The organism is Novosphingobium sp. SG720 (assembly GCF_012275365.1).
Lineage (GTDB): Bacteria > Pseudomonadota > Alphaproteobacteria > Sphingomonadales > Sphingomonadaceae > Novosphingobium > Novosphingobium rhizosphaerae.
Genome location: NZ_JAAZQN010000001.1, coordinates 1302737 through 1359826 on the forward strand (window position 1 = coordinate 1302737; position 57090 = coordinate 1359826).

Genomic DNA, 57090 nt, shown 5'->3' on the forward strand with positions numbered 1-57090 from the left:
AAATGATCGGAAAATCGCCGATCAAGAATGGCATGTAGAAAAGTTGTGCTTTAGCTTCCTGAGTAACGCCGTCATTTAACAAGATTATTGAAAATAAAATGGCATGAACAACAGCAAATATCATGCCGATCTTGCGACATATATATGAATGGCTCGTGCTCGTCATTCGCCACCGTATACCTATTTATGCCTGCCCTTAGCGCATCGGCTATTGCGTCGCCCATTCGCCATGGACATTAGAGAACGTAATGTCGCACTGTTTGCAGGTATCCCCTTCCCAGGTGCGAAAAATCCCGCATTTGGCGAGCCGCAATGCGCTCTCGATCATGCTCGCGACTCGGTATTGGCCGATAGCCGCTCCCGAAACCAATCCGCCAATTCCGCTTCATCCAGAGTCCCCGCCGCCAACGCCAGCATGGCACGGATAGCGTCTTCCGGCGCAAACACGATCCGCACATCATTCAGCGCGAGAAACAGGCGCGCCAGCACCCAAGCCGTGCGTTTGTTGCCATCGGTAAACGGGTGGTTGCGCGCCAGACCATAAGCATAGGCGGCTGCCAACTGGCAAAGGTCGGTTTCGCCATAGCTCCACTGGTTGCGCGCGCGGGCGAGGGCGGACTCCAAACCTGCTGCATCGCGCAGGCCCATGGGGCCACCATGTTCGGCCAGTTGGCGGTCATGGATCGCCAGGGCCAGTTCGGTTTCGATCCACACCGGCTCGGCGCTTTGGGCCATGTTATTTGGCCAGCACGCGCAGGATGTCCCTGTCCTCGCGCATGATCTGTTCGGCCAGCGCCATCTTGGCCTCGAACGAGGGATCGGTGGCGGTGATGCGGATGCCGTCCGGCGTTTCGGACACGTAGAGCGTGTCGCCCACCCCAGCGCGCAGCTTGGCCAGCAGTTCCTTGGGCAGGACGACACCGGCGGAATTGCCGATCTTGGTGATTTTCAGACTGGCGTTCATACGGACGTTATAACGCATAGGGGCGGCCCGTTCAAGTGGCCAGCGTCACCGCTCCCTGATCGCCCCCTTAAGCCCCAGATGCGCTGCGAGCGCCTTCAAATCCCGGCCCACGCTGTCGTTGATCAGCACGGCGTGGCGGTCTTCCACTTCCATCACCAGAGCGTCGCCTTCGCGGCGCAGGGTGCTGCCGTTGAGGGCGGAGGCAGCGCCGACGGTGAAGCGGCGGCACAGGCGGGCGGCAAGGCCCCAGGCCTGGGCCTGGCGCAGGGCGGCGGAGGAGGCGAGGAGGGGCAGGTCGGGCGGCAGGGTCAGCTTGCCGGTGTTGGCGATCATCGCGGCGGCGAGCATCGCGCGGTCGCGCGCGGTGGCGCCGATCCAGCGTTTGCGCAGGCCCCATTCGTGTGCCAGGTCGCCGCGCAAGTTGGGCTCCACCGTGGCCGAGGCCATGCACAGCATCGTGGCGGCCAGGCGCAGGCGCTCGCGCCGGTCCGGCCCGTCGGTGGGGGCAATGCCGGCGGTCCAGCCGGCCACCATGCTGGCGGAATTGGCGGCAATGCCGTGTTCCTGTGCAAAGGCAGAGGCGCCGGCCACCAGCGGGTCTTGCCCGCGCACCGATTGCGGCATGGCTTCCCACAGCACGCCTTCGCGCAGGCCCCAGGCGGAAAACACCAGCCGTTCGGGCTGAAGCCGGGTGATCAGCACGGCGAGCAGCGCGGCGGTATCGGGCAGGCTGGCGAGGCGCCCGCCGGAAACCCCGGCGATCGGCGCCACGGCGTCACCCTTGCGCCGTGCCATGGCCTTGGCCAGCTTGAGCGCCACCGCCGGATCGGCAACGTAGCCGTGCGGATCGTCGATCGGGAAGCGGGTTTCCACCATCACATGGCGGGCAAAGGCGCGCAGCGAGCCGCCCACCAGATAGAGCGTCTGCCCTGGCGTGGCTTTCCATTCCGCCTTGGCCAGCGCCTTGCGGATTTTCTGCCCGAACGCGCGCTGTCCTTCGGCGCGCAGGCCCGGCAGGCGCAGCGTGCCCAGCGGCAGGCTCACCCCATGGGTGCAGCGCTCGCCGTCCACGTCCACCAGTTCCAGGCTGCCGCCGCCCAGATCGCCCACCACGCCCTTGGCGCCGGGAAACGCGCCCATCACGCCATGCGCGCTGGTGATCGCTTCTTCCTCGCCGGTCAGCAGGCGCGGGGTCAGCCCCAGCTTGGCTATGGCATCGAGAAACGCCGCGCCATTGCCCGCGTCGCGGCTGGCGGCGGTGGCCACCACGTCAACCTGCGTCACGCCCTGCAGCGCCAGGATCGCCTTGAACCGGGCGAGCGAGGCGAGGGCGAGGGCCATGGCCTTGGGCGAAAGATTGCCGCTGTCGGCCACGCCCTTGCCCAGGCGTGCGGTCACTTTCTCGTTGTGCAGCACTTTGGGCGCGCGCAGCGGCTGGCCATAGATGACCAGGCGCACGGTGTTGGAGCCAATATCGATAATCGCGCGGGCTTGCGCGTCCTTGCCCCGGGACAGTCCGAATGCCATCGAACGTGTCAATCCACCGTCGCGCCGCCGCGCCGCAGCGCCAGCTTGGGCACGCGGCGCCCCTTGGTCAGGGCCGCGCCACGGCCCGAAAGCGAAGGGTTCGTCATGAAATAGCGGTGCACATTGAACGGTTTCTCGCCAGCGTCTGATCGGCACGAAACCCGCTGATAGTCGCCATCGGCGCTCAAAGTCCAGCTTTGCTCGGTATCGATCAGGTTCGCCAGCATCACCTGGTCCAGGATCTGGTCGTGCACGGTCTTGTTGCGGATCGGCACCAGCACTTCCACGCGCCGGTCCAGGTTGCGGCTCATCCCGTCGGCGGAGGAGATGAACACCCGCGCCCGCCGGTTGGGCAGGGCCGCGCCATTGCCGAAGGCCCAGATGCGGCTGTGTTCCAGGAACCGGCCGATGATCGATTTCACCGTGATCCGGTCAGACAGCCCCGGCACGCCCGGCCGCAGGCAGCAGATGCCGCGCACCACGAGGGCAATGTCCACGCCTTCCTGCGCGGCGGCATAGAGCCGGTCGATCAGGCGGCTGTCGGTCAGCGAATTGAGCTTGGCCCAGATGGCTGCCGGCCTGCCTGCGCGGGCAAAGCCGATCTCGCGTTCGATGCACTCATACAGCGTGCGGCGAAGGCCAATGGGCGAGATCGAAAGGAACTCGGTGTTCTTGGGCTCCACATAGCCGGTGATGAAATTGAACAACTGCCCGGCATCGCGCCCCGCCTTGGGATCGGCGGTGAAGAACGACAAGTCGGTATAGATGCGCGCCGTCACCGGGTGGTAATTGCCCGTGCCGAAGTGGCAATAGGTGCGATAGCCATCGCCCTCGCGCCGCACCACCATGGAAACCTTGGCGTGGGTTTTCCAATCGACGAAGCCATAGATCACCTGGACGCCGGCGCGTTCCAGCTGGCTGGCCCAGTGCAGGTTCTGCTCTTCGTCGAACCGCGCTTTCAGTTCCACCACGGCGGTGACGGACTTGCCCTCTTCGGCCGCGGCGATCAGCGCGGCGATTACTGCCGATTGCTTGCCGGCGCGATAGAGCGTCTGCTTGATCGCCACCACGTCAGGGTCGCTCGCCGCCTGGCGCAGGAAATCGACCACCACGTCGAAGCTCTCGAACGGGTGGTGGATTACCAGGTCCTTTTCGCGGATCGCGGCAAAGCAATCGCCGTCGTGCTCCAGCACGCGTTCGGGATAGCGCGGGTTATACGGCTCGAATTTCAATTCCGGGCGCGGCATGTCGACGATCTGCGAAAGGCCGTTCATCGCCAGCAGACCCGGCGATTTGACCACCAGGGCATAGTCGAGCCGCAGCTTGTCGCGCAGCAATTGCTCGGCCGCAGGATCAAAGTCCTCCTGCAGTTGCAGCATGATCACTTTGCCACGCCGGCGCCGCTGGATGGCGGTGCGGAAATAGCGGACCAGGTCTTCGGCGTCTTCCTCGATTTCCATGTCGCTGTCGCGCAGCACGCGGAACGTGCCCGAACCCTGGATGCGGAAGCCGGGAAACACCGTGGCGGCGTTGCGGCGCACCAGTTCCTCGATGCTGATCCAGCCGCCGTCATCGGGCAGCCGCACGAAGCGCGGCAGGGCCGGCGGGATCAGGATCATCTCGGTCACGGGGTCGTTGTCGGCCACCCGCACCATCGAGAACAGGATGCCCGTGCCCTGGTTGGCAATGAACGGGAAGGGGTGCGCCGGGTCGATCGCCTGGGGGGTGAGCACCGGCATCACATGTTCGCGGAAATAGCGTGCCAGCCATTCCGCCTCGCCGCGCGGCAGGGGCTTGTCGCCCACCAGGTGAATGCCGTTTTCGGCGAGCAGGCTCGACAACTCGCCCAGCACCACGTGCTGCGCGCTCACCAGGTCTTCCACCGCGCCGTGGATGTTCTGCAACTGCTGCGCGGGCGTGAACCCGTCGATCGAAACCTCGTCGATGCCGCGCCGCACCTGGCCGGCCAGGCCCGCCACGCGCACCATCATGAATTCGTCCAGGTTGCTGCCCGAAATCGACAGGAACCGCATCCGCTCCAACAGCGGATAGTTGGTGTTCTGCGCTTCGGCCAGGACCCGGCGGTTGAACATCAGCCAACTGAGTTCGCGGTTGAAATAGCGCATGGGCGGGGGGCCTTCGGCCAGTGGCGAGAGCGCCTGCATCGGCAGTGCGCCGATCGGCACTGCGCTTGATTCTGCCACGATTGCTGTCCTGCTTGCTGGTGTTGCGGTGCCGCGCGCCATCGTTCCGCTTTGCTACTCTTGTATGACTATCCGCACCCTAGCACCGGGCGGGGGCGCCATGGCAAGCCCAAAGCGCCGCTGTCAGGAAAGGTTCGCGGCCGGCTGAATGCCCCGCGTTAATCTCTACTCGTTTTGTCGAGAATCGCGCGCGTTTCAGCGCCTGGGTTCTCGCCAGCGGGCACAGTGACGCTAGATTGCAGCCTGGCCCTGGTGAGTCGTGTTCCACGTCGCGCATTCCCGGCCGATCCGCAGCGGGCTGGCCGCGCATGCCCAAGCCCGCTGCGGACTCTTTCCAATATCGTTTTTCGGCAATGGCTTGGCCTCTGTGGTGGGATTCCGGCGGGCGCGCGCGGCGCCGTTCATCGCAGGGAAAGTTTCGCTTTCTGGCCCGCAACAACTCGTTTAATGTCTATCTGAAAAGTTGAGTATAAGAAGGGCTCGTCCGGGACACAGACGCCCGGTCATCCACGAGTTTTGAAGAGAGAGCCGATGTCCACCACGCCCGCCCACGATCCGGCCAGCCACGATCCGGAAAGCGCGCGCCTGATCGAGCAGTCGCTCGACAGCGTGCGCGAGGCGCTGGCCGGGCTGCGCTATGGCCATGTCGGCCTCACCGTTCACGAAGGCCGCGTCGTGCAGATCGACGTGACCGAAAAGCGTCGCTTCAAGAACAACTGACCATACCGCTTCACGCCTGATCCATGGCGGCACCACGGCTCTGGGGAGGGCCGCCGGCCATGGCAATACCACAAAAAACCATGCCGGCCGCCGCCACGGAACCCCTCCGCGCGCGTGGCAAGGCATGTCGAAAGGGACTGACCATGCTTGTTCGCGCCAATCTCGCCGCGTCGGTGGCCTCTGCCGGCCTCGCGCTCGCCCTGGCCGCTCCGGCCCACGCCGCTGCCGATGCACCGGCTGCCGAAGCCGCCTCCACCGCTGACGCAGCGACGCAGCCGGTTGATGACAGCATCGTCGTCACCGCCCGCCGTCGCGCCGAAACGGTGCAGACCGTGCCGCTGGCCGTCACCGTGGTGGGCGGCGCGCATATCGAGAACACCGGCGCGTTCAACGTGGGGCGCCTCACGCAACTCACGCCCACGCTGCAGTTCTATTCGTCCAACCCGCGCAACACCTCGGTCAACATCCGTGGCCTGGGCGCCCCGCTCGGCCTCACCAACGACGGCATCGAGCAGGGCGTGGGCATCTACATCGACGACGTGTTCTATGCCCGCGCGGCATCGTCCACGTTCGACTTCCTCGATGTCAGCCGCATCGAAGTGCTGCGTGGGCCGCAGGGCACCCTGTTCGGCAAGAACACCACCGCCGGCGCGCTCAACATCACCACCCGCGCGCCCACGTTCGATCCCGAAGCCCGGCTTGAAGCATCGGCCGGCAACCTCGGCTTCGTGCAGTTGAAGGGCGCGGTCTCGGGCCCGCTGTCCGATACCCTGGCCGTGCGCCTGGCCGGTTCGTTCACCCAGCGCGACGGTACGGTCTACAACGTCGCCCAGCGCCAGTGGATCAATTCGCAAGACAACAAGGGCGCGCGCCTGCAATTCCTGTGGCGTCCCACCGGCGGCGTGGAAGTCACGCTGTCGGGTGACTACAACAAGCAGAACCCCAATTGCTGCGCCTTGATCTATGTGCGCACCGGCGCGACGCAGCGTCCGCTGACCCGGCAATACGCGGCCCTGGCCGCCGCGCAGAACTATGCCGTGCCCAGCACCAACCCGTTCGACCGGGTGACCGACGAAGACGTGCTGCTGCGCGCCAAGAACGAAGTTGGCGGCGTGTCGCTGCGCGCCAAGATCGATACCGGCATCGGCACGGTCACTTCGATCACCGCGTGGCGCTATTGGGATTGGGACCCGTCGAACGACCGCGACTATCTCGGCCTGCCGATCACCACCAAGTCCAACAACCCCTCGCACCAGGACCAGTACACCCAGGAACTGCGCCTGACCGGCGAAACTGGCCGCTTCAACTACACGGTGGGCGCGTTCGGCTTCTATCAGAAGATCCACACCAGCGGCGTGCAGCAGCAAGGTCCGGCGGCCAGCAAGTTCCTGATCAACCCCACCAGCACCGCGCTCTATAACGATCCCAGCGTGCTCAACGGCCTGACTGCCACCAACGACATCACGCTCAAGAACACCAGCGCTGCGATTTACGGCAAGTTCGGCTACAAGTTGAGCGATACGTTCTCGATCCAGCCGGGCGTGCGCCTGAACTACGACAAGAAGGATGGCGTCTATTCCTCCGTCGTCACCGACGGCAACGGCAACCTCGTGGTCTTCGAAACCAACGCCGATGGCACCAGCGCCAACAGCAGCCGCGAACGCGCGCAGCTTGCCGTGCTCGCCCCGCAGTATTTCAAGGCCAATTTCAGCAACTGGAACGTTTCGGGCGACGTCACTCTGGCCTGGGACCCGACGCGCGACGTCCACGTCTACGGCACCTATGCGCGCAGCTTCAAGTCGGGCGGCATCAACCTCAACGGCGTGCCGGCCAACACCGACGGCACCCCGCTGCTGCAGTTCGCCACGATCAAGCCCGAGCGCGTCAACCACTTCGAACTGGGTGTGAAGACCCAGTTCTGGGGCCGCAAGGGCACGTTCAACGTGGCCGCCTTCCGCACCGATATCAACGACTACCAGGCCCAGGTATCGAACTACACGGTGGGCGCGCTGCGCGGCTATCTCGCCAACGCCGAAAAGGTCCGCACCCAGGGCGTCGAAGTCGATTTCGCGCTGCGTCCCAGCGAACGCTTCAGCGTCTATTCCAACGCGGCCTATACCGATGCCAAGTACGTGCGCTTCAAGAACGCGCCGTGCCCGCCCGAGCTTTCGGGCGGCACGCAGACGGTCGATGCCAACGGCAACTTGGTCGGCACGCCCGCGCCCGCCGGCACGCCCGGCATCAGCCCGCTCTCGTGCGACATTTCCGGCCAGGTCCTGCCCGGCGTTTCGAAGTGGTCTTTCTCCTACGGCGGTGAAGTCAACCTGCCGGTCCAGGCGTTCGGCGGGGAAGGGCAGGTCTACCTCGGCGTCGATGGCAACTACCGCTCGCGCTTCTCGTCCAACCCCACGCCCTCGGCCTATACCTGGGTCGAAGGGTACGCGCTCACCAATTTCCGCCTCGGCGTGCGCCGCGATGCGCGCTTCGATATCTATGGTTGGGTGCGCAACGCGTTCGACACGCACTATTTCGACCAGCTGGCGGTTGCCTCGGGCAACACCGGCCTGATCGTGGGCCAGGTGGGCGATCCGCGCACTTATGGCCTGACGGTGCGGACGCAGTTCTGAAACTGCGCTGGGCCCAGGGCTTCGACAAGCTCAGCCCGAACGGATGTTTTCTGGAATTTCCCAGCCAACGTCCGTTCGACCTGAGCGTGTCGAAGGGCCTGTCCTGAGCGTGTCGAAGGGGCCGCAAGCGCAACGCTGCGATCAGCGATTGCCGTCGATGAAATCGCCCAGCGGTCCCAGGATCGAACCTTCGCCCCGGTTGTTGCCGCCGCCCGGAATGGCTGCGGCCACCACCCGGCCGGCCAGGCGGGCAAAGGGCAGCGACTGGATCCAGACTTTGCCAGGGCCGGTCAGCCGCGCAAAGAACAGCCCTTCGCCGCCGAACAGCACGCTGCGCACGCCGCCCGCGCTCACCAGGTTGAATTCCACCGAAGGGGTATAGGCGGCCAGGCACCCGGTATCGACATGCAGTTGTTCGCCCGGTGCCAGCTCGCGTTCCACCAGCGTGCCACCCATCTGGACGAAAACCCAGCCATCGCCGTCCAGCCGCTGCATCACGAAGCCTTCGCCGCCAAACAGCCCGGTCATGATCCGCCGCTGAAACGCGATGCCGATCGAAACCCCGCGCGCCGCGGCCAGGAAGCTGTCCTTCTGGCAGATCAGCGTGCCGCCCAGTTCCGATAGCTTGAGCGGCAGGATCGTGCCCGGCACCGGCGCGGCAAAGGCCACCCGCGCCTTGCCCACGCCGCGGTGGGTGAACACGGTGGTAAACAGGCTGGCGCCGGTCACCAGGCGCTTTCCCGCACCCAGCAGCTTGCCCATGAAGCCGCCGCCGTCGTTTTCGCTGCCATCACCGAACACGGTGGTCATCTCGATCGAGGCGTCCTTCCAGACAAAGGCGCCGGCTTCCGCCACGGCGCTTTCGCCCGGATCGAGTTCGATCTCTACAAACTGCAAATCATTGCCGCGAATGGCAAAGTCCACGTCGTCGGCGATGCCGGTGCGGCGGCTGTGGCTCCAGGGGTTGCTGCTCATGAAAAATGCACTCTCCTTTCCGCGCCGGCAATCTGCCACGCCGCACGGGACGCGACCAGCCGGGTTCGGCGCAGCGACGATGGCCATCGATCGATGACATGCGATCGTTGCCGTGCTGCCAACGGCCCGTGCAGCGGCCCGCATCGGCACAGTAGGAAAAGCCCACCGTGCCTGATAAGAACCACGCTGGGTCACCCAAGGACGCAGGAGAATTCGGCCGCATGAACCAGACCTTTGCCACAGGCCTTTCGCCACGGCGCTATGCGCTCAGTGCGATCGTGCTTCATTGGACCATCGCGGCGCTGCTCCTGTTCCAGGTCTCGCTCGGCTGGCGGCTGGAAGACCTGCCCAAGGGCACCGCGCAATTCGCCGGTTATCAGTTCCACAAGTCGGTCGGCTTCCTGATCCTGGCGCTCAGCCTGGCCCGCCTTGGCGTGCGCCTGTTCGCGCGGCGGCCGGCCCCGGCCGAAGGCACCCCCGCGGTCAAGCTGCTGGTCAAGGTGGTGCACGTGTTGCTCTACGCGATCATGATCGTCGGGCCGCTGTCGGGCTGGATCATGGTGTCCACGTCCAAGATTCGCATGCAGACCATGGTGTTCGGCACGCTGCCGGTGCCAAATCTGCCGGTGGGGCAGGGCTGGCACGAAGGGGCGGAAACGATCCATGGTGCGCTTGGGCTGGTCACGATCACGCTGTTCCTGCTGCACGTGGCCGGTGCGCTGCGCCATCATTTCATGGGCGATGACCTGCTGGCGCGGATGATCCCGGCGGCCACGCGGCGGGGCTTGACCATTGGCGCCGTGGTCGCGCTGGCGGGGTCGGTCGGGGCCATGGCCCTGGCCAAGGTCTGGCCATTCGGCGCAAGCGCGCCGGCGCCAGCCGCGCCGGCTTCGGCCGAGCCGAGCGATGATCCTTCCGCCGAGGCGGCCGATCTGGCCAGTGCCGCCCCGCAAGAAGCCGCCAGCGCGGCCCCGGCGGCCGATGCCTCCGGTGCTGCCGCGGCGGCGCAGGGGGCCGTCGCCTGGCAACTGGCACCAGGCGGGCGGCTGGGTTTCCACGCGACGTATTCGGGTGACGCCATCAACGGCAGCTTTGGCCGCTGGGACGCGCGCATCCGCTTCTCGCCCGATGACCTTGCGCATTCCAGCCTGCGCGCCACGATCGACCTTGCCTCGGTCGCTTCGGGCGATGCCCAGCGCGACGATATGCTCAAGGGCGACAACTTCTTTGGTGCCGCCGCCCATCCGCAGGCGATCTACACCGCCTCGCGCTTCCGCGCTCAATCGCCGGGCCACTATGTGGCTGAAGGCACGCTGTCGCTGGGTGGCAAGATCCGTCCCGTGCCGCTTGCCTTCGTGCTCACCATCGATGGCGATCGTGCCAATGCGCGCGGCACGGCCACGCTGTCGCGCACGGCGTTTGGCGTGGGGACCGGTGAATGGGGTAGCACTGATACGCTGCTCGACAACGTGACGGTCGATTTCGCGCTCAAGGCCACGCGCCAGCCTTGAAATGCAGAACGGCACGCCCGGCGGGCGTGCCGTCAGCGAACCCGGCAATAGCGGGGCGCACTCAGCCTAGCGGGCCGCCCGGCGAGCCCTGCTGGCGCACCCCGGCAAAGAAATACCCGACATAGCGATCGGCCCAGCGCATGTGCTGGGCGCGGTCCTGCCCATTTTCCGAACTGGCCATCTTGAAGTGGCCCAGGATGCCTTCCAGCCAGAACCGGGCGGCGCTTTCGCAATCGCCGATCACGATGTCGCCGCGCTGCTGGGCCGCTTCAAAGTTGCTGCGGATGGTGTCCACGGCCGTGCGATAGACCATGGCGCGATAGCCGCCCTGGGGGCTGCCGGCGTCGGTATCGAGCCAGTCGATCAGCCGTTCCATCAGCTTGCCATCGGGCGAATGGAGCAATTCGAGCGTTTCCACCGCCCGCAGGCGAAAGGCATCGGCCAGGGGGGCGTTGCTGCCCATCGCGCTGATCGCCGCGCGCCGCTTGGCCATGCCATGGTGCACCAGCGCTTCCATCAGTTCGCGCTTGCCGGCAAAGCGGGCATAGATCGTGGCCTTGCCGATGTGCGCCCGGCGCGCCACGCGATCGAAGGTGAATGTGTCCAGCCCGGTGTCGAGCAGCACTTGCCAGCTGGCTTCCAGGATCTTGCCGTAAAGCTGCTCGGCTTCGGCCACCGAGGGGCGGCCACGTCGCACCGCCTGGCTGGCCGAGGTCCCGCTGCCGCCGCGCGTATCGGTGGCGGGGGCTTCAGTGCCGGGCGCTGGATCCGTCGTGGAACGTGATGCCGTCATCGTTCGGCCCCCCGTTCCCCGGCCCCATCGGCGTTTCGATCCGCGCACCGAACGTGAAGGATGCGCTGAATTCCGTTGGGCGCTGCTGGGGCAGGGCGGAAGCGCTGTCGCGCGCCGCGATCTGGCCAAACCGCGTGCCACATTCGCGATGGGCCGGACACGTCATCTCCAGCCCTTCCTGATAGGCCAGCCAGACGCGGCGGCCGATGCCCGAAAACCAATCCATCCTTCCCGACCCTCGATCCGAGTGGTTCGCGCCTTTGCGGCGCCTTGTCGAGAAAGACTGACATAAATTCGATTCGCCGCAAAGCGCTATAAACGGAACGCGAACGGTTCATTTCAGTGGTCCTACGCGGGAGCCTGCCAGCCAAGGCCGAGAGCCTTTTCCACCGCGATGAAATCGGTGGTCAATTCGGCGGCAGCGGCGGCGGCGGCCTGCTGCGCCTGAAGCTGCTGGCGTCGCGCGGTCAGCGCATCGGATTGGCCGACGGTGCCGGCATCGGCCCGCTGCTGTTGCAGGGCCTGCGCGCGCGTGGTCTGCACCTGCGTGTCCAGCGCCTTGCCATAGACCTGGCGCTGACTGCCAAAGCGCGTCAGCGCGCCTTCGGCATCCTGCAACGCGGTCAAGACCGTGTTGCGATACTTGGCTTCCGCTTCGGCATAGGCTTCGCGCTTGTTGGTCACCTGGGCCTTGTTGCGGCCGCCATCGAACAGGTTCCAGCGGATCTGCGGCAAGGCTAGGCCGATGATCTTGCCCGGATCAACCACGTCGCCGATGCTCGTGCCACCCAGGCCCAACAGGCCCATGAAGCTGATCTTGGGCAGGCCAGCGGCAATCTGCGCGCCGATATCGGCATTGGCGGCGGCCAGTTGGCGTTCGGCCATGCGGATGTCGGGCCGGTTGCGCAGCAGGCTTGCGGGATCGCCCACGGCAACGCTCGCCGGGGGCAGGGGCAGGGGCAGGGGGGCGGGCGAGGCCAGCGTGGCGTCGAGCGCGCCGGGTTCCTGGCCCGTCAACACCGCCAGCTGGTCGATCAGCACGGTGATGTCGGCGCGCGTCTTGGCGCGGTCGCCTTCGGTTTGGGCGGCCTGGCCGCGTGCCTGGGCCAGCGGCTGTTCGGGCGCGGTGCCGCGTTGCAGGCGCTGCTGTGCCAGATCGACCAGCTGGGCGTCGACGGCCGCCTGCTGGTCTTGCAGGGCAAGCACGGCCTGGCGGGCGCGCAACGAGACATAGGCACGCGCGATTTCCGCCGAAAGCGTGACGCGGGCATCGTCGGCGCTGGCCTGGGCGGCTTCGGCGCGGGCGCCGGCCGCAGTGATCTTGCTGCGGGTGCCGCCGAACAGGTCCAGTTCCCAGCTCGAATCGAAGCCCACGTTGTAGATCGTGGTGTCGGTCCGCCCGGTGTTGTCGCCGCCCAGGATATCGGCCGGCACATTGATATAGGGCACCGCGCCCGACACGTTGAGCGTGGGGACCAGCGCGGTCTTGTTGGCGGCAAGGCCGGCGCGCGCCTGGGCGATGCGGGCATTGGCCGCGGCGATGTTGGGCGAGCGGGCCAGGCCCTGCTCGATCAGGCCGCTCAGCACCGGATCATGGAGCGCATCCCACCAGCGTGCGGCCGGCGCGGCCGGCGTGGCACTGGCATCGCCGCGCAGAAACGCCGATCGCGCGGCAGCGCCCGGCGCTGCATCGGGAGCGCCCGTGTACTTGGGGCCAACCGTGGTGCAGCCGGCCAGGGCCAGCGAGGCCAGCAGCGTGGTGGCGACCAGAGTTGTGGCAGGCGGGCGGTGGGCCAATCGGCGGAAGGAAGTGTGCATCAGTGCATCGCCATCTTGTGATGGCCCTTGGGCAGGGGCCGGAGAAGGAAAACGAGCGGGAGGACGACGGCAATGCCGACCATCAGCGCGATGAATTCATCGGTATAGGCCATGACCATGGCCTGCTTGACCACGGTGCCGTCGATCGCGCGCAACGCGGCGCCAAGGCCTTCGGGCCCGCCGCCGAACTGCGCGGCCTGGCTGGAAACCCAGTCCTGCACCGTCGGGCTGTTGGCCGGCAGCGCCTCGTGGATCGTCCAGCGGTGGTATTCCTCGCGCCGCTCCTGCAGCGTGGCGAGCAGTGCCAGGGCGATCGAACCGCCCAGGTTGCGTGCCGCGTTGAACAGGCCCGACGCGTCACCCGCTTCATCGGGCTTCACGCTGGCGATCGCCGCCTGGTTGAGGAACAGCATCGACAGCGCCTGGCCCAGGCCGCGCATCAGCTGCGAGATCACGAAGTCCGATCCATCCGAATTGATCGTCAGCGTGGTATCGAGCCAGCACGAACCGGCCATGATCAGCATGCCTGTAAGCACGACGTAGCGCAGGTCGAACCGCGCGACCAGGATCGGGAACAGCGGCATCATCATGGCCGCGGGTATCCCCGAAAGGAACACGATCTGGCCCGATTGATAGGCATTGTAGCCGGCAATCGCGGCCAGGAACTGCGGGATTACATAAGCCGTGCCATAGAGCACCGAGCCGATCAGCAGGCCCAGCACGAACACCGCGGCAAACGCGCGGTTGCGCAGCAGCGCCAGCTTGATCACCGGTCGCTTGGCATAGAGCTGCCCTATCCCGATCAGGACGAAGCCGACCACGGTCACCCCGGTCAGCTTCCAGATCAGGTCAGACTGGAACCATTGCTCGCGGTTGCCTTCTTCCAGCACCACGGTCAGCCCGCCCAGGCCCATGGCCATGCCGACGATGCCCAGCCAATCGGCGCTGAACAGCTCGTCCAGCCGCATCTTGGCGTTGGTCAGGCCGATGACCAGGAACACCATCAGCAGGATGCAGATCGGGATGTTGATGAAGAAGGCATAGTGCCACGAGAAATTCTCGGTCAGCCAGCCACCCGCCAGCGGGCCGAGCACCGGCCCCAGGATCAGGGTGGAGCCGAACAGCGCCGTGCCCACCGGTTGCTGGTGGCGTGGCAGGCGCGTGGCGATGATCGTCATGCCGGTGGGGATCATCGCCCCGCCGGTAAAGCCCTGGCCCACGCGGCCGATGATCATCATCGTCAGCGTGGTGGAAAGGCCGCAGACGATCGAGAACCCGGTGAACAGCACCGAGGCGATCAGCAGGAAGCGCTTGAGCCCGAACACGCGTTCGAGCCAGGCGGTCAAGGGAATGATCACGATTTCGGCCACCAGATAGCTGGTGGCGATCCACGTGCCTTCGGTGGAAGACGCGCCGATTTCGCCCTGGATCGTGGGAAGGGCGGAATTGACGATCGAAATGTCGAGCGTGGCCATCAGCGCGCCGATGGCCCCGGCCACCACCGCCAGCCAGGCGGTGATGTCGGCATTGCCATTGGCCTGTCGGCCGGGCGTCTTGCCCGACGCGCTGCCGGCCCCGCCGCCGGCATCGGCGGGAAGGGTTGCGGCGGCCATTACTTGGCTCCCTGATCCTGCTCGGCGCGGATCGCCTTGATCGCGCCCTTGGCCGCCTTGGTATCGACCTTGACCGTCAGCGACAGGCCGGGGACCAGCACCTTGCGCGATTCCTCACCGGCATTGATGCGGATGCGCACGGGCACGCGCTGGACGATCTTGGTGAAGTTGCCGGTCGCGTTCTGCGGCGGGATCAACGAGAAGTTGGCGCCAGTACCCGGCGTGATCGATTCCACCACGCCATGGAAATCCACGTCGGGCAGGGCGTCGACATGCATCGTCACCGGCTGGCCCGGGCGCATCAGGCCGATCTGGGTTTCCTTGAAATTGGCTTCCACATAGATCGCCTGGGTAGGCACGATCGTGAGCAGGCGCTGGCCGGGCTGCACATATTGCCCCAGGCGCACCGCCGAAGAGCCGACCTTGCCGGCAATCGGGGCGACGATGCGGGTGGTGCCCACGTCATTGCGTGCGGCCGCTTGCGTCGCCTGGGCCGAGGTGATCTGCGCATCGGCCTGCTGCACCTGCGCCTTGATCGTGGCGATCTTGGCGGTGGCCGCCTCGACCATGGCCTGCTTGGCCCGCACGTCGGCAGCGGCCTTGTCGCGGGCGCTGGTCAGCTGGTCCAGCTGGGTGCGCGGTTCGGCGCCGCTCGCGGCCAGCGGGGCATAGCGTGCCGCTTCGCCGCTGTAATAGGCCAGGTCGCGCTGCGAGGCGGCGAGGGCGGCGCGGGCCTGGTTCAGGCTGGCCTGGGCTTCGGCAATGCCGGCGGCCGTTGCCTGCTGCGCTGCACGCGCCACATCCACCTGGGCCTGCGCCTGGTTCAGCTTGGTGCTGTAATCGGTGGGATCGATCTGCACCAGGAACGCGCCGGCATTGACCTGCTGGTTATCGGCCACACCGATCTGCCGGACATAGCCGGCCAGCTTGGAACTGACGGTCACGCCATCGGCCTTGACGTAGGCGTCGTCGGTCGACTGCACGTACTGGCCGTTGTTGCGGTAATCGATGAAGGCATAGATGCCGTAGACCAGGCCAACGGCCGCCACCCCGATGGCAATGCGGCCGATCAACTTCTTGCGTCCGCTGGGTGCCGGGGTCTCTTCGGCGGCAGGCTGGGCAGCGGACGTTTCGGCAGGGGTGTCGGAGGCGGGCATCGGGGGGCTTCCTGTCAGACGGCAAAAAATGGAACGAGACAGTTCAGTTCTATATCGGCGCAATTGGCGGGCGGCCAGTGGCGTTTCAAGTGCAAGTTTGGAAAATGCCTTTGCAGAAAACGCAATCAAGGTGGCGCCACGCCGGTAGGCGGGCTGGGCAGGCGGCGCGGCTGCCCGGGCGAACCGTGGCAAAACGCGAGGATTTGCGGGGGATCGCGCCGATGCGACCAGGCCGCGCCATGCCCGATCCGGGCTTGCGCCCCTGCAATTCGCAACCTCGCGATTGGTTCCCGCCGGTGAAGAGGGCAAATCCGGCCCTTTCGGGCAATCCGGCGATGGGGCTTGGCGCAGCGGGTCTTATCGAAAGGATCAATCAATCTAGGCAGAATTGATCATTGGTAATCCCGGCCTCCGGCGCCTAATTGCTGCCTTGCAACCGGGCCGTGGCGCCTTTGCCGCGCTGCGCCCGGGTTGCCTGACCGCTTTTCACGACCAACCATAAGGAAGTCGAACTCATGTCGATCGTCGGAACCAAGCTCAAGCCGTTCCAGGCCACTGCCTATGTTCAGGGCAAGTTTGTCGATGTCAGCGATGCTGACGTCCTGGGCAAGTGGGGCGTGTTCTTCTTCTACCCGGCCGACTTCACCTTCGTGTGCCCGACCGAGCTGGAAGACCTTGCCGACAGCTATGAAGAGCTCAAGGGCCTGGGCGTGGAAGTCTATTCGGTGTCGACCGACACCCACTTCAGCCACAAGGCCTGGCACGACAGCTCGCCGGCCATCGGCAAGATCAACTACTACATGCTGGGTGACCAGAACCACACCATCTCCAACAACTTCGGCATCCTGCGCGAAGGCGTTGGCCTGGCCGACCGCGGCACCTTCGTGGTCGATCCGGACGGCACCATCCAGCTGGTGGAAATCACCCCCGAGGGCGTGGGCCGCAACGCTGCCGAACTCGTGCGCAAGATCAAGGCTGCCAAGTACTGGCGCGAAAACCCCGGCCAGGTCTGCCCGGCCAAGTGGGAAGAAGGCGCCGAAACGCTGGCTCCCTCGATCGACCTCGTCGGCAAGATCTAAGCGTCTTCGTACAAGTTTTCCGGGGCGGCGCTGGCCGTCGCCCCGGCACTCTGGCGGCGGCGCCCCGGCATACAGCCTTTGAGCCATGCCCTTTTTACCCGCGCAAGCCGCTCTGATATTCTGTTAAATTCCGCCCCATCCCAGGCGTGAGGCCGTCCATGGCCCCACGCGGCACGCACCCTCCTGCCTGAGAGAGACAGACCATGCCCATTCTTGACGCCCCCACCACCGCCCAATTGAAGGGCCTGCTTGGCAACCTGCGCCGCCCGATCGAACTGGTCGCGAGCCTGGACGAAGGCGCCAAGTCTGCCGACACCCGCAGCCTGGTCGAAGAAATCGCCGCGCTGAGTGACAAGGTTTCGGTGCGCCTGGATGGGCAGGACGAACGCCGCCCCAGCTTTGCCATCCGCGCCGATGAGGGACGCGCCCAGGCCGTGTTCGCCGGGCTGCCGCTGGGCCATGAATTCACCTCGCTGATCCTGGCGCTGCTGCACGTGGGTGGCCATCCCCCCAAGGAAGAGGCCGAACTGCTTGATGCGGTGCGTGGCCTGGAAGGCCCGCTGCATTTCGAGACGTTCTTCTCGCTTTCGTGCCAGAACTGCCCGGATGTGGTGCAGGCGCTAAACATCATGGCCGCGCTCAACCCCGCGATCACCCACGTGGCGATCGATGGCGCGCTGTTCCAGGATGAAGTGGAGCGGCGCAAGGTCATGGCCGTGCCGACCGTCTACCTGAATGGCGAACAGTTTGGCCAGGGCCGCATGGATCTGGCGCAGATCGTGGCCAAGCTCGACACCGGATCGGTGGCGCGCGCGGCGGAAAAGATCGCTGCCAAGGACCCGTTCGACGTGCTCGTGGTGGGCGGTGGCCCGGCCGGCGCGGCCGCCGCGATCTATGCCGCGCGCAAGGGCATCCGCACCGGCGTGGTGGCCGAGCGTTTCGGCGGCCAGGTGCTCGACACCATGGGCATCGAGAACTTCATTTCCGTGCCGCACACCGAAGGGCCCAAGCTGGTTGCCCAGCTGGAGCAGCACGTGAAGGACTATGACGTCGATGTCATGAACGTGCAGCAGGCGGTGAAGCTCAAGCCGGCCAATGGCGACGGGCTGCACCACATCGAACTGGCCAGCGGCGCCAGCGTCAAGGCCAAGACCGTGATCCTGTCCACCGGCGCGCGCTGGCGCCAGATGGGCGTGCCCGGCGAAGACGAATATCGCAACAAGGGCGTGGCTTACTGCCCGCACTGCGATGGCCCGCTGTTCAAGGGCAAGCGCACGGCGGTGATCGGTGGCGGCAATTCCGGCGTGGAAGCGGCGATCGACCTGGCCGGCCTGGTGGCGCACGTGACGCTGATCGAGTTCGACAGCCAGTTGCGCGCCGACGCCGTGCTGCAGACCAAGCTGCGCAGCCTGCCCAATGTGACGGTGATCACCTCTGCCATGACCACCCAAGTGCTGGGCGATGGCGGCAAGGTGACTGGCCTTGTCTACAAGAACCGCGAAACCGGCGAAGAGCACACCGTAGAGCTGGAAGGCATCTTCGTGCAGATCGGCCTGGTGCCCAACACCGAATGGCTCAATGGCAGCATTGCCCTGACCAACCGCGGCGAGATCGAAGTGGATTCGCACAACGCCACCAGCCTGGACGGCGTGTTTGCCGCAGGCGATTGCACCACGGTGCCGTTCAAGCAGATCGTGATTGCCATGGGCGAAGGGTCCAAGGCTTCGCTTTCGGCGTTCGATTATCTGATCCGGCATTGATGGTGTGAGAGAGCCCCCTCCTCTTCAGGGGAGGGGGTTTGGGGGTGGTGGACACCTTGCGCGAGGCTCCGCACCACCCCCCGACCCCTCCTCTGAAGAGGAGGGGGAGCCGGAAGGCAGGGGCTTTCGACAATCTTTTGCCCCGATCCCCTTGCCGCCGCGCCCCTGCGCGCTAAGAGCGAGGCGTGAGCGCAACCATCGTCATTGGCGCCGACGACAGGTCGGGCGCCGCCGTCCGTATCGATGTGGAAGAACTGCTGGCCACGCGCCTTCTGGTGCAGGGCAACAGCGGCTCGGGTAAGTCGCACCTGCTGCGGCGCATCCTGGAACAGAGCGCCAGCGTGGTGCAGCAGGTGGTGATCGACCCTGAGGGCGATTTCGTCAGCCTGGCCGAGCCGTTTGGCCATGTCGTGGTTGATGGATCGGCCTATGACGGCACGGAAATCGTCAAGCTCGCCGCGCGCATCCGCCAGCATCGTGCCTCGGTCATCCTCGCGCTCGACGGGCTGGAACTGGAAGCGCAGATGCGCTGCGCTGCCGTGTTCATGAACACCCTGTTCGATGCCCCGCGCGACCAGTGGTATCCCGCGCTGGTGGTGGTGGACGAAGCGCAGATGTTTGCGCCCGCTGCCGCCGGCGACGTGGCCGACGATGTGCGCCGGCTGTCCCTGGCGGCGATGACCAACCTGATGTGCCGCGGGCGCAAGCGCGGCCTGGCCGGCATCATCGCCACGCAGCGCCTGGCCAAGCTGGCCAAGAACGTGGCGGCCGAAGCCTCGAATTTCCTGATGGGGCGCACGTTCCTGGATATCGACATGGCGCGTGCCGCTGACCTTTTGGGCATGGAGCGGCGCCAGGCCGAAACCATCCGCGATCTGGAGCGCGGCCATTTCCTGGCGCTGGGGCCGGCGATCTGCCGCCGCCCGGTGGGCGTGAAGATTGCCGACGTGGAAACACGTGCGCGCAACGTGGTGCACGGCCTGATGCCGATGCCCAACGCCGCGGGCGAGGAAATGGAAGCCCTGCTGATGTCAGAGCCGCTGATGTTCGATCCGCTGCCCACGCCGCCCGAGCCGGAAGAAGCCGCGCCCGACAGTGGCGAACTGATCGAGCAGATCGCCAGCAGCGTGCCTGCCGCCGAGAAAGTGGAGCCGCCGGCCGAGCCCAGCCTCTTCGCCGCCGAGGAAACCGCATCCGACATCGCCGCGATCCTGGCCGAAATGGCGGCCGAGCCCGATTGCACGTTCCAGGCCGCATCGCAGCTCTACCAGGATTTCACCGTGCGCTGCCGGATGCAGCGACTGGGCCAGGTGGGCATCGACCTGGCGCAGTTCCGCCGCCGCTTTGCCATGGCCGTGGCCGGCATTCCCGACGACCGCGAACCGAAATGGCAGCCGGCACTGAAACTGGCCGAAGGCGTGGCCGACGATGTGCTGGCGCCGTTCCTGGTGCTGGCCGTGGCGGCGGTGGAGGGGCTGCCTTGCCCCGACGATGAACGCATGGCCGAAATCTATGGCACGCGCAGCCCGGGGCGCATCCGCCGCCTGCTGGACCATCTGGAAAAGAGCGGGCTGATCGTGGTGCGCACCGATTACGGTGGCCGCCGCTCCATCGGGATTCCCGGGCTCGGCATGACGACTGCGCCCGTGGAAGCGTGAGTTTTGCTGAAGTTCGGACCTGCTGCGCCGCAAAACATTTGCGCAAAATCGGTTCGTATGCCTAATGGACTTCAAGCGGTAACACTGGGTTGTCGCTGATGTTGCGAAAGGCCTGGCTTTGACTTCCGAAGTCCTTACTCGTCAATCGGTTACGCCCGAACTGGCGCTTGACGGGCTGGATTCGGTCCTGGGCCTGCACATCGGCACCACCAACACGCTGTTCGTCTCGCGGCTGGAACGGCAGCTTGAACCCTTGAACGCCACGCCCAAGCAGGTGGCGATCCTGTGGCTGGTCAACGCCAACCCTGGCGTGAAGCAGACCGACCTTTCGCGCTTCTTCAAGATCGAGCGGCCGACCGTGCACCAGTTCGTGCGCCAGTTGATGCGCAACGGCTATCTGGTCAACGAACCTTCGAAGCTCGATCGCCGCGCGGGCGGGCTGTGGATCACCGAAAGCGGGCAGATCACGCTTGCCGAAGCGCGCCGGGTGATTGTGGCGCACGAGGACGAACTGACCGCCTGCCTGACGGTGCGCGAGCGTTCGGAACTGTTCCGCATCCTCATGAAGGTTTACCTGTCGGCGCCGTCGAAAGACGTCTGACCGGTTTCCTGCCTGAACGCACGCGCGCTGCGCCGTTCAGCGCTGTGTCAGCCGCCTTTTGCCATGATGTGCAACATGGGGCGCCAGATCGGCGGCCCGCTTGGGAGACCGTCATGACCCTAGTTCGTTTCCATCTTGCCGCGTTGGGTGCGCTGGGCCTGGGCCTGGCGGGAATGGCCGTGCCGGCCGCAGCGGCCGATGGCGATCCGGTGCATGGCCGCACCGTGGCGGCGCGTTGCCTGGCCTGCCACGATCTCAACACCGGTGCCACGCGCCTGGGGCCCTCGCTCAAGGGCGTGATGGGGCGCAAGGCGGGTTCGCTGCCGGGCTATGCCTATTCCGACGCGATGAAGACGCGCGGCGTGACCTGGACGCCCGATACGCTTGATGCCTATCTGAAAAGCCCGACGACCTATGTGAAGGGCACCAAGATGGCCTTTGCCGGCCTGCCCGATGCCAAGGATCGCGCCGACGTGATCGCCTATCTGCAACAGGCGACCAAGTAAGTTCCTATTCGGCGATCAACAGGTTGACGCCGGCCGCGCGGATGGCGGCGGCTGCGCTTTCGGTGATGCCGGCATCGGTGATCAGCGTGTCGACTTCATCCAGGCCGCACACGATCGTGCCCGAACGGGTGGTGAACTTGCTACTGTCGACCAGCAGGATCACCTGTTCGGCACGGTCGATCAGGCGGCGTTCGGCCGCCACCAGCACGACATCGGCCTGCATCACGCCCGCCGGGCCGACCGAGGCGGCGCCCATGAACAGCTTGGGCGCGTGAAAGCGCGGCATCGATTCCTCGCCCGCGGCTGCCAGGATGATGTTCTGTTCGCGAAACACCGCGCCCGAAGGCACCAGGATGCGCGTGCCGGCCTGTGGCAGCAACGCGTTGACGATGTGCAGCGAATTGGTGAGCACTTGAAGATCGAGCCCGGCCAGGTGCGGGCACATCTGCAAGGTGGTGGTGCCGCCATCGACCATGATGCCTTCGCCCGGCTGGCACAGCGCGGCGGCGGCGCGGCCGATGGCCTGCTTGGCGCCCAGGTTTTCGGTGATGGCCTGTTCGAACGGCGTGCCCGAAAGGTGGAAACCGGCCGGGCGGGCAGCGCTCTCGGCGCTATCGGCCAGCCGCGCGCCGCCGTGCACACGCACGATCCGCCCTTCGCTTTCCAGCCGCGACAGATCACGCCGGATCGTGGCGGGGGACGCATCGAGCAGGGCTTCCAGATCGCGATAGCTGACGAAACCCGTGGGGCCGATCGCTTCGACGATCAACCGTTCGCGTTCCGCTGCATGCATGGCCCTGTTGCGTCCTGTTTCGTGGCGTGAAGCCCTGGCTTATGCCGCGTCTGCCGCTCAAAAGCCATCATCTTCGCGCAGATGTCCTGGTTTTCGGCACCGCTTCAGGCCGAGGCCTGAAGCATGTTGCCCGCGCCGATCACCACCGTTGCACCCACCAGCAGGCCGATGCCCGACCACACGATGGCGCGCGTGCGGGGCGAGGTGCCTTTCCATTCCTTGAGCGCAAAGCCCCACAGCGTGGAAAACAGGATGATCGAGGCCATGTGCAGCGTCCACGAGGAAAAGCCGTACTTGCCCATCTGGCTTTCGCCCATGGTGTAGAAGAAGAACTGGCCATACCACAGCGTGCCGCCCAGCGCCGCCAGGGCATAGTTGCGCAGCAGCGGCGCGCGCGGGCCGCCATCGCTGGCCGCGCCCAGGAACTGGCCGGCGCTGCGGTTGCGCGCGATCAGGATCAGGCACCAGACGAGATTGGTGGTGAGCCCCCCCGCCAGCACGACGCAGAGCACCGGCAGGCCCTGGCTGAGCGGATCGGTGCCGGCGGCCAGCGTCAGATCGCGGATCGGCTGCCCGGCATCGAGGCCCCAGGCAAAGCAGCCCGACATGACGCCGGAAAAGATCGCGATGAGAATGCCCTTCTTCAGGTCGAATTCTGCCACGCCCTCGCTGGCGGTGCCGCCCAGGTCGCGCTGCTTGGCACTGCCGGCGCGCGCGACGACGACGATGCCGACCAGGGTGATGGCAATGCCGAGCAGGGTCAGCTGGCCGCTGGTGGTGGCGGCGATGGCCCCGATCGTGCCATGGAAGATGGGCGGCCCCATCGTGCCGATCACGGTGGTGAGGCCGAGCGCCACGGCCATGCCGAGCGACAGGCCGAGATAGCGCATGGTCAGCCCGAAGGTGAGGCCGCCAAAGCCCCACATCGCCCCCCAGAACCAGCACCACAGCAGCGTGGCGCGCGGCGCGGCGGCGAGCACGCCAAGCAGATCTTGCGTGCGCAGCGAGGCAAAGGCCCAGGGCGCGATGGCCCAGGAAAATAGCCCGCCGGCCAGCCAGAACACTTCCCACGACCAGCGGCTGATGCGCTTGTAGGGCACATAGAAGCTGGCCGAGGAGAACCCGCCCAGCCAGTGGAACAGCACGCCCAGTGCCGGATTTCCGCCCATCTTCGTTGCTTCCTCTCGTTTATATTGTCTTGTCAGGCCGGCACGGTGATCGCCGCGTGCCAGGCCGCGCGGTAGGCGGCGATATCGCCCTCCAGCGGGGCCACGGGCACGAGTTCACCTTGCGGCTTGAGCGCCGGATCGATCAGGCGCAGTGCCCCGAATGAAACGTCGTTGTGGGCGTTGGCGGTGTAGACCGCCACATCGGGCCGCAGGGCGGCGAGCGCGCGGACGAACACCTCGGCTTCGGCAAAGCGGCCTTCGACCAGCAGCCGCCCCTTGGCGCCGATCAGGCCGAGCGAGACATCGGCGACGAGCGCGGCATAGAGGCAAGCGGCGGCGCGGCGTTTGTACCAATCGTCGGGCCGCTCGATCCAGCCGAAGCGACCGTAGGGCAGGGGGCCAAAGCCCTGGCACAGCGTGGGCAGGATCATCGTGCCGCGCGCGAGCACCGCGGGCACGGCGGCGAGCAGCGCGGGTTGATCGGGCTTGATGTCCACGCGGCGGGTGTCGATCTCGATCAGGCTCTCGATCTCGCGCCCGCCCATGAACCGCGCGGAGGGCACGGGCTGGCCGAACACGTCGACATTGACCAGGCAATCGCGCGCCTCGGGCAGCATGGCCAGGTCCACCGGTTCGGCCGGCAGGCGCATGGCGATGAACCAAGTGCCGGTGGACAGGATCGTGGCATCCTGCCCGGCAAGCTGGTCGAACCCGCGCGCGGCCATCAAGGCGGCGTTGGAATCGTGCAGGCCGGCGCGCACTTGGACCGTGGCGGGCAGGCCGGTGGCGCGGGCGATGCGCGGGGACAGCCGGCCGACCACCGCGCCGGCCGGCACGACCGGGGCGAACTGGTCGGCCCAGCCGCGCCGCACGGCCAGCGGCGAGAACGTGCCTTGTGCCGGGCTCCACACATCGGAATGGCAGCCCAGGCTGGTCACTTCGCTATTGGCAATGCCGGTGAGGAACCAGGCCCAGTATTGCGCCCAGGGCATCAGTGTGGCGCGGGCGGGGCCGGCGGCAAAGGCCGCGGGATAAAGCTGTTCGAGCCAGAACAACTGGCTGCCGAAGTTGAGCCCGTCGGGCAGGGCAGGCGATCCGGTGAGGGCAAAGGCATCGCGCTGGGCACGATAGGCGTTCATGACATCGGCGGGGATCGCCTGTTCATAATCGAGTGGCGGAAAGGCCAGGGCACCCTGCGCCAAGCCGACCACGCCAGCGCCGTGGCCCACCGGCACGATCGTGTCGATCGCGGCATCGAGTGGAAGGGCAGCGAATTCCCGCAACGTGGCGAGCAGCCAATCGCCGATGCCCTTGGCATCGAGCCGGCGCAGGTCGTCAATCTCCACCGGTGCATTGGGGCGCACCTTGCGATCGAGCAGGGTGCCATCGGGGCGCCACAGGCTGACCTTGCTGAGCGTCTTGCCCAGATCGATGACGATGATGCTGCCCCGTGCCAAGCTGTTCGCTCTCCATAAATCATGGCGCTTGTCCGCGAATCTCGCGGCCTCGCCCTGTGTGGAAATGATCATTATCAATCAATGTTGATCATTTCCACCAAAAATGTTAGCAGCCTCGTGACGCGATGCAATCACCGGGCGATCCTCCGGCGTGCATCGCCCCATGTTCACCGGCCAATCGGGCAGCGACTCGATGGCCCAATCCACGCAGGATGCCATGACCGTCGAAACGCTTGCAGTTGCGGATGCCGCCATTCCGTTTGCCGTGCCGGCCAGCCGCTGGGACGATGCCCATGCCGCCACGCTCTCGCCCGCAGAGCTTCTGCTCTATCGGTCGAACCTGCTGGGTTCCGACCTGACGGTGACCAACTTCGGCGGGGGCAACACCTCGGCCAAGCTGGAGGAAGTCGATCCGCTGACAGGCCAGAAGGTGGAAGTGCTGTGGGTCAAGGGTTCGGGCGGTGACATCGGCTCGATGAAGCTGGATGGCTTTGCCACGCTGTACCAGGACAAGCTGCTGGGCCTGGAAGCGCACTATGCCGGGCCGGAAGACGACGACAAGATGGTCGGCTACCTGCCGCACTGCACGTTCAACCTGAACGGTCGCGCCGCCAGCATCGACACGCCGCTGCATTCGCTGCTGCCCTTTGCCCATGTCGATCACGTTCACCCCGATGCGATCATTGCCCTGGCGGCCTCTTCGGGTGGCGAAGCGGCGACGCAGGAAATCTGGGGCGGCAAGATCGGCTGGCTGCCGTGGAAGCGCCCTGGCTACACCCTGGGGGTAATGCTGCGCGATTATGTGCAGGCGAACCCGCATGTCGAAGGCGTGATGCTGGCCGGTCACGGCATCATCTGCTGGGCCGACAGCGCCAAGGCGTGCTATGAACACACGGTGCAGCTGATTGCCGATGCGGCGGAATATCTGAACGCCAAGCTGGCCGACAAGCCGGCGTTCGGCGGCCGCAAGGTTGCGCCCAACCCGGATCGCGCGGCTATTGCGGCGGACCTGATGCCCCGCCTGCGCGGTTTCATGACGGGAGCCCGTCGCAAGCTGGGCCACTGGTCCGACGATGCCGAGGCGCTGGAATTTGCCGGGTCTGCCGAGTTCGAGCGCCTTGCCGCGCTGGGCACCTCGTGCCCCGATCACTTCCTGCGCACCAAGATCGCGCCGCTCACGCTCGATCCCGCGCGCCTGCAGGACGATGCCTATCTCGCCGAAAAGATCGCCGATTACCGCGCGATGTATGCAGCCTATTACGAGCGCTGCAAGCGCGCCAACAGCCCGGCGATGCGCGATGCCAACCCGGTCGTCGTGCTGGTGCCGGGCGTGGGCCGGATCACCTTTGCCACCGACAAGACCACGGCGCGCCTGGCCGGTGAATTCTATGGTAATGCCATCAACGTGATGCGCGGCGCCGAAGCGATTGGCGAATACATCGCGCTCGACGAGCAGGAAGCCTTCGACATCGAGTATTGGCTGCTCGAGGAAGCCAAGCTGCAGCGCATGCCCGCACCCAAGCCGATGGTGGGCAAGATCGCGCTGGTCACTGGCGGCGCTGGCGGGATCGGGGCGGCCACGGCCGCCCGCTTCCTGCGCGAAGGCGCCTGCGTGGTTCTGGCCGACCGTGATGCCGCCGCCGCCGAGGACGTGCGCGCCGGTTTTGCCAAGCAGTTCGGCAAGGACGTGGTGCGCGCCGTGGCCTGCGACGTGACCGACGAAGCCCAGGTGCAGGCTGCCTTTGCCTATGCCGCGCGGGAATTCGGCGGGCTCGACATCCTGGTCGCCAATGCCGGCATCGCCTCGTCCGCGCCGATCGAGCAGACCACCGTGGAATTGTGGGACAAGAACTTCGACGTTCTGGCCCAGGGCTACTTCCTCACCGCCAAGCATGCCTGGGGCCTGCTCAAGCGCATGAAGGCGCAGGGCGGCACGTCGGTGGTGTTCATCGGTTCCAAGAATGCCGTGGCCGCCGCGGCCGGGGCTTCGGCCTATGCCAGCGCCAAGGCCGCGGCCAACCATCTGGCCCGCTGCCTCGCGCTGGAAGGCGCGCCCGAGGGGATCCGCGTCAACGTTGTGAACCCCGACGCCGTGATCAAGGGCAGCAAGATCTGGGACGGCGATTGGCGCAAGGAACGCGCGGCGTCGAACAAGATCGATGCCGGCGAGGAACTGGAAGCGCACTACCGCAACCGCTCGATGCTCAAGCGCGACGTGCTGCCCGAAGACATTGCCGAAGCCGCCTATTGGCTGGGTTCGGAAGCTTCGGCCAAATCGACCGGCAACATGATCAATGTGGACGCCGGCAACGTTCAGGCCTTCACGCGCTGAGCGACCGGGAGAGGACAAGACCATGACACAATTGCCCCTTTCGGCCGACCTGATCGCCGAAACCAACGCCCGCCACGAACAGGCGCTGGAGGAAGACTATGGCGCGCTGGGCCGCAAGCTGGCGCGCAGCGGGATCGATATCGATGCCGTGAAAGACCGCGTTGCCGCATTCTCGGTGGCCGTGCCCAGCTGGGGCGCGGGCCGGGGCGGCACGCGCTTTGCCAAGTTCCCGATTGCCGGGGAGCCGACCAACATCCATGAAAAGCTGGAAGATTGCGCCGTGATCAACCAGCTGAGCCGGGTGACGCCGCGCGTCTCGCCGCATTTCCCCTGGGACAAGGTCAGCGATTTCAAGGCGCTGCGCGAGGAAGCCGCTGCCCTCGGGCTCGGCTGGGACGCGGTCAATTCCAACACCTTCCAGGACCAGGTGGGCCAGGCGCATACTTATGCCAACGGCTCGCTGGCCGCGCAGGACGCCGCCACGCGCCAACAGGCGGTGGACCACAACATCGAATGCATCGAGATCGGCCGGCAGCTCGGCTCCACCGACCTGACGGTGTGGGTGGGCGACGGCACCAATTTTCCTGGCCAGCAGGACCTGGGCCGCAGCCTGGACCGCTATCTGGACGCCGCGGCCAAGGTCTATGCCGCGCTGCCCGACGATTGGCGCATGCTGCTGGAACACAAGATGTTCGAGCCGGCGTTCTATTCCACGGTCATTTCCGACTGGGGCAGCTCGATCCTGGCGGCGCAGGAACTGGGCCCCAAGGCCAAGTGCCTGGTCGACCTTGGCCATCACGCGCCCAACGTGAACATCGAGCAGATCGTGGCGCGCCTGCACCGCTTCGGCAAGCTGGGCGGGTTCCACTTCAACGACAGCAAGTATGGTGACGACGATCTCGATTCCGGGTCGATCAATCCGCACCAGTTGTTCCTGGTGTTCAACGAACTGATCGAGGCGGAATTGAACCCGCGTGACGGCTTCAACCCGAGCTACATGATCGACCAGTCGCACAACGTGACCGATCCGATCGAATCCATGCTGTCTTCGGCCGAGGCGATCACCAGCTGTTATGCCAAGGCGGTGCTGGTGGACCGCGCGGCGCTGCATGGCGCGCAGGAAAGCAACGACACGATGATGGCGTTTCAAGCGCTGCGCCGTGCCTACAACGTCGACGTCTCGCCGATCCTGGCCAAGGCGCGCGCCGAAGCCGGCGGTGCGATCGACGTGCTGGAGGCCTATCGCCTGAGCCAGTACCGCGCGCGCAAGGCGCAAGAGCGCAAGCCCGTGGGGCTGGGCGCCGGGATCGTCTGATCAAATGCCGGGCCAAGTGCCGGGCCAAATGCCGGCATAGGGCGGAAGGCCTTGCCCCGGCAGGCCAAATCGCCAAAACGACAATTTGTGTTCCCAGGAGAGACTGCATGATCGAGCCGGCGTTCTGCCGCATTCGCACCGCCCTGCTGCTGGCCAGCGCGCTTGCTGGAATGAGCACGCTGCCGGCCCGGGCCGCGCCCGGGTCCGCGCCAGAACCGGGGGCCGCTGCGGCCGCCAGTCCGGTGCCGGGCGCCGGGGGTGTCCACGCTGGCACGGCCGTGCCGCTCGATCTGCAATTCCGCGATCCGCCGGCTTCGGCCCGGCCGCGCGTGTGGTGGCACTGGATGAACGGCAATGTCACCAAGGACGGCATTGCCAAGGACATCGACTGGATGAGCCGCATGGGGATCGGCGGGCTCCAGGCGTTTGACGCCGGGTTGATGACCCCGCAGGTGGTGGATCACCGCCTGGTGTTCATGACGCCGGAATGGAAGGACGCTTTCCGCTTTGCCGCGCAGAGTGCCGATGCGCGCGGGCTGGAACTGGCGATTGCGGCCTCGCCCGGCTGGTCGGAAACCGGCGGTCCCTGGGTACAGCCGGCCGACGCGTTGAAAAAGGTGGTGTGGAGCGAGACACTGGTGCCCGGCGGCAAGAAGCTGGCCGGCCCGTTGCCCGCGCCGCCCCACAACACGGGCACGTTCCAGGACATGGAACTCAATGATCCGCTGGCCGCGCTGACCAAGGAAGGGCCGGAGCAGGCCCATGAATACTACGCGGACGTGGCCGTGCTGGCCGTGCCGGTGGCGGGCGACCAGGCCGACCTGCCGCTACCCGCGATCACCGGTCCCGATGGCAAGCCGCTTGACGCCGCCTTGTTGACCGGGGCGAGCTTTGCCAAGGGCCAGATGGTGCCCCATGGCACGCCGGAGCAGCCTTCGATCGTGCTGGCACGCTTCGATCGGCCGCAGACGGTGCGCGGGGTTACCCTGTTCCTGGCCGGCGCCAAGGGCATGTTCTCGGGCGCCGTGGTCGCGCCCCGGCTGGAAGCGAGCAGCGATGGCGCAACCTGGACCAAGGTGGCCGACGTGCCCATTTCGGCAGCGCCCACCACCTTGAGCTTTGCCCCGGTTACCGCGAGCCAGTTCCGTGTGGTGCTGGCGCCGCTGCCGTTCCAGGGATCGAACCTGGGCGATCCGGCGCCCGGCGCGGCCACCGACGTGGGCTTCATGAAAATGATGTCCGCCGGCGCCACCGCCCCGTTCGACCTGCGCCATTTTCAGCTGCATGGTGATCCGCGTGTCGATCGGTTCGAGGCCAAGGCCGGTTTCGCCATCGAGCAGGACTATTACGCGCTGGGCACGCCCGATGCCGGCGCCGCCGGGCCCGATGCGGCCAAGGTGGTGAACCTCACGGCCAAGCTGCGCCCCGATGGCACGCTGGACTGGACGCCGCCGGCAGGGTCTGCCTGGCGCATCCTGCGCTTTGGCACCACGTTGCTGGGCACCACCAACCATCCCGCCGCGCCCGAGGCGACCGGCCTGGAAGTGGACAAGTTCGATGGCGCGGCGGTGCGGCGCTATCTGACGCATTACCTGGGGATGTATCGCGATGCCACCGGGCCGGACCTGATCGGCCGGCGCGGGGTGACCGCGCTGCTGACCGATTCGATCGAAGTGGGCGCGGCCAACTGGACGCCCAAGCTGATCGACCAGTTCAAGCGCCTGCGCGGCTATGACCCCACGCCCTGGCTGCCCACGCTGGCCGGCGTGCTGATCGGCGGCCGGGCCGATGCCGATCGCTTCCTCTACGATTGGCGCCGCACCCTGGCCGACCTGCTGTCTTCGGAACACTATGGCATGGTGGCCCAGGTGGCGCATGAAAACGGTCTCAAGGTCTATGGCGAGGCGCTGGAAGACAACCGCCCGATGCTGGGCGATGACATGGCCATGCGCGCGCGAACCGACGTGCCGATGGCGGCGCTGTGGACCTTTGGCCGCGCCACCGGGCCCAACCCCAGCTACCTGGCCGACATGAAGGGCGCTGCTTCAGTGGCGCACGTCTATGGCCAGAACCTGGTCGCGGCCGAATCCATGACCTCGGCGCTGGCGCCCTGGGCCTATACGCCCAAGGACCTGCGCCGGATCATCGACCTGGAATTCGTGAGCGGGATCAACCGCCCGGTGGTGCACACCTCGGTCCACCAGCCGACCGACGACAAGGTGCCGGGCCTGTCGCTGATGATCTTTGGCCAGTTCTTCAACCGGCATGAAAGCTGGGCCGAGATGGCGCGGCCCTGGGTGGATTACATGGCGCGCAATTCGCTGCTGCTGCAGCAAGGGCGCAACGTGGCCGATGTCGCCTATTTCTATGGCGAGGAAGCGCCGCTGACCGGGCTTTACGGCAAGGCGCCGGTGGCCGATGCGCCCAAGGCCAATGCCTATGACTTCGTCAACGCCGATGTGCTGGGCGGCGTGCTGCTCAACCAGGGCAACGAACTCGTCAGCCAGGGCGGGGCGCGTTACCGCGCCATCTACCTGGGCGGATCATCGCGGATGATGACGTTGAAAACGCTGCGCCGCCTGGCCGAACTGGTCGATGGCGGGGCAAGCGTGATCGGCCTGGCGCCGCAAGGTTCGCCCGCGCTCGACGATGCGCAGCCTGCTAAGGCGGCGCAGTGGCAGCAACTGGTGGCGCGCCTGTGGCCCGGCAGCGGCGATGCCATGGTGGGCAAGGGGCGGGTGATCGCCCTGGCCGACGTGGACGCAGGCCTTGCCCGGTTGGGTGTGGCCCCCGATTTCCGCGTGGTGGGCGCCAGCGACGCGCAAGTGCCGTTCCTGCACCGCCAGTTGGTCGATGGCGACGCGTGGTTCCTGGTCAACCGCCTGAACCGGGAAGAGACGTTCGAAGCGCATTTCCGCGTGGCCGGAAAGCAGCCCGAACTGTGGCATGCCGATAGCGGCAAGGTGGACCCGGTCAGCTATCGCATCGAAAACGGCGAGACGATCGTGCCGCTCAGCCTGGCGGCGGAAAGCTCGGTCTTCGTGGTGTTCCGCAAGCCGGCAACGGCCAGCCAAGTGCAGCTCAAGCCGGTGCGCGATGTGCCGCTGGGCGAACTCGCCGGGGCGCCGCGCACCGGGTGGAGCGTGGCGTTCCAGCCGGGCCGAGGTGCGCCGGCCAGCATCGCCTTGCCCACGCTGGCGCGGCTGGACCAGAATGCCGATGCCGGGGTGCGCTATTTTTCGGGGATTGCCACGTATACGCGCAGCTTCCGCCTGCCCAAGGGGTGGAGGCGCAACCAGCCGCTGTGGCTGGACCTGGGCGAAGTGCACGATATCGCGCAAGTCACCGTCAACGGCCATGACCTGGGTATGCAGTGGCACGCGCCCTATCGCTTCGACGTGGCAGGCGCGGTGCGCAGCGGCGCGAATACCGTGCAGGTCCGCGTGGCCAACAGCTGGGTCAACCGCCTGATCGGCGATGCGCAGCCGGGCGTCACCACCAAGGTGACGTGGACGACCATCCCGACCTACAACGCCGATGCGCCGCTGCGCGCCTCCGGCCTGGTCGGCCCGGTCGTTTTGGGTACGACGCGCTAAATCTCGGGTGGGGGCGGGGCGATCGAGTCCCGCTCCACCAGGCGATAGGGCATCTGGCGCAGCGGCGGGGCGTCGCTGCCGTCGCGGTCCATCAGCAGGGTGGCGGCGGCATAGCCCATCTCTTCGATCGGCTGGTACACCGTGGTGAGATAGGGCCAGACCGAGCGCGCCACCCAGCTATCGTCGAAGCCGCAGAGCGAAATGTCTTGCGGCACCGTCAGCCCGGCTTGCGCGCAGGCGACCAGTGCCCCGGCGGCGGAATCGTCGTTGGTGGCAAAGATCGCGGTGGGGCGTGGCTGGCTGGCCAGCAATTGCGCCCCGGCGCGAATGCCACCTTCGAATGCAAAGCCGCCATTGGCCTCGGCCACGTGGCCGCGGTGGCCAAGCTCGGCAAGCGCGGCGAGGAAGCCGAGGCGGCGGCGTGCGGCCGCGCCATGGTTGGCCGGGCCGGTGATCACGCCGAAGCGGCGATGCCCGGCCCGCCATAGCAGGCGCGCCACCGCGGCACCCGCGCCGGTATCGTCCATCCCCACGCCAGGGGCTTGTGCGCTGGGGTTTTCCGGGGCGACGCGCACATGACGCACGCCCTGCGCCTGCAGGAAATCGAGCACGACCGGTATGTCGGCCAGCGGCGGGGTGAGCACGAAGCCATCGCAGCGGCCATTGCGCAGCAGCGCAGCCAGTTCGGCCACGATCTCGGCATCGGGACGCGCGGAATCGATGCGGTCGATCCGCAGGTGATACTGGTGATCGACACAGGCGCGATAGGCGCCGGCCTGCAGCTTCATCGTGTAGTTCGGGCTGGGGTTGTCGAACAGCACGCTGATGATGAATGAACGCGCCCCGGCCAGCGAGCGGGCGGCGGTATCGGGCACATAGTCCAGCTCGGCGATGGCCTGTTCCACTTTGGTGCGCAGCTTGTCCGACACGTGCGGCTCGCGATTGATCACGCGTGACACGCTCTTGAGCGAAACGCCGGCGCGGCGCGCAACATCGTGCATCGTGATGCTGCCAGCGGCACGCGCTGGTGCGGGCTTGGCGGGGGCAGGCGGGGTGGCGGCGTCTTGCACGGGATCTGGCATGGCATCCGATATGAACCGGATTGGCGGGCAAGCCAACGGTCGCGACAATTGACAACGCTGACAAGTGCGGGCACGATGGCCGCACAAGCGTTTGGTGGCAGGGCCGCCGTGGGAAGGATGCGACAATGGGCATGAGATTTTTGTCGGTGATGGCATTGGCCGTCGCCGGGGCGGGCATGGCGCACGCGCAGGCCGCGGGCAACGCGGCGGCCAACCCGGCGCCCGGCGGCGCGCCGGTTGACCTTGCAGCGGCCGATGCGCGTGCCGCCCAGACCGTGAAGTCCCTGCAGGCGGACGAGCGCACGACGCTGACCCACGGCATCATGGCGATCCAGCTGTTTCCCAATTCGCCGCCGATTCCGGCCGATGCCGTGCCGGGTGCCGGCTATATCGCCGGGTTGCCGCGCCTGGGCATTCCCGCGCTCAAGGAAACCGACGCGAGCCTGGGCGTTGCCTGGGTTTCGGGCGCCCGCAAGCGGGGCGCCACGGCGCTGCCATCGGGCATTGCCCAGGCTGCCAGCTGGGACCCGGCGGTGCTGCATGATGGCGGCGCGATGATCGGGGCAGAGGCGCGCGCCAGCGGCTTCAACGTGCTGCTGGCCGGCGGCGTCAACCTGACGCGTGATCCGCGCAATGGCCGCACGTTCGAATACCTGTCGGAAGACCCGCTGCTGTCGGGCGTGCTGGTCGGCGCGGCGATCCGGGGCATCCAGTCCAACCACATCATTTCCACGATCAAGCATTTCGCGCTCAATGGCCAGGAAACCGGCCGCCAGTTCGTGGATATCCAGATCGACAACGCCGCCGCGCGCGAAAGCGACCTGCTGGCGTTCCAGATCGGCATCGAGCAGGGCCAGCCCGGCTCGATCATGTGCGCCTATAACCGCGTCAACGGCCCGCGCGCCTGCGCCAGCGACTGGTTGCTCAATTCCGTGCTCAAGCGCGACTGGCGCTACAAGGGCTTCGTGATGTCGGACTGGGGCGCGGTGCCGGGGATCGAGGCCGCGACGGCGGGCCTTGACCAGCAATCGGGCGAACAGCTGGACAAGGCGGTCTATTTCGGCAGCAAGCTGGCGGAAAAGGCCGCGGGCAACAAGGCCTGGGCCGCGCGCCTGGAAGACATGAACCGCCGCGTGCTGACCGCGATATATGCCACCGGTGTGGACCAGCACCCGGTGACGGCGGGCGGAACGTGGGACGAGGCGGCCCACGCCGCCGTGGCCGAACGGGCGGCGATCGCCGGCATCGTTTTGCTGCGCAACCAGAACAATGCGCTGCCTTTGCTGCGCGATGCCAGGAACGTGGCGGTGATCGGTGGCTATGCCGATGGCGGTGTGGTTTCGGGCGGCGGGTCGAGCCAGGTGCAGGGCGATGGTGGCCCGGTGGTGGCGCGGCCGGTGCTCGCTTCCGGTCCGTTTGCGGGGATCATGCAGCAGCAGTTCCACCGCTCCAGCCCGCTCGATGCGATCAAGGCGCGCGTGCCGCAAGCCGCGGTGCATTTCCGCGACGGGCGCTATATCGCCGATGCGGTGGAAGCGGCGCGGCGGGCAGACGTGGCGATCGTGTTTGCCACCGAATGGCGCACCGAAGGGCTTGACCAGCCCGACCTGTCGCTGCCCGATGGCCAAGACGCGTTGATCGCTGCGGTGGCGGCGGCCAATCCGCGCACGATCGTGGTGCTGGAAACCGGTGGGCCGGTGGCCATGCCCTGGCTGGACAAGACCGCCGCGGTGGTGGAAGCGTGGTATCCCGGCGCGCGCGGTGGCGAAGCGATCGCCAAGGTGCTGTTTGGCGAGGCCAATCCCGGCGGGCGCCTGCCGGTGACGTTCCCTGCCAGCGTGGACCAGTTGCCCCGGCCCAAGGTGGACGGCAGCGATACGCTCGATCCCGATTTCATGGGCACGCCGCCCACGCCCGATGCCACGCTCAAGGCCGATTACAACATCGAAGGGTCTGACGTGGGCTATCGCTGGTTTGCCCGCAAGGGTGCCAAGCCGCTGTTTCCGTTCGGTTATGGCCTGAGCTACACCACCTTTGCCAGCGAGGGGTTGAGCGTGGACGGCAAGACCGCGCGCTTTACGCTGCGCAACACCGGCAAGGTGGCGGGCGACGATGTGGGCCAGGTCTATCTGGTGGATCGCGCCGGCAGCCCCAAGCGCCGCCTGGTGGGCTTTGCCCGCGTGCATCTTGAGCCGGGCGAGGCCAAGACGGTGAGTGTGCCGATCGATCCGCGCCTGCTGGCCGATTGGCGCGATGACACGAAGGGCGGGGCCAAGAGCAGCGGCGGCTGGACGATGCCGGCGGGCAGCTATGGCTTTGCCCTGGGCAGCGATGCCCAGACGCTGGGACAAGTGGTGACGGTGCGCCTGCCGGCGCGCAATTGGAAGGATTGAGGGCGATGAACATGCACAAGATCTTGCTGATGGCCGGCGCCCTGGCGCTGCCGCTTTCCGCGCTGGCCAAGCCGGCGCCCACGCCTGCCGCCGCGCCCACCGTCACGGTGGCGCAAGGCGCGCTGGTGGGCGCGGTGGAGGGTACCGTGGCGAGCTTCAAGGGTATTCCCTATGCCGCGCCGCCGGTGGGCGACTTGCGCTGGCGCGCGCCGCAACCGGCGCCGGCGTGGAGCACCCCGCGCGATGCCACGCAATATGGCCATGATTGCGCCCAGGCGCCGTTTCCGCCCGATGCTGCGCCGATCCGGACGCAGCCGGCCGAAGATTGTCTCTATCTCAACGTGTGGAAGCCTGCCGGCGCCGCGGCAAACGCCCGCCTGCCGGTGATGGTGTGGGTGCACGGTGGCGGCTTCGTCAATGGCGGCACCTCGCCGGCGGTCTATTCCGGCGCGGCCTTTGCCCGCGACGGGGTGGTGCTGGTCAGCCTCAACTATCGGCTGGGCCGGTTCGGGTTCTTTGCCCATCCTGCGCTCAAGGCCGAAGGGCTGGGTGGCAACTTCGGCTTTCTGGACCAGATCGCCGCGCTCAAGTGGGTGCAGGCCAATGTTGCGGCCTTTGGCGGCGATCCGGCCAACGTGACCGTGTTTGGCGAAAGCGCCGGTGGCATGAGCATGCACATGCTGCTGCAATCGCCGCTGGCGCGCGGCCTGTTTGCCCGTGCCATCATCGAATCGGGCGGCGGGCGTGATGGCACGCTGCCGATGCCGACCATCGCGCGCGCAGCAAAGATCGGCGCCGACTTTGCCCCCGGCCTTGATGCGGCGGCCCTGCGCGCCTTGCCCGAAGCCAAAGTGACCGGCAACCTGAGCATGATGACCATGGCGCAGACCGGTTATTCCGGGCCGATGGTGGATGGGCAGACGATCGTCGGCGCGTCCAACGATGCGGCCGCCGCGGGGCTCGATGCGCCGGTGCCGGTGTTGATCGGGTCCAATTCGGCTGATGGTTTCCCGAGGACGACCGACAAGGCGGCGATCTTTGCCAGCTATGGTGCCGATGCGGACAAGGCGCGCGCGCTTTATGATCCGCAAGGCACCGCCACCGGCCTGGTGGTGGGGACGATGACCAGTGCCGACAGCATGTTCATCGAGCCCGCGCGCGCCGTGGCGCGGCTGCTGGCGCCGCGCCAGCCGGTGTGGCTCTATCGCTTTGCCTATGCGCATCCGGCGCCGCTGGCGGCAATGGGCGGTGCGCCGCATGCCTCGGAACTGCCTTATGTGTTCGACAGCCTGGCCGGGCGCAAGGAGCCCACTGCCATTCCTGCCGAACAGCCGGTGGCGACGCTCACGCACAAGCTGTGGCTGGCCTTTGCCAAGACCGGGCGCCCCGATGGGCTGCCCGGCCTTTCGCCCTGGCCGCAAGTGACGCCCACCGACACCACGGTGCACGTGATCGATGCATCAGGTGCGGCGCAAGTGGAAGACCCCTATCGCGCGCGTCTCGATTTCGTGGAGCAGCGCATCAAGCCGTAAATGGCGTTTTCCCGGTGCAGCATGGCTGCAAAGGCGATGCTGCACCGGGATATTCAAGTTGTGGCGTTGACATTCGCGGCTAACCGTCTTTTTGTATTTCACATGCTCTCGCAAAAAACGCGTTATACGATCCGTGCCCTGCAACATCTGTCCGACACGTTTGGGCAAGGGCCGGTGCGGCTCGACGCGATTGCCGAGGCGCAGAACATCCCGCGCAAGTTCCTTACGGTGATCCTTTCGGAAATGGCCCGCGAAGGCGTGGTGATTTCCCAGCGCGGGCGCGACGGCGGCTATGAGCTGGCGCTGCCCCCGGTGGATATCCGCTATGGCGATATCATCCGCCTGACCCGTGGCAGCCTGGCCCTGGTGCCTTGCGCCAGCCGCAACGCGCACGAACACTGCGCCAATTGCCTGCCCGAGGCGGAATGCCGCCTGCGCGGGCTGATGATCCGGCTGCGTGACGAAATGGCCGACATGCTCGACAAGGTGACGCTGGCCGATGGGATCACGCTGGTGCCACCGTTCGACGAGGCGGCAGAGGCGTGAATCCGCGCGAGCGGATCGCATCTTAGGCCCGGGATGCACCCAAAAACGCAATCAACCGCAACTTTTGCGTGTGGCTTCAACCTTCGCTTGGCGTGGGCCAAGCCGCTGGCTATAGGACGGCCCATGACCCTTCTTGCTTCTGGCCGCAGCCCGCTGCGCATCGCCGTTCTTGCCGCCGCAACCGTTGCCATTGGCCTGACCGCAGGCTGCGCGGGCGGCAACAAGGCCAAGAAGGACGTGGCCTATGTCGCGCGCGACGTGGACACGCTGTACATGACCGCCAAGGACCGCCTGGACCGTGGCGATGCCAAGCAGGCGGCCGCGCTGTTCGACGAAGTGGAGCGCCAGCACCCCTATTCGCCCTGGGCGCGCCGTGCGCAGCTGATGGGGGCCTTCAGCTATTACGTGGCGCGCGACTATGCCAAGTCGGTGCAGACCGCGCAGCGCTTCCTGTCGATCCACCCCGGCAACAAGGACGCGCCCTATGCCTATTACCTGGTGGCGCTGTGCTATTACGAGCAGATCAGCGACGTCACGCGCGACCAGAAGATCACCCAGCAGGCGCTGACCGCGCTGACCGAAGTGATCCGCCGCTATCCCAACACGCAGTATGCCACGGACGCCCGCCTCAAGCTCGACCTGGTGAACGACCACCTGGCCGGCAAGGAAATGGAAGTGGGCCGCTTCTATGAAAAGAGCGGCAAGTGGCTGGCCGGCACGCTGCGCTTCCGCGTGGTGATCGACAAGTACCAGACCACCAGCCACACGCCCGAGGCGCTGTTCCGCCTGGTCGAATGCTACCTGGCGCTGGGCGTGCGCGACGAAGCGCAGAAGGCCGCCGCCGTGCTGGGCACCAACTACCCCGGCAGCGATTGGTACAAGCGTGCGTTCAAGCTGATGAACGCCAAGGGTGACGATATCACCGCGGCGTGATTTTTCGGACGCAGAGACGACATGCAAAAGGGCGCCTTGATCGGGCGCCCTTTTTCGTGACGGCGCGCGCCGTTGCACCGGCAATTCACGCCGTTTGGAAAAGACAGAAGGCAATTTTGGTGGGGAGTTGCCTTTGTAACCTCCAACACCATCATTCCCGCGAAGGCAGGAATCCAGCGGCTAGCGCGGGAAGGGGCGCCGCTTCAGTGTTGACGGCTCCCCAGAACTGGATTCCCGCCTGCGCGGAATGACGAAGGAATGGACTGGAATTGTGGTTAGCTGTCCTTGGATGCATTCTCGTTCCGGGCCAGAACGAGAATGCATGTGCCAGTCAAAATGGCCAGCACGATCAGGCAGTAAAGGAGGCCGAGGTTTGGGCTTTGAGATAGCGCCAGTAATGGGGTTGCGATAACCAAAGCAGGGAAAGAGTAAGCTGCTATGACCCACCAGCTTACGCCACCATCATACTGCAAGTCCAACGCGTTGCTGGCACAAAGTGCAGCAAGAGCAGTCCAGAAATAAATCACAGCGCATATACAGATGCGCCTAATCCACAGTTTTCGGCTCGCCATACGGCAATGAAGCATAGTGCTGCCATATCCGCAACTGGGCGAAACGAGCCGTTCGAATGTGTGTCTCCGCCTGCGCGGGGCAGCTCTTGCGTTCGCGCGCGGATGGTCTGGGCTGGGGGCCGTGGCGCCAAGGCTCTAGCTCGGATGAGGCCAGCCTTCAGCCAGGATCGACGACCATCGCGAAAAGCCGGTCCAGGTTGAGCTGGATGTCCTGCACGGAAGGATTGTCGGCATACTTCGCCATGCCCAGCGGCAGGCTCATGCTCTCGTAGAGTGCCGAGGCTTCGGCGTCGCTGAGGATGTTGCGGCCGCGCAGGATATTGGCGAGGCTGACGATGCCGTTGATCGCGGAAATGTCGGAGGCCTCGTGTGCCTCAAGCAACTGCTGATCGGTCAGGTTGGGAAGCTCGTTCATCAATGGCGTGTCCTCCACATGATCGCGAGCCTGGCGCATCGTGCCATTGCCCGGAAATGGGGAATTGCCAGCAACAAGCTTGCGATAGAAAATGCCTGCACGGCACGTGCCCGTCGCGGGCGAATGCAGGCATTCGCCGGCGTGCGGCCGGGCCGGTGCGGGCTGCTGTCAGGTCTTGATCGTGACGATCCCGACCGGCGCAGGCTTGGTGGCATGGTTGGAAGCGTTCAGCTTAGGCGGCTTGGCGGCCTTGGGCTTGCGGATTTCCTTGTTCGATTTCTTCTGGCTTTTGGCCATGGTCTTCCTTTCGGCGGCTGGGGGTTGCGGGCACATCACGCCTGGCAATCGAAACGATCGGGTTTGCCAAGCGGTTCGTCACACGTTGGCCGTGGATGTGCGCAACCGCGTTCGCGCGGATGCGGTATCGGTTATTTCGACGCGTATTCGCCCGGCTGCGCGTTGAAGTTTTCCCGCGCAAACAGGCGAGCCTTCGCCATGGTCTGGAACACTTCGTCCTGAAGCGACGCCGTGACCACGGGGTAGCCCTGCGAATTGTAGCGCGTGGTGCGCACGGTCAGCCGGAAATGGCCCTCGTCATCCTTGTTGATCAGGAACGGGCGATTTTTCGGATCAGTCATGTCTAGGCTCCAGCTTGTTCAACGCGAGGGTGGGGCGATGCGACCGGTTGGGCGCACCGCCTCGCATCCATCACGCCGGCTGAAGGTTCACGGCCGAGGTCTTGCCGCGCTGGTCGGTTTCCAGGTCATAGGAAACGGCCTGGTCCTTTTCGAGGGTCTGCATCCCGGCGCGTTCGACGGCCGAGATATGCACGAACGCATCGTTACCGCCGCCATTGGGCGCGATGAAGCCGTAACCCTTGTCGACGTTGAAGAATTTCACGGTTCCGGTGGTCATATGGATAGTCCTTTATCCCAAGTATGACGGGCATGCGCCAAAAGCAGCGCATCCCGGCTTCGATAGTGCTAGAAAAGGATAAAGGGGTGGGCATAAAGCTGCCGATTATCCGTCGCATGCGACGTAAGCAGAACTCTAATAACACGTTGTGGAAAAATTGAAAGACAATTCTGGTTCCAGCCCATGGGATCCAGATTTTTCGGGCCAATTTATCGATTTTATGCACAACGATTTTACCGGGATTGCCGGGGAATTTCGGGCCTGCGCCAAAAATATTTCCAACTTCAAATTTCCGATGGCGGCTGGGCCAAGCCGATCGGCGCTATGGCGCGTCAGAGAGGATGCCCATCGTCCATTCCTGGTCGTAATCCACTTCGCCTGCGACCGCGCGGCCCGATGCGTCGCGCGCCGGGCGGAAGCGGAAGCGCTTCATCGCCAGGTCGCATGTGGTGGCGTCCAGCGCCGGGTTGCGGCTGGATTGGGTGACGCGGCAAGCGCTGGGGCGGCCTTGTGCCGTCACGGAAATGGTAACCGAGGTGGTGCCCTGGGCCTGGGCGGCGCGCGCGGCCGGCGGGTAATCGGACGATTTGATCTTGCCGCCGGTCCATTCGGGATCGCTACCGCCGTCGCCATCACCGGTGCCGCTGGTGCCCGAACCCGTGCCATTGCCCTGGCCGCCCGCCCCATTGCCCGGTCCGGGTACGAGCGCGGCGCCGCTATGGGGCGCGAGCCCCAGGGCAACTTGCGGCGCGACGGGAATGGGCGGCGGCTTGGCCCAAGGCGTGACCGCAGCAAAAACTGGAGCGGCCTGGGCGCGCAGGGCGGCGGGTGCGGCCTTGCCGGTGGCGTGTGGGTGGTGCGGCTGCGGTGGCGGCGGTTTGCTGGCGATGGGCGCTGGCGGGTGCGACAGTGTTATCGCGGTAATTCCGTTGCGCATGGCCTCGCCCGCGCCGTGGGGCGGGGCGAGGCCAAACAGCAAGAGCAAGGCCAGGAGGATCTCCAGGCCTGCCGCAACGCTGGCAGCCGCAATGCGGTTGCCGCGCGCCTTTGCAGACAGGCCTGCCATCGGCAATGTCGCAAAGACGACGGCAGCCGGCCTTAGCGGCAGCGCTTCTTGGCGGTCATCGTGCGATCGATGGCCCGGCCACCCAACGCGCCGCCCACGGCACCGGCCGCGATGCCCACGGGGCCGCCGATCAAGGCATGGCCGAGCAGCGCGCCGCCCGCACCGCCAGCAATCAGGCCGGTCGTGCCGCTGGAATGGCGGCACCAGCGGTAGTGCGCGCGCGAATGATAATGATGGCGCGCAAAAGCCGGTGCAGTATCGAGCGCGCTGAGGCTGAGCGCGGCGACGAGCGCGGGCGCAAAGGCAATCTTGGTGGAAAATCGGCGCATGATGGTGTCCTTCCGGTGGTTACAATCCAGCAACAATGCCTGCGCAACGACCGAACCGCCGGTTGGTTCACGCGCGCAACGACGAAATATTCCGAGCGTAAGCCAAGGCGAAGGAACATATTGGTTTAAGGACAGAAAATGCAAAGCGGGGTGGCCGCGTTGCCGCGCCACCCCGCAGATCGTGCCGCGTTGGCTGCGCTTACTTGAAGCGCACGCCCACGCCAGCCATCACGCGCTGGCGCGACGAATGGCCATGATAGTTGGAATAGACGTACTGCACGTTCATGTAGAGCGGGCTGTGCGTGGGCGAAAATTCCATGCCGCCACCCACTTGGTAGCCATCGGAGCGATAGTGATCGTAGACCAGCTGCGTGCCCGAAGGATCGTCGATCCGCTTGCGCTGTTCGCCGTTCACATAGCCGGCCTTGCCGAAGAACAGCACGCCCGACGAAGTGATATAGCCGGCGCGCATGGCGGCGCCCCATTCCTCGAACGACTTGTGGCAGATGCTGTTGCCATCGGCGAGGCCGGTGCAGTTTTCGTTCCAGTTGTTGGCGCGCCAGTAGCTGCCCTCGGCGCCGACCAGGATGTGCTGGCCATAGGTGCCGTCGAAACCGACCGTGGCGCCATAGCCGAACTTGTCGTTATGGTTACCTTCCGACTGGAAACGGTCCCCGCCCACGTTTCCTTCGACACGAATGCCACGGAATGTCGTCCCGTTGGAAGGCGCTGCGGTATCGTCCTGGGCGAAAGCGGGCTGGGCGAGCAGACCGGCTGCGGCGATAGCGATTGCGGTAAGTGATTTGATAGTCATGATATTCCCCATGATGCTGTCCCACCTGCTGAACATCGCTGGGAAAATGAGGTTCCAAATCGTGCCGCTGCCAGAAACTTCCGCCGCCAGCGTGTTGCAGATTGGCAACAATTGGCGGCGGGCAGTCCCTTGCCAATTGCGATTAGCCGATTTGGAACATTCGGTAACAATTCCGCGTCACAGTGCGGCCTTGTTGACCCACACGCTGACGCTGCCACCCTCGCAACGCACCTCGAGCCGCCCGGCCTCGTCTGCCACGCATTCGCCATCACAGTGGCCGAGCCAATCGACGAAGGTGGCGCCGGCGTGGTCGGGGCCGAGTTCGGCCGAGAGCGAGGCCGGCTCGCCGTTGCTCAGGATCGTCACGCAGCCCGGTGCCTCGGCCGTGCCATGGCGGATGAAGCCGATGCAGGTGGCGCTGGCGAACAAGTCGGTCTGCGGTCCGTGGGCAAACCGCTGGCGCGCCTGCGTCAGCTTGGCAAGGCACGCCACGGGGGCCAGCGTGATGTCGTGCGTCTGCCCGTCGTTGCCCGTATCGGCATAGCTCGCGCCGTAGAGATCGGGGTGGAACAGGCAGGGCACGCCGCCCTCGCGCAGCAGGATCAGCGCATAGGCGAGCGGCTTGAACCAGTCTTCCACCGGCGCTTCGAGCGCCTGGAGCGGCTGGGTATCGTGGTTGGCCACCAGGGTAACGGCATGGTCGGGCTGGCTTTGCACCAGCGTGCCATCAAAGATCGTGCGCAAGTCGTAATCGGCGCCTGCGCGCGCGGCATCGTGGAAACGGTGGACGAGCGCGGCGTCGAACAGCGAAAGCTGGTGATCGGTGCGTTCCAGATAGGTGGCCAGCGCATCGCGATCCGGGTGCCAGTATTCGGCCACCACGAACAGATCGGGGCTGATGCTGTCGCGGCAGTGGCCCACCCAATCGCGGAAGAACCAGGCGGGAATGTGCTTGGCCGCGTCCAGGCGAAAGCCGTCGACCGGCATCTGCTCGGCCAGCCAGCGGCCCCAGAACTTCAATTCCTCGTAGACGGCACGGTTGCGGAACTCCACGTCGGCGCCCATCAGGAAATCGAAGTTGCCGAGTTCGTCGTCGACTTCCTCGTTCCATTCGCCGTCGCCATACTGGTTGACGAGGCGGAACACGCCGTCTTCTTCCGGGTCTTCGATGCGATCCACGCCCGAAAAGCACTTGTGGTCCCATACAAAGCGCGAATGCGCGCCGGCGCGGCCGGGGAACGTAAAGCGGGTATGGGTGGTGGCATCGAAGGCTTCGTCCTCGATCTCGGTGCGGTTCTCCGGATTGGCGCGGCGCACTTGCACCCGCTCTGTCTCGTCCGCGCCCATCTTGTGATCGAACACCACATCGTGGATCACGCGCAGGCCATGGTCGCGCAGCGCGGCGCAGGCCGTCTCCAGCGCGGCGCGCGTGCCATACTTGGTGGGGACGGTGCCTTTCTGGTCGAACTCGCCCAGGTCGAACAAGTCGTAGGTGTCATAGCCGACCGACATCGCGCCGCTGGCGCCTTTGGTGGCGGGCGGCAGCCACACGTCGGTCACGCCCATTTCCGCCAGGCCCAGTGCGGCGGCGGCGGTGTCGTCCCACAAGCGGCCCTCGGGCAGGTACCAATGGAAGAACTGGATCAGAGTGCGCTGCGACATGGAAGGCTCCGTGCGGTGGGGGCGTTCCGGGCAAATGCGTCAGGCCGCAATTGGTTGCAGTGCACCATGGGGCGGGACGGCCCCTTCGTCGGGCCTGCCGCCCACCGCCTCCCCATCGCTTTGCGACAGGGAGGATCTTGCGCCGTCAGGCGGCCTGGGCGATCTGTTCCACGGCCGTGGCGAGCGCCGCTTCGAACTGGTCGGTGGCCGCTTCCCAGGAATAGCTGGCGCCATAGGCGGCGGCATCTTCGCGGCGGCAGGCGAGCGCCGTGGCAATCGCTTGCCCCAGGTCTTCATCGCAGGCGCCGATCGGGCGGAGCAGGTTGCCTTGCGCGCCAAGGCCCGCCGCGCCCACCACGTCGAGCGGGCCGGCGACGGGAAAGGCCGCGACGGGAACGCCGCAGGCCATCGCTTCGATCATCACCAGGCCAAAGGTATCGGTGCGGCTGGGGAACACGAAGCAATCGGCGGCGCGATAGGCCTGCGCCAGCGCCGTGCCAGACAGTGCGCCGGTGAAATGCGCGTGGGGATAGCGGGCCTTGAGCATGGCCAGGTCTGGCCCATCACCCACCACAACCTTGCTGCCGGGAACCGCACAATCGAGGAAGGCGCCCAGGTTCTTTTCCACCGCCACCCGGCCGACATAGAGCAGGATCGGGCCGGGAAGCGCCGCGATCTCGGGCAGCGGGCCGTGACCGGGATTAAACAGATCGGCGTCGATCCCGCGCGACCATAGCCGGGTCTGGTGAATGCCGTGCCCGGCCAGTTCGCGTGCCAGGCTGGGAGTGGAAACCAGCACGGCGGCGCTTTGCGCGTGAAAGCGGCGCATCACCGGCCAGAACACATCGGGGCTCAGGCCCGTGCGCATGGCGGCATAATCGGGAAAGCGGGTGTGGAACGCGCTGGTGAACGGCACGCCAGAGGCCTTGCACCAGCTGCGTGCGGCCCAGCCGATCGGGCCTTCAGTGGCGATATGGACGATATCGGGGGCAAAATCGCGCAGGGTGCGCCGCGTGCCGAACCGCGGCGCCATGGCCAGGCGAATTTCACCATAACCGGGCAGGGCGCATGTGCGGAACTGCTGGGGTGTGAGCAATTCCACCACATGCCCCCGCGCGCGCAGATGGCCTACGGTGGTGGTGAGCGTGCGCACCACGCCGTTGACCTGCGGGGTCCAGGCGTCCGTCGCCAGGGCAATGCGCATCAGACGGTTTCCGTTTCGGCCGGGCTGGGCAGTTCGAGCGTGGTTGCCGGGGTGAACGGCGCCTGCTTGCGCAGTTCCTCGGCCCAGTCGACGATGCTCATGGCGCCGGTGAAATCTTCCACCAGCGCGGTGCAGCTTTCCACCCAGTCACCATCGTTGTAATAGGTGACATCGCCGATCTGGCGGATTTCGGCGCAGTGGATGTGGCCGCAGACCACCCCGTCCACGCCCATGTCGCGCGCGGCGTGGGCCACGGCTTCTTCAAAGTCGCAAATGAATTGCACGGCGTTCTTCACGCGCTTTTTCATGTAGGCCGAGAGCGACCAGTAGGGCAGCTTGAACTGTCGGCGCACCAGGTTGACCCAGCGGTTGGCGCGCAGCAGCACGGCATAGGCCGCATCGCCCAGGAACGCGAGCCAGCGGGCATAGAGCACCACGCCATCGAACCCGTCGCCATGCGTGACCAGCAGGCGGCGCCCATCGGCCGTGCGATGGATGGTATCGAGCGCAAGTTCCACGCCGCCGAAGGTCATGCCGGCATAGGGGCGCAGCATCTCGTCATGGTTGCCGGCGATGAGCACCACGCGCGTGCCGCGGTGGGCCATCTTGAGCACGCGGCGCACCACTTCGTTGTGGGCATCGGGCCAGTACCACCCGCGCGACAGGCGCCAGCCATCGACGATATCGCCCACAAGATAGAGCGTTTCGCATTCGATCGCCGAGAGGAAATCGAGCAGCATGTCGGCGTTGCAACCGCGCGTGCCGAGGTGGAGATCGGAAATCCACACGGTGCGCACGCGCCGCTTGGGCCGGAAGCCCCGCGGTTCGGGCTTGTCCAGCCAATCGGGGGCGCCCTTGATCCATTCGCCAAGAGGGGCAAAGCTACGGTCGGTTGGGCGATCCATGACCCATTCCCTTCATATGCTGCCGTTGTCTTGCGAATCCAATACGGCCGTCACATTGCGGCGAGGCGACACCGTGTCACCGATGTGAAACAAGACGGGAACGCAAGGGCGTGACGAGGGCGTTGCAACACGCTAGGAACAAGGGATGCTGACCGGGCTTTCCATCCGCAATGTCGTCCTGATCGAGGCACTGGACCTCGCGTTTCCGGGCGGTTTGGGCGTTTTGACCGGGGAAACCGGCGCCGGTAAATCGATCCTGCTGGATTCGCTGGGCCTGGTTCTGGGTGATCGCGCCGATAGTGGGCTGGTCCGCGCCGGAGAAGACGTGGCGAGCGTGACGGCCACGTTCGAATTTGCCCAGCGCCCCGGTGAGGTGGAAGCCGTGCTGGCCGAGGCCGCGATCGATTGGGAGCCGGGCGAGCCGCTGCTGCTGCGCCGCCGCCTGCGCGCCGATGGCGGCAGCCGTGCCTATGTCAACGATCAACCCGTGGGCGTGGCGCTGCTGCGCGAACTGGCGCGGTTCCTGGTGGAACTGCACGGGCAGCATGACGATCGCGGCCTGGTCAATGCGCGCGGGCACCGCATGCTGCTCGATCGCTATGCCCGGGCCGATAACGCGGCGGTGGCGCGGGCGTGGGACACCTGGCGCGCGGCCGAGCAGGCCTTGGCCCAGGCCCGCGCGCAACTCGCCAGCGCGGCGGCCGAGCAGGACCTGATCGAGGCGCACCTGGCCGAGCTTGATGCCTTGAAGCCGGTGGCGGGCGAAGAGGAGGAACTCGCCCTGCAACGCGCGACGATGCAGAAGGGCGAGAAGCTTTCGGGCGATCTCAACGAATTGCAGCACTTGTGGCAGGGCTCTGACGCGCCGCTGGTGCAACTGCGCAGCGCAGCGCGGCGGCTCGACCGCATCGCCGGCGAGCATCCCCTGCTGGCCGAAGCGCTCGAAGCGCTGGACCGCGCGGTGATCGAGGCGGGGGAGGCGGAAGACAAGCTGGCCGCCGCCGCCGAAGCGCTGGCCCACGATCCTGGCCTGCTCGACCGCATCGAGACGCGGCTGTTCGATCTTCGCGCCGCCGCGCGCAAGCACGGCTGCACGGTAGACGATCTGCCGACGCGGCGGGAGGCCTTGCAGGCCGCGCTGCAATCGATCGAAGGCGGCGAAGCGCAGATTGCCGGCCTGGCGCGCGCGGCGATGGATGCCGGCCTCGATTATCGCGCCAAGGCAGAGGCGCTTTCGGTGCAGCGGGCCGAAGCGGCGCGCAAGCTGGACAAGGCGGTGGCCGCCGAACTGGCGCCGCTACGCCTCGACGCGGCGCGGTTCCACACCGCCGTGGTGCGCCTGCCCGAAGACCGCTGGAGCGCGCAAGGCATGGACGGGGTGGAATTCCTCATTTCCACCAACCCCGGCAGCGATTTTGCCCCGCTGGGCAAGATCGCCTCCGGCGGGGAGCTTTCGCGTTTTATCCTGGCGCTGAAAGTGGCGCTGGCCGAAGAAGGCGGGGCGGCGACCGTGATCTTTGATGAAATCGACCGGGGCGTGGGCGGTGCGGTGGCCAGCGCCATCGGCGAGCGGCTGGCCCGGCTGGCGCGCGGCGGGCAATTGCTGGCCGTGACGCACAGTCCGCAAGTGGCTGCACGCGGCAATGCGCATTACCTGATCGCCAAGACCAGCGAAGGCACCGTTACCCGCACTTCGGTGAGCAAGCTGGACGCGGCGGGCCGCAAGGAAGAAATCGCGCGGATGCTGTCGGGCGCGGAAGTGACCAAGGAAGCGCGCGCCCAGGCAAGGCGGCTGCTGGAACAGGCATGAGCGCCGGGTTCGTGCCGCTCGATCGGCCCGTGTGGCATGCCCTGAACGGCCCGCAGCGGGCACTGTCCCGCTGGACGGGCGCGGAGGCGGCGTGTCGGATCGATCCGGGCTATGGTCCGTTTGCCGCTGCTGCGCCGGGAGCGGAGGAGCATCTGGCCAAGTTGTTGGCAGCGCCCGACGATGAACTGTGGACGGTGGAGCCGCAGGCCGTGGTGGCGCCATCCGGCCTGGCCGTGCGCCGCGTGGCGCCGCTGGTGCAGATGGTGGCCGATGCCCGCCTTCCCGTGCCCGAACGGATCGACGCGCCGGACATTGTGCCGCTGGGGGAGGTGGACGTGCCGGCCATGACCGCGCTTGCCCTTGCAACCAAGCCCGGGCCGTGGGGCCCTGACACCTGGCGCTATGGCCAGTTCTACGGCATTTTCCTGGATGGGCGCCTGGCGGCGATGGCCGGCGAGCGGATGCGCCCGGCGCCCGGTTTTGCCGAAGTGAGCGGTGTTGCCACCTGGCCCGAGTTTCGCGGCCGGGGCCTCGCCGCGCGGCTGATCGGCCACGTGCGCGATCGCCTGTTGGAACGGGGGGACAAGCCGTTCCTCCACAGCTATGCCGAGAATGCAGCGGCGATCCGGCTTTACGAAACGCTGGGATTTCGTATCCGCCGCCCTCTGTGTGCAACGGTCTTGGCGAGAGTGTGCGAGTGATGAGCAATCCGGCAGCGATGAACGAGGCGGAAGCCGCCAACGAGCTGATGCGGCTTGCGCGGCAGATTGCCTATCACAACCGGCGCTATCACGCGGAAGATGCGCCGGAAATTTCCGACGCGGAATACGATGCCCTGGTGCGCCGCAACGCCGAACTGGAAGCGGCATTTCCCCATCTGGTGCGCGCGGACAGCCCCTCGCGCGCGGTGGGGCACGAGGTTTCGTCCTCGCCCTTGCGCAAGGTAACGCATGAGGTTCGGATGATGAGCCTCGACAACGCGTTCTCCGACGAGGAGGTGGAGGAATTCGTCGCGCGGGTGCGCCGGTTCCTCGCCCTGCCAAGCGACGCGCCGGTGACGATGACGGCCGAGGACAAGATCGACGGGCTGTCCTGCTCGCTGCGCTATGAACATGGCAAGCTGGTGCGTGCGGCTACCCGTGGCGATGGCCAGGTGGGCGAGGACGTGACGGCCAACGTGGCCCATATCAAGGACATCCCGCAGGAACTTGCCTCGGGTTCGGGCGTGGCGCCGCCTGCCGTGTTCGAGATCCGCGGCGAAGTGTTCATGGCCAAGGCCGATTTCCTGGCGCTCAATGCGGCGCAAGAGGAAAAGGGCGACAAGGTCTTTGCCAATCCGCGCAATGCTGCTGCCGGATCGCTGCGGCAGAAGGACGCGAGCGTGACGGCCAGCCGGCCCTTGCGGTTCTGGGCGCACGGCTGGGGCGCGGCGAGCGAAGTGCCCGCCGCGACGCAGTGGGACATGATGCAGCAGATCGCCGCCTGGGGCGTGCCGGTTTCGCCCTTGCTGACGCGGTGCGAGGATGTGGCGCAAATGGTGGCGCATTATCGCAGCATCCAGGCGCAACGTGCTGATTTACCGTATGATATCGACGGCGTGGTCTACAAGGTCGATAGCCTGGAATGGCAGCGCCGGCTGGGTTTCGTGGCCAAGGCGCCGCGCTGGGGCATGGCGCACAAGTTCCCTGCCGAGCGCGCCGAGACCACCGTGGAGGCGATCGACATCCAGGTGGGCCGCACCGGCAAGCTGACGCCGGTGGGTCGCTTGCGCCCGGTTCTGGTAGGCGGGGTGACCGTTACCAACGTCACGCTTCACAACCGTGATGAGATCGGCCGGCTGGGTGTGCGCGTGGGTGACCGCGTGGTCTTGCAACGCGCTGGTGATGTCATCCCGCAAGTGGTTGAAAACCTGACGCGCGACGACGAGCGCCCGGCCTATGTGTTTCCCGATCACTGCCCGGAGTGCGGCAGCGAGGCGGTGGCCGAGGAAGGCGAAGTGGACGTGCGTTGCACCGGCGGGCTGGTCTGCCCGGCGCAGCGGACCGAGCGCCTCAGGCACTTCGTCAGCCGTGCTGCGCTCGATATCGAAGGCCTGGGCGAAAAGACCATTGCCGAATTCTTTGCGCTGGGCTGGCTGGAAAGCCCGGCCGACATCTTCCGCCTGCGCAAGCGGCGCGACGATATCGTGGGGCGCGAGGGGTGGAAGGACAAGTCGGTCGACAACCTGATCGCCGCGATCGAGGCCAAGCGGCAGCCAGATGCCGCGCGCCTGCTGTTCGGCCTGGGCATCCGCCACGTGGGCGCGGTGACCGCACGCGACCTGATGAAGCGCTTCGTCACGCTGCCCGCCTTGCGCGCCGTGGCGGAAAAAGCCCATGGCGGCGATGAAGACGCCAAGGCCGATCTGCTCGGCATCGATGGCGTTGGCCCGGTTGTGGTCGAAGCGCTGGGCGACTTTTTCCATGAACCGCACAACATCGCGGTGTGGGATGATTTGCTGGGCGAAGTCAGCCCGCCCGATTTCATCGTGGAAACCCGCGCCAGTGCTGTCGCCGGCAAGACCGTGGTGTTCACCGGCAAGCTCGAAACCATGAGCCGCGACGAGGCCAAGGCCCAGGCCGAGGCGCTGGGCGCGCGCGCGGCGGGCAGTGTCTCGCCCAAGACCGACCTGGTCGTGGCCGGGCCGGGCGCGGGCAGCAAGTTGAAAAAGGCCGCCGAATTGGGCATTGAGGTAATCGACGAGGCCGCCTGGGCCGAAATCTTCAAGGCAGCGGGATAAACGGCATGGCATTGCATACCTGGTGGCTGTTCGTGGTCACCGTGTTCTTCATCTCGGTTTCGCCCGGCCCCAACATGCTCCACGTGATGACGCGCAGCGTCACGCTCGGCTTTGGCCATGCGATGTTTGCCATGTGCGGCTGCTTCCTGGCGGTGCTGTGCCTGCTCAGTCTTTCGGCAGCGGGGCTATCGGCGGTGCTGGTGGCGATGCCGCAGCTGTTCACCGCGCTCAAGATCGTGGGTGCGGCCTATCTGCTTTACCTGGGATACAAGGCCTGGACCGCGCAGGAAGCAGCGATCGATGTGGGTGCCGGTGATCCCGTGGCAGCGCCAAGGCCGCTGGCGCTGTTCCGCACCGGCTTCCTGATCGGCATCAGCAACCCCAAGGCGCTGTTGTTCGCCGGGGCGTTCCTGCCGCAGTTCATCGATCCGGCGCGGCCCAAGCCGCTGCAATTTGCCGTCATGGTCGCCACTTTCGGGGTGATCGAGATCACCTCCTACATGTTCTATGCGCTGGGTGGCCGCTCGGTGGCGCGCTGGCTGGAAAAGCCTTCGCCGCGCAAGCTGTTCAACCGCGTGACCGGCGCGATCTTCGTGGCGTTCGGGCTGGCGATGGTGGGAAGCCGGGCTTGATCTTTCTGGGGGTTGGGCCAGGTTTCCGCCAAACCACCCCCCTCTTCTGAAGATGAGGGGGGCGGGCCTTACGCCACGCCCCCGCAAATCACCACTTCTGCGACCATGCCGGCAGCGTGCCGGGCTTGCTGGCGCGGATGCGGGTGGTGGGGCGGCGGCGCAGCCACAGGATAGACCAGTCGCCGCGCACCTGGCGCGCGGCCAGGCGCAGGCCGGCGCGGGCGTAGGCGGCGCGCACCGCGCGTTCCTGCGTGGCGAGCAGGCCGGCGAGCAGGACATGGCCGCCCGGCTTGACCGCCGCAGCGAATTCGGGGGCAAGTTCGATCAACGGCCCAGCCAGGATATTGGCGATCAGCATGTCATAAGGGGCGGAAAGGCGCAGCAGCGGGTGGTCCATGCCCGGCGCAATGACCATGGCCAGCTTGCCCGGCCCATCGCCCAGCGGCACGCCATTGGCATCGGCATTGGTGGCCACGACCGGGCCGCAGACCGCATCGATATCGCTGGCGATGGCGCGTGCGCCGGGCCACAGGTGCAAGCCGGCAAAGGCGAGCAAGCCGGTGCCGGTGCCGATGTCGGCCAGGCTGCGCACCGCCGCGCCGTGGGCCTTCATGTGGGCCAGCATGGCCAGGCAACCGGCCGTGGTGGCGTGCTGCCCCGTACCAAAGGCCTGGCTGGTGGGGATCAGGAAATTGCGGATGCCGGGCTGGTCCACCGCCGGATATTCGGGCGTGTGAACGTGGAACGGCCCTTCGTGGATCGGCTCCACGCCATGCTGGCTGAGCGTGACCCAGTCTTCTTCAGGCAGTTCCTCGATCTGCATCGGCGGCGCGCCATCGGCGAACAGCGCGGCGATTGCGGCGCGTTCCGTTTCGCCCGGCTCATCGGCCAGCCAGGCTTCCAGTTGCCAGTCCTCAGGCTTGTCCTCGGCAATCTCGCTGCCGGCGATAACGATCTCCGGATCCCAGTCGAACACGTCTTCATGGGCGATCAGCGCGGCCTGGACCACGGCGCGCGGGGCAAGGATAGTGATTTTCCAGCTCATGGCGTGGGTCTTTGTGGGCTGGCGGCTTCCTTGGCAAGGGTCTCGTCCAGCTTTGCCCGGCCACGCGCGGCATAGGCGCGGCAGGCACCGGGCGCTGGCCGCGGCGCGCCGGCGGCAAGGCGGTCGAACAGGTCGCTGGCGCCAGGGTGAGGGGTGATCAGCAAAGTGCAGGGCAGGCGCGCGATCCGGGCGAGCGAGGCGCGAAACGCCGCGACATAAGCCGGATGATCGGCAAAGCGCCAGCCTGGCGCGGCAAGGGCCGTCACGCTGTCGACATAGGCGATCGCGCGGCAATCGCGGCCGGCGCAACTGGTCCAGGTCCAACTGGTCGAGCCGGGCGCGTGGCCGGGCGTGGCATGGGCCACCAGCCGCAGCGCGCCCGTTGCCAGCACGTCCCCATCGCGCAGCACCCGGTCGACATGAACGCCGGGGAAGGGTTTGAGCCAGGCGGCCTGCGGGTCTTCGGTAGGAACCTTGCCGGTTTCCAGCACGCGGGCGGCTGCCGGCAGGGCGGCAAGGCGTGCGCCCGTCATGCGCTTGAGCGCGGCAAGGCCGCCCGCATGATCGGAATGCTCGTGGCTCAGCACGATCCAGCGAACGTCCGCCAGGCGAAACCCGGCAGCCTCGATATTGTGGGCCACGCTTTGCGCAGCATCGGCCACGCCGGCATCGACGAGCACGTGTCCCTGCGGCGAGGTGATCAGCACGGCGCTGATCCCGCACGTCCCGACATACCAAGTGTTAGCGAAAATCCGTTGCGGCGGAGCGGGATCGGCCCAGCCATCGCGACCGGCACAAGCACTGGCCAGGACCGCGCCCGGCGCCTTGGCCGGGGCTGGCTGGCCAAGGGCGGGCTGGCCCAGAGCGGGTTTGGCGGGGGCGGGCAAAGGCGACAGGACAAGGCCGGCCAGTGCGGCTGCGAAAGGAAGTTTGGCGCGCATGGCCTGTGGTTTGCGCGCGATCCTGCCGCATGACAACATACGAATTCGGCTTCACCCTTTCGCCGGCTTGCACCCCGGGGCTTTTCGACTAATAGCGACTCGTCCTGACCGGAAACCTCATCCCGGTCGCCTTTGCGATAAGAAGGGGAAGTTCCATGGCGCTGGCGCGCAGCAACCGGCCACTTTCGCCGCACCTCCAGATCTGGCGCTGGGGTCCGGCCATGCTGGTCTCCATCCTCCACCGCGTTACCGGCAACGGCCTGGCCTTCGTGGGCCTTTCGCTGCTGCTGTGGTGGCTGGGTTCGATTGCCAGCGGCCCGGAAGCCTATGAAACATTCATCACCTACGTGTGGACCGGCGCCAGCGGCGGCCTTTCCGCCGTGACCGCGATCCTGGGCAAGATCGTGCTGGTGGGCCTGTCCTGGGCGTTCTTCCAGCATGCTGCCACCGGCATCCGCCACCTCGTGCTCGACATCGGCGTTGGCTACGAACTTTCGGTCAATGCCCGTTGGTCGGTCTTCACGTTGATCGCGTCTGTCGGTCTTACGGCTCTGTTCTGGGGCTTCGTGCTGCTGCGCTGAGCGCCGGCACGCCCTTTCCTGATTTTCGGAGGTACCATGGGTAACGGAACTTCGATCGGACGCGTGCGGGGGCTGGGTTCCAGCCACGCCGGCACGCATCACTGGCTGGCCCAGCGGCTGACGGCCGTGGGCAACCTGATCCTCATCCCCTTCCTGGGCGTGAGCCTGGCACTGCTTCCCGCGCACGATTTCGTCACGCTGCATGGCTGGGCGGCCAAGCCGCTCAGCGCCACGATGCTGGTGCTGCTGGTGGTCAACACGCTGTACCACGCGCGCCTGGGCGTGCAGGTCATGCTGGAAGACTATATCCACGAAGAAGGCGGCAAGGTGGCTTCCTGGCTGCTGATCAACTTCGTGCCTGCCGCCGCTGCCGTGTTCGGCATCGTCTCGATCATCCGCATCGCATTGGGGGCCGCGTAAGCCATGTCTGCTGCCTACAAGATCATCGATCATACCTATGACACCGTCGTTGTCGGCGCGGGCGGTTCGGGCCTGCGCGCCACGATGGGCTCGGCCCAGGCCGGCCTGCGCACCGCCTGCATCACCAAGGTGTTCCCCACGCGCTCGCACACCGTTGCGGCGCAGGGCGGGATTGCCGCTTCGCTGCAGAACAACACGCCCGATCACTGGACCTGGCACATGTACGACACCGTCAAGGGGTCTGACTGGCTGGGCGACCAGGACGCCATCGAATACATGGTGCGCGAAGCCCCGGCGGCGGTCTATGAACTCGAGCACGCCGGCGTGCCGTTCAGCCGCAACGCCGATGGCACGATCTATCAGCGTCCGTTCGGCGGCCACATGCAGAACATGGGCGAAGGCCCGCCGGTGCAGCGCACTTGCGCCGCGGCCGACCGCACCGGCCATGCCATGCTTCACGCGCTCTATCAGCAGAGCCTGAAGTATGATGCCGACTTCTTCATCGAATACTTCGCCATCGACCTGATCATGGAAAACGGCGAATGCCGTGGTGTGATCGCGCTGTGCATGGACGACGGTTCGATCCATCGCTTCCGTGGCCATGCCGTGGTGCTGGCGACCGGCGGCTATGGCCGTTGCTATTTCACCGCCACGTCGGCCCATACCTGCACCGGCGACGGTGGCGGCATGGTGCTGCGCGCCGGCCTGCCGCTGCAGGACATGGAATTCGTGCAGTTCCACCCCACCGGCATCTATGGCGCGGGCGTGCTGATCACGGAAGGCGCGCGCGGGGAAGGTGGCTATCTCACCAACTCCGAAGGCGAGCGGTTCATGGAACGCTATGCCCCGTCGGCCAAGGACCTGGCCAGCCGCGACGTGGTGTCGCGCTCGATGGCGCTGGAAATTCGCGAGGGGCGCGGCGTGGGTCCGCACAAGGACCACATCTACCTGCACCTCGACCACATCGACGCCAAGGTGCTGGCCGAGCGTCTGCCGGGGATCACCGAAAGCGGCAAGATCTTTGCCGGCGTTGACCTGACGCGCCAGCCGCTGCCGGTGGTGCCGACCGTGCACTACAACATGGGTGGCATTCCCACCAACTATCACGGCGAAGTGATGACCATCGGGGCCGATGGCAATCCCGAAACCGTGGTGCCGGGCTTGTTCGCCGTGGGCGAAGCGGCCTGCGTTTCGGTGCACGGCGCCAACCGCCTGGGCTCCAACTCGCTGATCGACCTTGTCGTGTTTGGCCGCGCCACGGGCCTGCGCCTCAAGGAACTGATCAAGCCGGGCACGGCGCACCAGTCGCTGCCCAAGGACAGCGCCGACCTGGCACTGTCCCGCCTCGACCACTTCCGTAACGCCAAGGGCGGTTCGCCCACGGCCAAGATCCGCACCGAGATGCAGCGCGCGATGAGCCAGCACGCGGCGGTGTTCCGCACCGACGAGCTGATGGCCGAAGGCAAGCAGAAGCTGGGTGAGATCTATGCCTCGATGCAGGACATCGGCGTTTCGGACCGCTCGCTGATCTGGAACTCGGACCTGGTGGAAACGCTGGAACTCGACAACCTGATCAGCCAGGCTTCGGTCACGATGCATTCGGCATACAACCGCAAGGAAAGCCGCGGCGCCCATGCGCACGAAGACTTCCCCAACCGCGACGACGCCAACTGGATGAAGCACACCGTGGGCTGGTTCGATGGTTGGGGCGGCAAGAGCGGCGACATCAAGCTCGATTACCGTCCCGTGCACGAATATACGCTGACCGACGACGTGCAGTACATCAAGCCGAAGGCGCGCGTGTACTGATCGGTTCGCTCAGCGTTATTTACGGAAAAGCCGGGGTGGCGACACCCCGGCTTTTTTGTCGTCCATTTTGGTGCATACCACTCGACTGTAACATAGCGATACAATATCAACCCTTCCTCGGCGCGAGCCAGGACGAACGGGGATTTCAATGACGTTTTATCGCAATGGCTCGGAAGTGACGCTTCAGCTGTCAGCGCAGCAGCAATACCATGCCTTTGGCAGCTTGCTTGCCGATGGCGACGTGCTGGTTCAGAGCGAAGATCGCACCAACCCCAATTCCGGCAATTATACCTATACGATCTTTGATGGCAGCGGGGCTGCAGAGGGCACCGCGATCACGTTGCATGCCTCCAAAGTCTTTGGCCTCGCCGACGGCAATCTTATTACGGTTGCGGAGCCATCGAGCAATGGCGACAGCATTGTTCTCAATATCGCTGACACCAACGCATCGAATGGCGTGAGCACGGGGACTTATACAATTTCGCCTCGGTTCAGCTCTATCAGCCTTTCGGAAGTATCAGTCGTATCGC

49 protein-coding genes (1 of these 49 running past the window's edge) are annotated in these 57090 nt (G+C 66.1%); 23 read left to right on the top strand and 26 right to left on the bottom strand.

Features of this window, described 5'->3' with window-relative positions:
• Nucleotides 1-324 precede the first annotated feature (324 nt).
• Genes FHW94_RS05920 through FHW94_RS05935 form a run of 4 tightly spaced genes read right to left on the bottom strand, consistent with a single transcriptional unit; the run spans nucleotide 325 to nucleotide 4656 of the window.
• Nucleotides 325-735, bottom strand: coding sequence for a type II toxin-antitoxin system death-on-curing family toxin (locus tag FHW94_RS05920; RefSeq protein ID WP_168554768.1), 411 nt, complete (start codon nucleotides 733-735; stop codon nucleotides 325-327).
• 1 nt (nucleotide 736) lies between these two features.
• Complete coding sequence (locus FHW94_RS05925; protein ID WP_168555500.1) at nucleotides 737-964, bottom strand: AbrB/MazE/SpoVT family DNA-binding domain-containing protein; 228 nt, start codon at nucleotides 962-964, stop codon at nucleotides 737-739.
• 45 nt (nucleotides 965-1009) lie between these two features.
• Nucleotides 1010-2491 carry an exopolyphosphatase gene (locus FHW94_RS05930; protein WP_168554769.1) on the bottom strand — a complete coding sequence of 494 codons (1482 nt, stop codon included), beginning with the start codon at nucleotides 2489-2491 and terminating at the stop codon, nucleotides 1010-1012.
• Between the two features lie 8 nt (nucleotides 2492-2499).
• A complete protein-coding gene (locus FHW94_RS05935; protein ID WP_179506453.1) occupies nucleotides 2500-4656 on the bottom strand; it encodes an RNA degradosome polyphosphate kinase in 2157 nt (718 codons plus the stop codon).
• Between the two features lie 570 nt (nucleotides 4657-5226).
• Between FHW94_RS05935 and FHW94_RS05940 the strand changes: the two genes are divergently transcribed.
• Both FHW94_RS05940 and FHW94_RS05945 read left to right on the top strand, forming a co-directional pair.
• Nucleotides 5227-5415, top strand: a complete 189-nt coding sequence (locus tag FHW94_RS05940; RefSeq protein WP_168554771.1) for a YezD family protein — start codon at nucleotides 5227-5229, stop codon at nucleotides 5413-5415.
• Nucleotides 5416-5558: 143 nt separating this feature from the next.
• Entirely contained in the window at nucleotides 5559-8042 is a 2484-nt protein-coding gene (locus FHW94_RS05945) for a TonB-dependent receptor (RefSeq protein WP_168554772.1), read from the top strand.
• 141 nt (nucleotides 8043-8183) lie between these two features.
• On the opposite strand, the gene FHW94_RS05950 is transcribed toward FHW94_RS05945, so the two are convergent.
• Entirely contained in the window at nucleotides 8184-9017 is an 834-nt protein-coding gene (locus FHW94_RS05950; RefSeq protein WP_168554773.1) for an AIM24 family protein, read from the bottom strand.
• 221 nt (nucleotides 9018-9238) lie between these two features.
• Here FHW94_RS05950 and FHW94_RS05955 point away from each other — a divergent pair, with 221 nt between their 5' ends.
• Nucleotides 9239-10528, top strand: a complete 1290-nt coding sequence (locus FHW94_RS05955; RefSeq protein ID WP_168554774.1) for a cytochrome b/b6 domain-containing protein — start codon at nucleotides 9239-9241, stop codon at nucleotides 10526-10528.
• 61 nt (nucleotides 10529-10589) lie between these two features.
• Here FHW94_RS05955 and FHW94_RS05960 read toward each other — a convergent pair whose 3' ends face one another.
• The 5 genes from FHW94_RS05960 to FHW94_RS05980 all read right to left on the bottom strand — a co-directional run bounded on the left by FHW94_RS05960 (nucleotide 10590) and on the right by FHW94_RS05980 (nucleotide 15909).
• A complete protein-coding gene (locus tag FHW94_RS05960; RefSeq protein ID WP_210425459.1) occupies nucleotides 10590-11321 on the bottom strand; it encodes a TetR/AcrR family transcriptional regulator in 732 nt (243 codons plus the stop codon).
• Entirely contained in the window at nucleotides 11278-11547 is a 270-nt protein-coding gene (locus FHW94_RS05965) for a hypothetical protein (protein ID WP_168554775.1), read from the bottom strand. Before FHW94_RS05965 ends, FHW94_RS05960 begins: the two co-directional genes overlap by 44 nt.
• Nucleotides 11548-11669: 122 nt before the next feature.
• Entirely contained in the window at nucleotides 11670-13139 is a 1470-nt protein-coding gene (locus tag FHW94_RS05970) for an efflux transporter outer membrane subunit (RefSeq protein WP_168554776.1), read from the bottom strand.
• Nucleotides 13139-14752 carry an MDR family MFS transporter gene (locus FHW94_RS05975; protein WP_168554777.1) on the bottom strand — a complete coding sequence of 538 codons (1614 nt, stop codon included), beginning with the start codon at nucleotides 14750-14752 and terminating at the stop codon, nucleotides 13139-13141. Before FHW94_RS05975 ends, FHW94_RS05970 begins: the two co-directional genes overlap by 1 nt.
• Nucleotides 14752-15909 (bottom strand): HlyD family secretion protein, encoded by a 1158-nt coding sequence (locus tag FHW94_RS05980; RefSeq protein ID WP_168554778.1) that lies wholly within the window; start codon nucleotides 15907-15909, stop codon nucleotides 14752-14754. The genes FHW94_RS05975 and FHW94_RS05980 overlap by 1 nt, the downstream gene beginning before the upstream one ends.
• Before the next feature lie 515 nt (nucleotides 15910-16424).
• Here FHW94_RS05980 and ahpC point away from each other — a divergent pair.
• From ahpC to FHW94_RS06005, 5 genes are all read left to right on the top strand, one after another.
• On the top strand, nucleotides 16425-16988 hold the full coding sequence (ahpC, locus tag FHW94_RS05985; RefSeq protein ID WP_168554779.1) for an alkyl hydroperoxide reductase subunit C: 564 nt from the start codon (nucleotides 16425-16427) through the stop codon (nucleotides 16986-16988).
• 203 nt (nucleotides 16989-17191) lie between these two features.
• Nucleotides 17192-18748 carry an alkyl hydroperoxide reductase subunit F gene (gene ahpF, locus FHW94_RS05990; protein WP_168554780.1) on the top strand — a complete coding sequence of 519 codons (1557 nt, stop codon included), beginning with the start codon at nucleotides 17192-17194 and terminating at the stop codon, nucleotides 18746-18748.
• 185 nt (nucleotides 18749-18933) lie between these two features.
• A complete protein-coding gene (locus tag FHW94_RS05995; protein ID WP_168554781.1) occupies nucleotides 18934-20406 on the top strand; it encodes an ATP-binding protein in 1473 nt (490 codons plus the stop codon).
• A 118-nt stretch (nucleotides 20407-20524) separates the two neighbouring features.
• The gene (locus tag FHW94_RS06000; RefSeq protein WP_168554782.1) at nucleotides 20525-21007 is read left to right on the top strand and encodes a MarR family winged helix-turn-helix transcriptional regulator; all 483 of its coding nucleotides are present in this window, start codon (nucleotides 20525-20527) and stop codon (nucleotides 21005-21007) included.
• Nucleotides 21008-21120: 113 nt separating this feature from the next.
• Nucleotides 21121-21513 (top strand): cytochrome c family protein, encoded by a 393-nt coding sequence (locus FHW94_RS06005; protein WP_168554783.1) that lies wholly within the window; start codon nucleotides 21121-21123, stop codon nucleotides 21511-21513.
• A gap of 4 nt (nucleotides 21514-21517) precedes the next feature.
• Here the strand turns inward: FHW94_RS06005 and FHW94_RS06010 are convergent, their stop codons facing one another.
• The 3 genes from FHW94_RS06010 to FHW94_RS06020 form a co-directional block, all read right to left on the bottom strand.
• Nucleotides 21518-22306: a DeoR/GlpR family DNA-binding transcription regulator gene (locus FHW94_RS06010; protein ID WP_168554784.1), complete on the bottom strand. Its 789-nt coding sequence runs from the start codon at nucleotides 22304-22306 to the stop codon at nucleotides 21518-21520.
• Between the two features lie 104 nt (nucleotides 22307-22410).
• On the bottom strand, nucleotides 22411-23475 hold the full coding sequence (gene rhaT / locus FHW94_RS06015) for an L-rhamnose/proton symporter RhaT (RefSeq protein ID WP_168554785.1): 1065 nt from the start codon (nucleotides 23473-23475) through the stop codon (nucleotides 22411-22413).
• 32 nt (nucleotides 23476-23507) lie between these two features.
• A complete protein-coding gene (locus tag FHW94_RS06020; RefSeq protein WP_168554786.1) occupies nucleotides 23508-24932 on the bottom strand; it encodes a carbohydrate kinase in 1425 nt (474 codons plus the stop codon).
• Between the two features lie 151 nt (nucleotides 24933-25083).
• Here FHW94_RS06020 and FHW94_RS06025 point away from each other — a divergent pair, with 151 nt between their 5' ends.
• From FHW94_RS06025 to FHW94_RS06035, 3 genes are all read left to right on the top strand, one after another.
• Nucleotides 25084-27264 (top strand): bifunctional rhamnulose-1-phosphate aldolase/short-chain dehydrogenase, encoded by a 2181-nt coding sequence (locus FHW94_RS06025; RefSeq protein WP_349237445.1) that lies wholly within the window; start codon nucleotides 25084-25086, stop codon nucleotides 27262-27264.
• 22 nt (nucleotides 27265-27286) lie between these two features.
• The gene (gene rhaI, locus FHW94_RS06030) at nucleotides 27287-28579 is read left to right on the top strand and encodes an L-rhamnose catabolism isomerase (RefSeq protein ID WP_168554787.1); all 1293 of its coding nucleotides are present in this window, start codon (nucleotides 27287-27289) and stop codon (nucleotides 28577-28579) included.
• 107 nt (nucleotides 28580-28686) lie between these two features.
• Nucleotides 28687-32175 (top strand): glycosyl hydrolase, encoded by a 3489-nt coding sequence (locus FHW94_RS06035; protein ID WP_246865898.1) that lies wholly within the window; start codon nucleotides 28687-28689, stop codon nucleotides 32173-32175.
• Here the strand turns inward: FHW94_RS06035 and FHW94_RS06040 are convergent.
• Entirely contained in the window at nucleotides 32172-33257 is a 1086-nt protein-coding gene (locus FHW94_RS06040; RefSeq protein WP_168554788.1) for a LacI family DNA-binding transcriptional regulator, read from the bottom strand. The two genes, FHW94_RS06035 and FHW94_RS06040, sit on opposite strands and share 4 nt — an antisense overlap.
• A 125-nt stretch (nucleotides 33258-33382) precedes the next feature.
• On the opposite strand from FHW94_RS06040, the gene FHW94_RS06045 reads away from it, so the two are divergent.
• The 4 genes from FHW94_RS06045 to FHW94_RS06060 all read left to right on the top strand — a co-directional run bounded on the left by FHW94_RS06045 (nucleotide 33383) and on the right by FHW94_RS06060 (nucleotide 38661).
• On the top strand, nucleotides 33383-35650 hold the full coding sequence (locus FHW94_RS06045; RefSeq protein ID WP_168554789.1) for a glycoside hydrolase family 3 C-terminal domain-containing protein: 2268 nt from the start codon (nucleotides 33383-33385) through the stop codon (nucleotides 35648-35650).
• 5 nt (nucleotides 35651-35655) lie between these two features.
• On the top strand, nucleotides 35656-37182 hold the full coding sequence (locus FHW94_RS06050) for a carboxylesterase family protein (RefSeq protein WP_246865899.1): 1527 nt from the start codon (nucleotides 35656-35658) through the stop codon (nucleotides 37180-37182).
• Between the two features lie 102 nt (nucleotides 37183-37284).
• Nucleotides 37285-37728: an Rrf2 family transcriptional regulator gene (locus FHW94_RS06055; protein WP_168554790.1), complete on the top strand. Its 444-nt coding sequence runs from the start codon at nucleotides 37285-37287 to the stop codon at nucleotides 37726-37728.
• A gap of 123 nt (nucleotides 37729-37851) precedes the next feature.
• Nucleotides 37852-38661: an outer membrane protein assembly factor BamD gene (locus FHW94_RS06060; RefSeq protein ID WP_168554791.1), complete on the top strand. Its 810-nt coding sequence runs from the start codon at nucleotides 37852-37854 to the stop codon at nucleotides 38659-38661.
• Nucleotides 38662-39390: 729 nt separating this feature from the next.
• Here FHW94_RS06060 and FHW94_RS06065 read toward each other — a convergent pair.
• The 10 genes from FHW94_RS06065 to FHW94_RS06105 all read right to left on the bottom strand — a co-directional run bounded on the left by FHW94_RS06065 (nucleotide 39391) and on the right by FHW94_RS06105 (nucleotide 46543).
• Nucleotides 39391-39648, bottom strand: coding sequence for a hypothetical protein (locus FHW94_RS06065; protein WP_168554792.1), 258 nt, complete (start codon nucleotides 39646-39648; stop codon nucleotides 39391-39393).
• A 168-nt stretch (nucleotides 39649-39816) separates the two neighbouring features.
• The gene (locus FHW94_RS23560) at nucleotides 39817-39945 is read right to left on the bottom strand and encodes a hypothetical protein (RefSeq protein WP_282435860.1); all 129 of its coding nucleotides are present in this window, start codon (nucleotides 39943-39945) and stop codon (nucleotides 39817-39819) included.
• 131 nt (nucleotides 39946-40076) lie between these two features.
• Nucleotides 40077-40286, bottom strand: coding sequence for a hypothetical protein (locus FHW94_RS06070; protein WP_168554793.1), 210 nt, complete (start codon nucleotides 40284-40286; stop codon nucleotides 40077-40079).
• A gap of 70 nt (nucleotides 40287-40356) precedes the next feature.
• Nucleotides 40357-40563: a cold-shock protein gene (locus FHW94_RS06075; protein WP_168554794.1), complete on the bottom strand. Its 207-nt coding sequence runs from the start codon at nucleotides 40561-40563 to the stop codon at nucleotides 40357-40359.
• 322 nt (nucleotides 40564-40885) lie between these two features.
• Entirely contained in the window at nucleotides 40886-41629 is a 744-nt protein-coding gene (locus tag FHW94_RS06080) for an energy transducer TonB (protein WP_168554795.1), read from the bottom strand.
• A 32-nt stretch (nucleotides 41630-41661) separates the two neighbouring features.
• Complete coding sequence (locus FHW94_RS06085; RefSeq protein ID WP_168554796.1) at nucleotides 41662-41958, bottom strand: hypothetical protein; 297 nt, start codon at nucleotides 41956-41958, stop codon at nucleotides 41662-41664.
• Nucleotides 41959-42157: 199 nt separating this feature from the next.
• Nucleotides 42158-42772 (bottom strand): outer membrane beta-barrel protein, encoded by a 615-nt coding sequence (locus tag FHW94_RS06090; protein ID WP_168554797.1) that lies wholly within the window; start codon nucleotides 42770-42772, stop codon nucleotides 42158-42160.
• A gap of 177 nt (nucleotides 42773-42949) precedes the next feature.
• Nucleotides 42950-44434, bottom strand: coding sequence for an alpha-amylase (gene amyA, locus FHW94_RS06095; RefSeq protein WP_168554798.1), 1485 nt, complete (start codon nucleotides 44432-44434; stop codon nucleotides 42950-42952).
• A 145-nt stretch (nucleotides 44435-44579) separates the two neighbouring features.
• Nucleotides 44580-45638, bottom strand: coding sequence for a glycosyltransferase family 1 protein (locus FHW94_RS06100; RefSeq protein WP_168554799.1), 1059 nt, complete (start codon nucleotides 45636-45638; stop codon nucleotides 44580-44582).
• Nucleotides 45638-46543, bottom strand: a complete 906-nt coding sequence (locus FHW94_RS06105) for a UDP-2,3-diacylglucosamine diphosphatase (RefSeq protein WP_246865900.1) — start codon at nucleotides 46541-46543, stop codon at nucleotides 45638-45640. Before FHW94_RS06105 ends, FHW94_RS06100 begins: the two co-directional genes overlap by 1 nt.
• A 145-nt stretch (nucleotides 46544-46688) precedes the next feature.
• On the opposite strand from FHW94_RS06105, the gene recN reads away from it, so the two are divergent.
• Genes recN through FHW94_RS06125 form a run of 4 tightly spaced genes read left to right on the top strand, consistent with a single transcriptional unit; the run spans nucleotide 46689 to nucleotide 51764 of the window.
• A complete protein-coding gene (gene recN / locus FHW94_RS06110) occupies nucleotides 46689-48353 on the top strand; it encodes a DNA repair protein RecN (RefSeq protein ID WP_168554800.1) in 1665 nt (554 codons plus the stop codon).
• Entirely contained in the window at nucleotides 48350-49054 is a 705-nt protein-coding gene (locus FHW94_RS06115; protein ID WP_168554801.1) for a GNAT family N-acetyltransferase, read from the top strand. The genes recN and FHW94_RS06115 overlap by 4 nt, the downstream gene beginning before the upstream one ends.
• Nucleotides 49054-51132, top strand: coding sequence for an NAD-dependent DNA ligase LigA (gene ligA / locus FHW94_RS06120; RefSeq protein WP_168554802.1), 2079 nt, complete (start codon nucleotides 49054-49056; stop codon nucleotides 51130-51132). Before FHW94_RS06115 ends, ligA begins: the two co-directional genes overlap by 1 nt.
• Nucleotides 51133-51137: 5 nt before the next feature.
• Nucleotides 51138-51764 carry a LysE family translocator gene (locus FHW94_RS06125; protein WP_168554803.1) on the top strand — a complete coding sequence of 209 codons (627 nt, stop codon included), beginning with the start codon at nucleotides 51138-51140 and terminating at the stop codon, nucleotides 51762-51764.
• An 88-nt stretch (nucleotides 51765-51852) separates the two neighbouring features.
• Here FHW94_RS06125 and FHW94_RS06130 read toward each other — a convergent pair whose 3' ends face one another.
• Nucleotides 51853-52809: a 50S ribosomal protein L11 methyltransferase gene (locus tag FHW94_RS06130; protein ID WP_168554804.1), complete on the bottom strand. Its 957-nt coding sequence runs from the start codon at nucleotides 52807-52809 to the stop codon at nucleotides 51853-51855.
• Entirely contained in the window at nucleotides 52806-53750 is a 945-nt protein-coding gene (gene bla / locus FHW94_RS06135) for a subclass B3 metallo-beta-lactamase (protein ID WP_168554805.1), read from the bottom strand. Before bla ends, FHW94_RS06130 begins: the two co-directional genes overlap by 4 nt.
• A 155-nt stretch (nucleotides 53751-53905) precedes the next feature.
• Between bla and sdhC the strand changes: the two genes are divergently transcribed.
• The 4 genes from sdhC to FHW94_RS06155 form a co-directional block, all read left to right on the top strand.
• Nucleotides 53906-54331 (top strand): succinate dehydrogenase, cytochrome b556 subunit, encoded by a 426-nt coding sequence (sdhC, locus tag FHW94_RS06140; RefSeq protein ID WP_168554806.1) that lies wholly within the window; start codon nucleotides 53906-53908, stop codon nucleotides 54329-54331.
• Between the two features lie 36 nt (nucleotides 54332-54367).
• A complete protein-coding gene (gene sdhD, locus FHW94_RS06145; protein WP_168554807.1) occupies nucleotides 54368-54751 on the top strand; it encodes a succinate dehydrogenase, hydrophobic membrane anchor protein in 384 nt (127 codons plus the stop codon).
• A gap of 3 nt (nucleotides 54752-54754) precedes the next feature.
• On the top strand, nucleotides 54755-56560 hold the full coding sequence (gene sdhA, locus FHW94_RS06150; protein WP_168554808.1) for a succinate dehydrogenase flavoprotein subunit: 1806 nt from the start codon (nucleotides 54755-54757) through the stop codon (nucleotides 56558-56560).
• Between the two features lie 148 nt (nucleotides 56561-56708).
• Nucleotides 56709-57090: the 5' end (the start) of a calcium-binding protein gene (locus FHW94_RS06155; protein ID WP_168554809.1), read on the top strand. Its footprint extends 1835 nt past the window's final position; 382 of the gene's 2217 nt are visible here — the first part of the coding sequence; it begins with the start codon at nucleotides 56709-56711; the stop codon falls past the right edge of the window.

Coding starts and splice junctions, on each gene's coding strand:
- FHW94_RS06065 (WP_168554792.1), bottom strand. CDS start 39,648: ATGAACGAGCTTCCCAACCTGACCGATCAGCAGTTGCTTGAGGCACAC.
- FHW94_RS05980 (WP_168554778.1), bottom strand. CDS start 15,909: ATGCCCGCCTCCGACACCCCTGCCGAAACGTCCGCTGCCCAGCCTGCC.
- FHW94_RS06105 (WP_246865900.1), bottom strand. CDS start 46,543: ATGGATCGCCCAACCGACCGTAGCTTTGCCCCTCTTGGCGAATGGATC.
- FHW94_RS06005 (WP_168554783.1), top strand. CDS start 21,121: ATGACCCTAGTTCGTTTCCATCTTGCCGCGTTGGGTGCGCTGGGCCTG.
- FHW94_RS06085 (WP_168554796.1), bottom strand. CDS start 41,958: ATGCGCCGATTTTCCACCAAGATTGCCTTTGCGCCCGCGCTCGTCGCC.
- FHW94_RS05965 (WP_168554775.1), bottom strand. CDS start 11,547: ATGGATTGGTTTTCGGGCATCGGCCGCCGCGTCTGGCTGGCCTATCAG.
- amyA (WP_168554798.1), bottom strand. CDS start 44,434: ATGTCGCAGCGCACTCTGATCCAGTTCTTCCATTGGTACCTGCCCGAG.
- FHW94_RS06090 (WP_168554797.1), bottom strand. CDS start 42,772: ATGACTATCAAATCACTTACCGCAATCGCTATCGCCGCAGCCGGTCTG.
- FHW94_RS05955 (WP_168554774.1), top strand. CDS start 9,239: ATGAACCAGACCTTTGCCACAGGCCTTTCGCCACGGCGCTATGCGCTC.
- FHW94_RS06075 (WP_168554794.1), bottom strand. CDS start 40,563: ATGACCACCGGAACCGTGAAATTCTTCAACGTCGACAAGGGTTACGGC.
- FHW94_RS06100 (WP_168554799.1), bottom strand. CDS start 45,638: ATGCGCATTGCCCTGGCGACGGACGCCTGGACCCCGCAGGTCAACGGC.
- FHW94_RS05920 (WP_168554768.1), bottom strand. CDS start 735: ATGGCCCAAAGCGCCGAGCCGGTGTGGATCGAAACCGAACTGGCCCTG.
- FHW94_RS06080 (WP_168554795.1), bottom strand. CDS start 41,629: ATGGCAGGCCTGTCTGCAAAGGCGCGCGGCAACCGCATTGCGGCTGCC.
- FHW94_RS06070 (WP_168554793.1), bottom strand. CDS start 40,286: ATGACTGATCCGAAAAATCGCCCGTTCCTGATCAACAAGGATGACGAG.
- sdhA (WP_168554808.1), top strand. CDS start 54,755: ATGTCTGCTGCCTACAAGATCATCGATCATACCTATGACACCGTCGTT.
- sdhD (WP_168554807.1), top strand. CDS start 54,368: ATGGGTAACGGAACTTCGATCGGACGCGTGCGGGGGCTGGGTTCCAGC.
- FHW94_RS06130 (WP_168554804.1), bottom strand. CDS start 52,809: ATGAGCTGGAAAATCACTATCCTTGCCCCGCGCGCCGTGGTCCAGGCC.
- rhaT (WP_168554785.1), bottom strand. CDS start 23,475: ATGGGCGGAAATCCGGCACTGGGCGTGCTGTTCCACTGGCTGGGCGGG.
- FHW94_RS06035 (WP_246865898.1), top strand. CDS start 28,687: ATGATCGAGCCGGCGTTCTGCCGCATTCGCACCGCCCTGCTGCTGGCC.
- FHW94_RS05960 (WP_210425459.1), bottom strand. CDS start 11,321: ATGACGGCATCACGTTCCACGACGGATCCAGCGCCCGGCACTGAAGCC.
- FHW94_RS06010 (WP_168554784.1), bottom strand. CDS start 22,306: ATGCATGCAGCGGAACGCGAACGGTTGATCGTCGAAGCGATCGGCCCC.
- FHW94_RS06055 (WP_168554790.1), top strand. CDS start 37,285: ATGCTCTCGCAAAAAACGCGTTATACGATCCGTGCCCTGCAACATCTG.
- FHW94_RS06125 (WP_168554803.1), top strand. CDS start 51,138: ATGGCATTGCATACCTGGTGGCTGTTCGTGGTCACCGTGTTCTTCATC.
- FHW94_RS06040 (WP_168554788.1), bottom strand. CDS start 33,257: ATGCCAGATCCCGTGCAAGACGCCGCCACCCCGCCTGCCCCCGCCAAG.
- FHW94_RS05930 (WP_168554769.1), bottom strand. CDS start 2,491: ATGGCATTCGGACTGTCCCGGGGCAAGGACGCGCAAGCCCGCGCGATT.
- ahpC (WP_168554779.1), top strand. CDS start 16,425: ATGTCGATCGTCGGAACCAAGCTCAAGCCGTTCCAGGCCACTGCCTAT.
- FHW94_RS05975 (WP_168554777.1), bottom strand. CDS start 14,752: ATGGCCGCCGCAACCCTTCCCGCCGATGCCGGCGGCGGGGCCGGCAGC.
- FHW94_RS06115 (WP_168554801.1), top strand. CDS start 48,350: ATGAGCGCCGGGTTCGTGCCGCTCGATCGGCCCGTGTGGCATGCCCTG.
- FHW94_RS05970 (WP_168554776.1), bottom strand. CDS start 13,139: ATGCACACTTCCTTCCGCCGATTGGCCCACCGCCCGCCTGCCACAACT.
- FHW94_RS06045 (WP_168554789.1), top strand. CDS start 33,383: ATGGGCATGAGATTTTTGTCGGTGATGGCATTGGCCGTCGCCGGGGCG.
- FHW94_RS05950 (WP_168554773.1), bottom strand. CDS start 9,017: ATGAGCAGCAACCCCTGGAGCCACAGCCGCCGCACCGGCATCGCCGAC.
- FHW94_RS05925 (WP_168555500.1), bottom strand. CDS start 964: ATGAACGCCAGTCTGAAAATCACCAAGATCGGCAATTCCGCCGGTGTC.
- FHW94_RS05940 (WP_168554771.1), top strand. CDS start 5,227: ATGTCCACCACGCCCGCCCACGATCCGGCCAGCCACGATCCGGAAAGC.
- FHW94_RS06060 (WP_168554791.1), top strand. CDS start 37,852: ATGACCCTTCTTGCTTCTGGCCGCAGCCCGCTGCGCATCGCCGTTCTT.
- FHW94_RS06050 (WP_246865899.1), top strand. CDS start 35,656: ATGAACATGCACAAGATCTTGCTGATGGCCGGCGCCCTGGCGCTGCCG.
- FHW94_RS05935 (WP_179506453.1), bottom strand. CDS start 4,656: ATGCAGGCGCTCTCGCCACTGGCCGAAGGCCCCCCGCCCATGCGCTAT.
- ligA (WP_168554802.1), top strand. CDS start 49,054: ATGAGCAATCCGGCAGCGATGAACGAGGCGGAAGCCGCCAACGAGCTG.
- ahpF (WP_168554780.1), top strand. CDS start 17,192: ATGCCCATTCTTGACGCCCCCACCACCGCCCAATTGAAGGGCCTGCTT.
- FHW94_RS23560 (WP_282435860.1), bottom strand. CDS start 39,945: ATGGCCAAAAGCCAGAAGAAATCGAACAAGGAAATCCGCAAGCCCAAG.
- recN (WP_168554800.1), top strand. CDS start 46,689: ATGCTGACCGGGCTTTCCATCCGCAATGTCGTCCTGATCGAGGCACTG.
- sdhC (WP_168554806.1), top strand. CDS start 53,906: ATGGCGCTGGCGCGCAGCAACCGGCCACTTTCGCCGCACCTCCAGATC.
- rhaI (WP_168554787.1), top strand. CDS start 27,287: ATGACACAATTGCCCCTTTCGGCCGACCTGATCGCCGAAACCAACGCC.
- FHW94_RS05945 (WP_168554772.1), top strand. CDS start 5,559: ATGCTTGTTCGCGCCAATCTCGCCGCGTCGGTGGCCTCTGCCGGCCTC.
- bla (WP_168554805.1), bottom strand. CDS start 53,750: ATGCGCGCCAAACTTCCTTTCGCAGCCGCACTGGCCGGCCTTGTCCTG.